This window comes from uncultured Thermomonas sp. (genome assembly GCF_937872235.1).
GTDB lineage: Bacteria > Pseudomonadota > Gammaproteobacteria > Xanthomonadales > Xanthomonadaceae > Thermomonas > Thermomonas beijingensis.
The window spans coordinates 1-57671 of sequence record NZ_CALMPC010000002.1 but is presented as its reverse complement, the minus strand read 5'-3'; the positions used below and the strand labels follow the sequence as shown (position 1 = coordinate 57671).

The following is a 57671-nucleotide window of genomic DNA, read 5'->3' as shown; positions in this document are numbered from 1 at the left end:
ACCAGCCATGCGCCCTCCAGTTGCGTGGGGGCGAAGGTGGTGGCGAGGTGAGTGATGTGCCGGTGCGATACCAGCGCCGCCAGCCCCGGTTCCAGTGCATTGGCCACCACCTGCACGGTGGCCCCCGCCTCCAGCAAGGCCGCGATTTTGCGGGCCGCAACGGCACCGCCACCGACCACCAGCACGCGGCGGCCGCGCAGGTCGAGAAATAGCGGAAACAAGGGGGGTGGGGGTGCGGTTTGCATCCCGTCACGCTAGGCCTGTTGGCGGGGACATGGAAATAGCGGGCTGGATTTTACTTATGCACTTATGGCATAAGCCTTGACTAGGAATGCTTGCAGACTCCGATATAATCCATCGCTATATTCGAATGCAGCGATATATGAGTGCCATGCCATGACCCTGACCCAGCTTCGCTACCTTGTTGCCATCGCCGATTCCAACTTCAACATCACCCAGGCGGCCGAGCGCGTGCACGCGACCCAGCCGGGGCTGTCCAAGCAGCTCAAGCAGCTGGAAGATGAGTTGGGTTTCCAATTGTTTTTGCGCAAGGGCCGCAGCTTGGAAGGGGTGGCTCCGGCGGGCGTCAAGATCATCGACAGCGCCCGCAAGATCCTCGCCGAGGCGGCCAATATCCGCAGTTATGCGTCCAACGAGCGCGGCGAATTTCGCGGCCGCCTGTTGCTGGCCACCACCCACACGCAAGCGCGCTATGTGTTGCCGAAGGTGATTGCCGACGTCACCCGCCGCTACCCGCACGTCAGCGTGGACTTGTTTGCCGCCGGTGATGCCGAGGTGTTGGAGAAATTGGACGAAGCCGATTTCGGCCTGATCAGCACCGCCGGCAGTACCCCGCAAACCAATGGCGTAGCGGTGCCGTTGTTCCGCTGGCGGCGCGTGTTGCTGGTGCAAAAAACACACCCGTTGGCGACCAGGAAGCGGGTGCCCACCTTGCTGGAATTGGCGCGCTATCCGTTGATTTCGTATGAATCTTCGACCTTGCCGGAATCCTCCTTGCAGCGTGCGTTTGCGGCGGTAGGCGTGCAGCCCCAGATTGCGATGACCGCGCGTGATGCCAACCTGATCAAGGCCTACGTACGCACCGGACTGGGTGCGGGCTTGCTGGCCGAAATGGCGGTGGGTGAGCGGGAAGACGATGACCTGCGGGTGATCGACGCGCCGCTGGAGCTCCCCGAGTGCATCACCTGGGCGGTGGTGCCGCGTGGCCGCGTACTGCGCGAATACGCACTGGAGCTGTTGCATGGCCTGGCCCCGCACATGGATCGGCATGACTTGCGCCGTATTCTGGAAGGCAACCAGCCGCCGGAGTGGCCGGAATTGCCGCGTTGGCAGGCGGAACAGTCATAGCGCCCTCACAAATCAAAATGCAGCCCGCATTCGCGGCGTAGGCCGAAGAAGCGGGTGTTGGAGGCGTCCATGCCCGGTTGCAATGGGCGAGTGGTGTGCACGTCGCCTACCGAGACGTAGCCTTGTTGCAGTAGCGGGTGTTCGGGCAAGTCGTGTTGCAGGATGTAGGCGCCGATATCGATATCCGACCAGTCTGCAATCGGGTGGAATTTGAAGCGGCCATCCTTGATTTCAAGAATGGCGATGTGTTTGCGCGATGCCGATTGCTCGCGGCGCAGCCCCGCGTGCCAGCAGCCCACGCCCAACTCGTCCAGCGCACGCTGCATCGGTTGCACTTTGCGCAGCTGGTTATAGCGGGCGATGCCATCGCTGCCGGCGTCCCACAGCTTGCCCAGGCGGGTTTCCATCCAACTGCTACTCAGCTGTGCTTGATAGACCTGCAAGTTCAGCCCGAGCAGGCCAGTGAGTTGGTCGGCGTAGCGGTAGGTTTCCGGAAACAGATAGCCGGTATCGACCATGATCACGGGGATGTTGGGCGCAGTCGTTGCAAAAAGATGCAGCGAGACCGCCGACTGCACACCAAAACTGGTCGAAAGTGCGTGCACGCCGGGCAGGTGTTGCAGTGCCCATTGGATGCGTTGTTGTGCATTCAATGGAATGAGCGTGGCATTGAGTTCGGCCAAATCGTCTGCGGTGAGCGATGCCGGGTCAAGTGCGCGTGCAGACACGGAAACGGGGGCGAGATGTGGGGCGAGTTGGGCGTTCATGGCGACACGTGGGGTACAACGCGAACATGGGTGGGATAGGGTGGCAGCGCGACGACTTCGGCGCGATGCAGGAAGTCGCCGAAGTGTTCATCGGGCTGGCGTTCTGCGGCATAACGGGCCAGCAGCGGGTCAAGGGCTTCGATGATCTGTGCTTCGGTGATGTTGTCACGGTACAAGGTGTTGAGCCGGGTGCCGCGATGATCGCCGCCCAGCATCAGGCTGTAGCGGCCAGGGGCTTTGCCGACCAGCGCAATTTCCGCCAGGTACGGGCGCGAGCAGCCATTCGGGCAGCCGGAAATGCGCAGCACGATGGGCGTATCGCGCAGGCCGTGTTTGACCAACAGCGGCTCCATCACGGCGAGCAAGGTGGGCAGGTAGCGTTCGGCTTCGGCCATCGCCAAGGCGCAAGTGGGCAGCGCCACGCAGGCCACGGCGCTGCGCGCCAGCGCGGTGACTGCGTTGTTTTCGCGATCCAATGCGTAGTGTTGAACCAAGGCGTCGATCTGTGCACGCCGGGCCTCGGGGACGCCGGCGATGATCACGTTCTGGTTGCAGGTCATGCGAAATTGCCCGGTATGTATCTTGGCGATTTCACGCAGGCCGGTGAGCAGCGGGCGACCGTCTTCAAAGTCGGCAATGCGCCCGGACGGCAGTGACAGGGTGAGGTGCCACAGCCCGTTTTCGCCTTCCACCCAACCAAAGCGGTCGCCGTTGTGGTCGAAGTGATACGGGCGTGCGGCTTGCAGGGTGAAGCCGGCGCGTGCTTGCATCATCGCCACGATCTTGTCGCTGCCGTGATCGTCGATGGTGTATTTGAAACGGGCGTGCTTGCGGTCCTCGCGGTCACCCAAATCCCGTTGCACGGTAATGGCGGCTTCGGCGATGGCGAACACTTGCTCGGGGCTGACAAAACCAATCACATTGGCCACGCGCGGGTAGTGTGCGGCGATGCCGTGGCTGGCACCCATGCTGCCGCCAATGGCGACATTGAAGCCGCTCAAGTTGCCGGTTTCATCAACGATGGCAATCAGGCCCAAGTCATTGGCGAACACGTCCACATCGTTCAGTGGGGGCACTGCCACCGCGATTTTGAATTTACGTGGCAGGTAGGCATCGCCGTAGATCGGTTCGTGCTCGACGCCGCTTTCGGCAACCTTGTCTTCGTCCAACCAGATTTCATAATACGCACGCGTGGCGGGTTTGAAATGCGCGGACAAGCGTTGTGCCCAATCGTGTACTTGCGCATGCAATGCCGATTGCTGCGGGTTGCTGGAGGCCAGTACATTGCGATTGACATCGCCGCAAGCGGAAATGGTGTCCATCGCCGCCGCATTGATCGCGGCCATGGTGGCTTTCAGATCCCGCTTGATGACGCCATGGATCTGGAAGGTCTGGCGGGTGGTGACGCGCAGCGAATGGTTGGCATACGTCGTGGCGATGGCGTCCAGCCCCAGCCATTGCTGCGGTGTGAACACGCCGCCCGGCGCGCGGATGCGGATCATGAATTGATGCGCAGGTTCCAGTTTCTGGCGGCGACGTTCGTCACGCAGGTCGCGGTCGTCTTGCTGGTAGCTGCCGTGGAACTTGATGGTGCGCTGGTCTTCAAACCCCAGCGAGCCGGTGCTGGCATCGTGCAAGCCCGCGACCATGTCGCCGCGCAGATGGCGACTTTCGAGTTTGATTTTTTCGACGGAAGGATGGCTCATGGTGTTGTTCTCGTTGCGGCTCAATACACATCGCGGGCGTAGCGCCCTTCGCGTTGCAGTTGGCTCAAATAATCGGATGCCGCACCGGCATCGCCACCGTTGTGAGTGCTTGCGATGTCAAGCAAGGCCGCATGCACATCCTTGCCCATGCCAATCGCTCCGCAAACATACAAATGCGCGCCGCGTTGCAGCCAGTCATAGACCTCGCGGCCGTGTTCGCGCAGGCGGTCTTGCACGTAGATTTTTTGCGATTGATCGCGCGAGAACGCCAGATCCAGACGATGCAGTTCGCCTTTGGCCAATGCCTCTTGCCATTCGGTTTGATACAAAAATTCGGTATTGAAATGGCGCGCACCAAACAGCAGCCAGTTGCGGCCAGTTGCGCCGGTTTCGGCGCGTTCCTGCACAAAACCACGGAACGGCGCCACGCCGGTGCCGGGGCCAATCATCAGGATGTCGCGGCTGCTGTCGGCGGGGACGCGGAAGCGTTCGTTGGGCTCGATATACACCGGCACGCTGGCATCTTCATCCAGCGCAGCGAGAAAGCTGCTGGCCGCGCCGAGGTGATCAGTACCGTGTGCCGAATAGTGCAGTACATCGAAGGTCACATGCGCTTCTTCGCCCACCCGCTTGCGGCTGGAGGCGATCGAATACAAGCGTTGCACCTGCGGGCGCAGCGCGGCCACCAAACTTGCCGCCTCCCATTGCGCGGGCCAACGTCGCAACACGTCGATCAGTTGGTGTGTACCCAGCAACGTGGCAAGTTCGGCATTGCCAGGTTGCAGCAGTTGCGCCAAGTCCTGCGCGCCGCTGCGTTCGGCCACGCTGGCAAGCAGCGGGCGTGACAGCCGGGTCAACTCACGATGACTGCTCAACCATTCCGAAAGCGGCAGGCTGTGGCCGTCGTGATCGACCAAGGCATCGCCGTGCAGGCCGGTTGCGACCAATACCGCGGCCACCAAGCACTGCGGGTTGCGATGCCGAATGCCCAGTGCGTCGCCGGGTTCATAGCTCAGGCCCGAGCCTTCCAGTGACAGTTCAAGATGACGGATATCCTTGTCTACCAATGCATACCGGCGGAACCCGGTGCCTTTGAATTCGCGTCCGGTGATGCGTTGATTGGCCAACACGCTGGCGGCAAACGGGGCGTCCTGTGTCCATGTGGGTGCTGCATGCGGACGCAGCGGTGTCACCGTTGCAAGATGCGCGGGTGCTGCGGGTTTCAGGTATTCCTTGGCGTGCGCCAGTGCGTGTTCGCGCCACGGCGTGGCGATGCTGTCGATGTCCAAATCGGCTTCGCCCAACGGCAGCACGCGGCTGGCACCGAGTTCGGCCAAACGTGCATCCAGCGTGCGGGCGATGCCGCAAAAGTCGGCATAACTGGAATCACCCAAGCCCAGCACTGCAAATTTGAGCTGCGGTAATTTTGGTGCGCGCTTGCCCAGCAGGAATTCGGTGAAGCCAATCGCGTCATCCGGCGGGTCCCCTTCACCTTGGGTGCTGATGATCAGGTACAGCAGCTTTTCATTCGCCACTTCACGGGTGGCATAGGCATCGGCACGCAGCAGCCGCGCCGGCAGGCCGGCGGCTTCCAATTGTGCATGCAGTGCTTCGGCGGCGCGCTTGGCATTGCCGGTCTGGCTGCCATACACAATGGTGGCTGGCTGCACTGCAATTGGCGTGGGCTGTGCCGCAGCGGTCGCCAGTGCCAGGCCGGTGGGTGTGAGTGCACGCGCCATCCCGGCCAAATAGCCAGAGGCCCACAGCAGGGCGCTGCGGTCGGCATCGGCGGCAAATTGCGAAAGCAATCGGGCTTGATCGCCGGTCAACGGCGCAGGTAGTGGGGCGGCAGTGGCGTGCGACATGGCGGCAGGGCGTGAAGGATGCCGATGCAGGCTAGGCGCTGGCTTGTCGCAGGGGAAAGGAGGGCTGGTTATGCCGATATGGGATATGGCATGCATTGCCGGCATAGCGTGGGTGCGTGCGGGGTTTTCTTACGTCATGGCGAGGCAAACACGGGGGGGCGATGTGCGTTATTCGCCGATCGTCTGGACATCGGCACAGCGCGATGCTGTCCCTGCCGGCCCGCACCCCGCGCCGCCGGATCACCTAAACCGCACTACAACCTGCAAGGAATCCGTCATGAAATTTCTGAACACATTGCTGTCCACCCTGGTGTTGTCGCTGGCGCTGGCCGGCGCCGCCATCGCTGGCGAAACCGTCAATATCAATAGTGCCGACGCCGCCACCCTCGATCGCGTACTGGTCAATATCGGCCCATCCAAAGCGCAGGCCATCGTGGAGTACCGCAAGGCCCACGGCGCATTCCGCAGTGCCGAGCAACTGGCCGAAGTCAAAGGCGTGGGCCTGAAGACGGTGGAAAAAAACCGCGATCGCATCAGTTTGGGGGGGGCTGCGCCGGCACGCCCGGCAGCCACCGCCAGCCGCCCGCAACAAGTCGCCAGTGCGCAGCCCAAGCCGGTGGCGCGGCGCTGAACACTGGCGTGCTCCGCTGCTGGGATCTGCGGGGAACAGCACCCGGCAAGGCAAGCCCGGACGCGCCTGACCGCAGTGGGTCAGGCGCGTTGCCGTGTCAGCGGCGCAGATTGAATTCGATCGGCACCAACCCCAGTGCTTGCACGGCCTTGCCGTTTTGGGTCGCCGGCTGGAAGCTCCAGCGCCTCAGCACTTGCAGCCGCGCCGCTTCGTCCAATTCACGGTGGCCACTGCTGCGTGAAATGCTGACCTCGATCGGCTGGCCATTGATATCCACCAGCACCTGCAATAACACCGTGCCGCTCAGCTGACGCTGCAAGGCCGCACGCGGATACACCGGTGGCGGGGCATTGCGATACGCCAGTTGCATGGGCGTGGGGGGAACGTTGGGCGGAATCAGGCTATCGCCATGCGAGTCCCCGTCATCGGCTGTTAGCGTGGTGATCTGAGTGTTGCCGGTATCACTGATTACCTGAGCCGCCGGCGTGGTGTCCGGGCTGCGCGTCACGCTGGGATGGGCCGGTGGGTTGATCGGCTGCGGCGGTTGCGGGTGCGTGATCGGGGTGATCTCCACAATCACCGGTTCCGGTGGCTTGACGATGCTGCGCACCACAGGGTTGTGACTGGGAGGATCCTGCGCCGGGGTCAGTGGAATTGACATCGGCACCATCAGCAGGCCGAACAGGATCAGATTGAACGTCAACGTTCCACTCATGGTGAAAATGCGGGACGGATCCAGCTTGGGTTTTGCAGCTGGGTTCAACAGTGCAAAACCGGTGGCGCGGGATAGGGCAAAGGCAGGTGCGCGAACCATGGTCGATCTCCTGTGCAGGTGGACGTACGCTGTACACAAACCATGCAACGGGCGAGCATGTGCAATGGGGTTAGGACGCCACCGTTTGCACGCTTTGACGCTGCGCCATTACGTGCGCCGTGCAAAGCAGTGAACGATGATCGGTCGTGTTTGTACGACGAACGGCGGTTGTCATCCGGATTTGGTGAGAACAGATCTCTGTCCGTTGGCCGGTGGGTACGCGCAGCTTTTCGTGCAAGGCATAAGCGCATGCCAATCGGGATATTGACAAGCCGAAATGATTTCCTATAAAAAATATAGGAAATGCTGACAAACAAAGCCAAATACGGACTTCGCGCAATGTGTGCGCTGGCTGCACTGCCTGCAGGCGAGCGCATGCAGGCGCATGTGCTGGCCGAGCGCGCCAACATCCCGGCCAAATTTCTGGAGGCTATCTTGTTGGATCTGCGGCGTGCCGGTTTTGTTGCCAGTCGGCGTGGCGCGCAGGGCGGGCATGCACTGGCCAAACCGGCGCAAGACATCATGGTGGGTGATCTGATTCGTGCCATCGATGGGCCACTGGCGCCGGTGCGCTGTGCCAGCATGACCGCTTATGCGCCTTGCACGGATTGTGCCGATCCGGACACCTGCGCGATTCGGGCATTGATGTGGGAAACCCGGCAAGCGTTGTGCAGTGTGCTGGATCGGCGCAGCTTGACGGTATTGAGTCGACGTGCAGGCAACGAAGCATGGATGCGTCAGTTGGGGGGCTCGCCATGACATCAATCCAGCCCGATGCTACCCGGATGCCGGTGGCTGCACTGCATTCGCCACTCGAAGCGGAGGTGCTGCGTGCGATCCGCGACACTGCTTACGGCACGATTGAGGTGGTTGTTCATCAGTCGCGTATTGTCCAGATCACCCGCAGTGAGAAACTCCGTTTCGATTCACCGCAGCACGACCCACGCTGAGCGCCGCGTCCCAACTCTGCCGACCGGACCACCGGAGGCATGTCTTCCACCTTCAATAGCAGGAATCGAAGTCATGCCGTTTCACTTCCTATCGCGGCCACCCCAATCTCCGCATCCGCGTCTGGTTGCGCTTGCCATTATCCTTGCCTTGGCCCCATCGCTGGGGCACGCAGGTGAGATCAAGTTGCGCGGATTGGTACAGGCCGATACCCGTAGCTTCATGAATGACTCCGCAAAAAACGATGGATTCTTGTGGCGACGGCTGGAGCCCAGCATTGAGGGCAATTGGGGCACATGGCTGGGGTTCCGGGTTAATCCACAGTTCGCTGGTGACAGGGTCACCCTCAATGAGGCGTATATCGATTTGAAATTTGATCCGCGTGCCACAGTGCGGATTGGCAAATCCAAACCACCCTTCGGGTTGGAGCGTTTGCAGTCGAGTACAAGTACTGCACAAGTGGAGCTGGGGCTGCCGTCGGAACTTGCACCAGGCCGTGACATCGGGGTGCAATTGCAGGGCAGCGTACTGGGTGGTGCCCTGGATTACGGGATCGGGGCATTCAATGGCACGGTTGATGGGCGCGATGCTGTTGCCGGCAATCCCGACGGCGAATTCGAATATGCAGGCCGGTTGTTCTGGCAGCCACGCAAGCACGCACGGGGTGAGTGGGGCAACCTGGGGTTGGGTGTGGCCGCTACTGTTGGTAATACCCATGGCAATGGAAGCAACGTCTTGCCGCGTTATCGCACGCCGGGGCAGGCGCAATTTTTTGGCTATGGCAGCAATGTGGCTGCCGATGGCCAACGGTTACGCAAGACCGTGCAGGGGTATTGGTATCGCGGGCCGTTGGGGTTGCTGGGTGAATGGGTCAGTAGTGCGCAGACGCTACGCGTGATCAGTGGAGCCGGTGCAGGGTCACGTGCCACGTTGGATAACCACGCTTGGCAGATCGCGGCGGGCTGGGTGTTGACTGGCGAGGACGCGGGCTATCGGGGTGTGGTGGCACCGGCGTCTCCATTTGCGATCGGACAACCCGGATGGGGGGCATTGGAGGCGACCGTGCGCTATGGCCAGCTGCAGATGGATGCTGCTGCATTTCCTTATTTCGCCAATGGCGCGACATCGGCACAGGCGGCGCATGGCTGGGGGGTGGCACTCAATTGGTACTTGACCGGCAACCTCAAACTGATGGCCAACTACACCATGACCAAATTCGATGGGGGTGCCGCCGCCGGCGGTCGCCGCCCGCAAGAGCGGGTGCTGTTCACCCGCGCACAGCTGACTTTCTGAAGCATTCGTTCGCAACCTGAGCACTGGCTATCCAGTGGCCTGATGACATCCCGGGAAATACGACGATGAACAAATTCGGATACAACGTGGCAGGTGTCCTGCTGTTTACATTGCTGGCTTTGCTGCCGGCAGCTTCCTATGCGGCAGCGAAGGACAAGGAGTTGCTGAATGTTTCTTATGACCCCACCCGTGAGCTGTATGCCGATATCAACCAGGCCTTCGCCGTGGACTGGAAGCGGCAGACAGGTGAGTCGCTGACACTGCGCGCCTCGCACGGCGGCTCTGGCAAACAGGCGCGTGCCGTGCTGGATGGCCTGGACGCCGATGTGGTGACGTTGGCGCTGGCGGCCGACATCGATGTGCTGGCCGAGCAAGGCAAGTTGTTACCCATCAACTGGCAAACCCGGTTGCCGCATAACAGTGCGCCTTACACATCGGCCATCGTGTTTTTGGTGCGCAAAGGCAACCCCAAGGGCATCAAGGACTGGGGTGATCTGGTCAAGCCGGGGATCGGGGTGATCACGCCTAATCCGAAGACTTCAGGCGGTGCGCGCTGGAATTATCTGGCGGCTTGGGTATGGGCCTCACGCCAGTATCGCAGTGGCAGCAAGGTGCTGGAGTACATGGGGAAATTGTTCCGCAACGTGCCGGTACTGGATACGGGAGCACGCGGAGCAACCACGACGTTCGTGGAACGCGGAATTGGTGATGTGTTGATCGCTTGGGAAAATGAGGCGTTGTTGACCGTCAACGACCCACAGCTGCGTGGCAAGTTTGAGCTGGTGGTGCCTTCGGTCAGCATCAAGGCCGAACCACCGGTGGCGTGGTTGGACAAAAACACCACCAAGCATGGTACCGGCAAGCAGGCAGAAGCGTATCTGCGGTTTCTGTATTCACCCACAGGGCAACAAATCGCAGCCCGCCATTACTATCGCCCAACCGAGCCTGCCAATGTGCCAGCCGCGTTATTGAAGCCGTTTGCACCAATCAAGCTGGTCACCATCAATGATGCGTTTGGTGGATGGAAGAAAGCGCAGGCCGAGCATTTCGGTGACGGCGGTTTCTTCGATCGAATCTATCGACCCTGACCGACGCAAGGTGATGATGGCATTGAACCAATCAGCGGCAGCCGCGCGTGGCCGCAATCCGTTACCGGGCTTTGGCCTGAGTCTTGGGTTGGGCATGGCTTGGCTGGGTGTGGTGGTGCTGCTGCCATTGGCTGCACTGGCGGTGCGTGCGACGGGGATGGGCGCGCACGCGTGGCTACGCGCAATCAACGATGCACGGGTGCAGGCAGCACTCAAGCTGAGCTTTTCCACTGCATTCTGTGCGGCTGTGGTGGCATCGCTGGTGGGTGTGCTGATCACCTGGGTCATCGTGCGTTATCGCTTTCCCGGGCGGCGTTTGCTGGATGCACTGGTGGACTTGCCGTTTGCATTGCCAACCGCCGTGGCGGGGATTGCGCTGACTGCGATTTATGCCCCCACCGGCTGGGTCGGCAAGCTGTTGGCGGCCTGCAACTTCAAAATTGCCTATGCCACACCCGGTATCGTGCTGGCCCTGGTGTTCATTGGTTTGCCATTTGCGGTACGTACCCTGCAGCCGGTGCTGGAAGCATTGGGGCGCGAGCCGGAGGAAGCTGCGGCGTCGCTGGGGGCCAATCGGGTCACCACGTTTCGGCGTGTCATCATCCCCGAGTTATTGCCGGCATGGTTGACAGGGTTTTCGCTGGCATTTGCGCGAGGTTTGGGCGAGTACGGTTCGGTCATCTTCATTGCCGGGAACCTGCCCTACAAGACCGAAATTGCGCCGCTGCTGATTACCATCCGCTTGGAAGAGTACGACTACAACGGCGCGGTAGCGATTGCCGCGTTGTTGCTGGTCGCTTCCTTCTTGAGCCTGCTGCTGATCAACCTGCTGCCACTGTTATTCCAGCGCGGGGGCGGACATGACTGAGGGGCCTCGATGTAACGATGACCCACTGCGCGAACCCGGATGGTTGCGCTGGTTGCTGATCCTGACTGCGGTTGCGGCGATTGGCTTGCTGGTGCTGCTGCCGTTGGTCATGGTACTGGGGGCGGCCTTTGGCAAGGGCTTTCATGCCTGGTGGCAGGCACTGGTGGCGCCTGACGCGCGCAGTGCATTGGCATTGACCCTGTTCACCGCGGCCATCGTGATACCAGTCAACGCCGTGTTTGGTGTGCTGGCGGCGTGGGCACTCACGCGGTTTTCGTTCCGCGGCAAACGCGTGTTGCTGGCGCTGATCGATTTGCCATTCGCGGTATCGCCGGTGGTGGCTGGCCTTTGCCTGGTGCTGTTATTTGGCAGTGCAGGTTGGTTTCATGCATGGTTGCAGGCGCATGACATCAAAGTGCTGTTTGCACGTCCCGGCATTGTTTTGGCGACGTTGTTTGTCACCTTTCCGTTTGTGGTGCGCGAGCTGGTGCCGTTGATGCAGCAACAAGGTGCCGATGAGGAGCTGGCTGCGCGCTCGCTTGGGGCCAGTGCATGGACGATGTTCCTCCGCGTCACCCTGCCGAAGATCAAATGGGGTTTGTTGTACGGCGTGCTGCTGTGTGCCGCCCGGGCGATGGGCGAGTTTGGTGCGGTGTCGGTGGTGTCGGGCCATATCCGTGGCATGACCAACACCTTGCCGCTGCATATCGAGATTCTCTACAACGAATTTGATGCCACGGCTGCATTTGCAGTGGCCTCCCTGCTGGCAGGGTTATCCCTGCTCACCCTGGTGTTGAAAGTCTGGCTGGAAGCGCGGCATGGCGACGCGCTTGCGCAATCTCATAGGCGGCATTGATCATGCAATTGACGATTTCATCCTTGCACAAGCGCTATCCCGGCGTGGCGGCGCTCGATGGCGTCGATTTGGATATTCGCTCGGGTGAGCTGGTCGCGTTGCTGGGGCCATCGGGGTCTGGCAAGACCACGCTGCTGCGCGTGATTGCCGGCTTGCTGCATGCCGATGCAGGACGCGTGTTGTTTGGCGAAAACGATGCCACCGGGTTAAGTCTGCGCGAGCGCAATGTGGGTTTTGTGTTCCAGCATTACGCATTATTCCGGCATATGACTGTAGCCGAAAATATTGCGTTTGGTTTGCGCAGCCGTCCGCGTGCAAAACGCCCAGACAAGGCCAGTATTGCAAGGCGCGTGCAGGAGTTGTTGCAGCTGGTACAACTCCCCGAGCATGGTGGGCGCTATCCCGATCAGCTCTCCGGGGGACAAAAGCAGCGCATTGCGCTGGCGCGGGCACTGGCCATTGATCCGGCAGTGTTGCTCCTGGACGAGCCTTTTGGCGCGCTGGATGCCAAGGTGCGCATCGAACTACGGCGTTGGCTGCGAAAACTGCATGAGCAGACCGGGCAAACCACATTGTTTGTCACCCATGATCAAGAGGAAGCGCTTGAGTTGGCGGATCGGGTAGTGGTGATGCGGGCGGGCAAGGTCGAGCAGGTGGGTACACCCGATGCCATCTATCGCTCCCCAGCTTCGCCCTATGTGTTCGAATTCATTGGGCGGGCCAATGTATTGCATGGGCAGGTGATCAACGGGCGTTTTTGCGCGGCGGGAGTGACGCTGGATGCCGGCGGGGTTGTTGATGGTCCGGCGCGATTGTATGCGCGGCCACATGATGTGCAGTTGGCTGCGCCAGGGGCAGATACGTTGTCGCTGCAGGTGCGCGGGGTGCAGCGGTTGGGTGGGCGGCTAACCGCCGAATTTGCGCTGGGTGGGCAAGCGTTGGAACTGGAGACGTTGGACACTGCGGCCGTGCCGCTGCTGCCGGGTGAGCATGTCACAGTGCGCGTGGCCCGCTACCGGGTGTTTCCAACCTAGCGGATGCGAGTGTGGGAGCATGGAGCAGCAAAAAAACGCCCCGGTAAGCGGGGCGTTTTGTGGAAATATCACGCCAGGCGTTCAACCCTTCTTGCGCAGTGCCTCGTACACGGCCAGCAAGACGATCGCAGCACCAATGGCGACCGCCCATTGCATCAGGCTGCTGGTGATGTGCAACATGCCAGAGATGTAGCCGCCGGCGACCGCACCCACGATGCCCAGTACGATGGTCATGATCCAGCCCAGGGGGTCTGCCCCCGGTTTGAGCAGCCGGGCGAGAACGCCAATGACCAGGCCGCCGAGGATGTAGCTGAAGATCCCGTTGAACATGTGTTACCTCCGCTGGGGTGTGGACGAAAATGCGACGGATCAGATGCCAACGCCGGCACTGAGATTAACCCATGGCGACCGCAGTTTCCGGTGCGCATGCTTCAGATCATGTGAACTTCGCTGTCGGGTGGGGTGACTTTCAGGGATCGATCAGCGCCCCAGCTCGAACACCATATCCACGCTCACCGAGACGCTGCTTTCGCCGGCGGCGACCGCCGTGTCCTTTGCCATTGGGGCCGGGGCTGCCATCATTCGCATCACCGGCACCGGCTGCGGTCCACTGCTGCCACCTTCATTGATGCTGACGATGCGCAGCACGCGCATGCCCAGCGTATCGGCATAGGTCTGCGCTTGCGCTTGGGCTTTTTTCACCGCGGCAATGCGCGCCTCGGTGTAGGCCGGGTCAGGTTTGTCGATGCCAAAGGTTGGTCCGTTGATCTGGTTGGCGCCCTGCGCCACTAGGGTGTCGAGCACCTTGCCGAGTTTGCCCAGCTCGCGCACCTTCACGTTGACGGTATTGCTGGCCTGATAGCCCACGATGGTGGGTGGCATGTTGTCGGCATATTTGTATTGCGGGTTCAGGTTGATGCCGCTGGTCTGGATGTCGCGCTCGGCAAGTCCGGCTGCGCGCAGGGCCGCCATCACTTTGTCCATCTGCACCGCGTTGTTGCGCATCGCCGTATTGGCTTCGGTGGATTGGGTCACTACGCCAGTGGAAAGGGTGGCGATGTCAGGGGTGCGGCTGGTCTCGGCGCTGGCGGATATCGACAGCAAGGTGGTTTGTGGCGCAGCGGCGGCGATATCGGCGGGTTTTGCGTGTGTGGTCATGGGCAGGGCCGTGGCAAGGGCGAGAGCAAGCAGCAAGGGGCGCAGAGGCATCATGGACTCCATTTGTTGGGGGAACGATTACGTGCTGGGGGTGAACGCACGGTGAGCCGAAATGGGGTTAATTGCGTGAAACGGTGCCGTGGGGCTGGGGTGCACAGTAGGCCACAGGTTAGACTGCAGGCATGTTGCATCTTGCCTCGCGATCGCCCCGCCGCGCCGAATTGTTGACCCGTCTGGGGTTGCAGTTTGGCATCCTCGACCTTGCTATTCCCGAGCAGCAGGACGCTACCGAGTCTGCTGCCGACTACGTGCGCCGGGTGGCGCGGGAAAAGGCCGGGGCTGGCTTGTTGCAGGTAGTGGCAGTGCCCGATGCGGTCGTGCTGGGGGCCGATACCGAGGTGGTTTTGGACGGCGTGGTGTTTGGCAAGCCGGCCGATGCGGTGGAGGCCGCCGCCATGCTGCGGCGTTTGTCCGGGCGCAGCCATCAGGTCATCACTGCGGTCTCGCTGCTGTCGGCGGCACGCGAAGCGCAAGCGGTGGTGGTGTCGGAGGTGACGGTGGAAGCGCTGTCCGATGTCGATATCGCCCGCTATCTGGACACGGGTGAATGGCAGGGCAAGGCTGGCGGGTATGCCATTCAGGGCTGCTTTGAAGCGCACGTCTTGCGGCTGGACGGCAGCTATTCCGGGGTGATGGGCCTGCCCTTGCAGCAGACCGCGCAGGTGTTGCGGCAGTTTGGGTTGCTGCCATGAGCGAGGATTTGCTGGTCAATGTGACACCGCGTGAAACCCGCGTGGCGGTGGTCGAAAACGGCATGTTGCAAGAGCTGCACATCGAACGCGGCAGCCAGCGCGGAGTGGTCGGCAATATCTACAAAGGCAAGGTGCAGCGGGTGATGCCGGGGATGCAGGCGGCTTTTGTGGAGATCGGGCTGGAGCGCGCCGCGTTTTTGCACGCCAACGATATTTTTCGCGCCGCACCACTGGATGCAGTGGATGGCGATGACGTGCCGGCGGCACCGCCACCGCAGGTGCAAATCCCCATTATCGACCTGCTGCGCGATGGTGCCGAGATCGTGGTGCAGGTGGTGAAAGATCCGATCGGCAGCAAAGGCGCCCGGTTGACCACCCAGATCAGTATTCCTTCGCGCTATCTGGTGTTGCTGCCGCGTTCCAAAGTGATTGGTATTTCCGCCCGGATTGAAGATGACGCCGAGCGTAGCCGACTGAAGACACTGATGGCCGAGTTGACCGCCGGCGGGCCCGGCCACGGCTTCATCGTGCGCACCAATGCCGAAGGTCAATCCGCGGAGGCATTAGCCGAAGATATTGCCTATCTGGGGCGCGTGTGGGAGCTGATCGAGCGCAATTCCGCTGCCGCAAAAGTGGGTAGTTGCATTTATGAGGATCTCAGCCTGCCACTGCGTGCCGTACGCGATTTGATTCGCCGCGACGTGGACAAGGTGAAGGTGGATTCACGCGAAACCTGCGAGCATCTGCGGGAGTTTGCGGCCAAATACATGCCGGCATTGGCCGACAAGATCGAGCATTATTCGGGCTTGCGCCCGATCTTCGATATGTACGGCGTCGAGGATGAAATCCAGCGTGCCCTGGATAAGCAAGTGCCGCTCAAATCCGGCGGCTATCTGGTGATCGATCAAACCGAGGCGATGACCACGGTGGATGTGAATACCGGCAGCTTCCTGGGACAGCGCAATCTGGAAGAAACGGTGTATCGCACCAATCTGGAAGCGGCGCAGGCGGTGGCACGGCAACTGCGGCTGCGCAATCTGGGTGGCATCATCATCATCGATTTCATCGACATGCACGATGTGGAGCATCGCCGGCAGGTGCTGCGCACGCTGGAAAAATCCCTCATCAAGGATCACGCCAAAACCACGGTGTATGACTTCTCGCCGTTGGGCTTGGTGGAAATGACCCGCAAGCGCACGGTGGAATCACTGGAGCGCCAGCTGTGTGAGCCCTGCCACGAATGCACCGGGCGCGGCATGGTCAAGACTGCCGAAACGATTACTTACGAAATCTTCCGCGAGATCGTGCGCGCGGTACGCCAGTTTGATGCCGCCCGCTTGCTGGTGATCGCCTCGCCAAAAGTGGTTGGGCGGATTACCGACGAAGAATCCAACGCGGTGGCCGAGCTGGAGGAGTTCATTGGCAAGTCGATCCGCTTTCAAGCCGATGCGCAATATCTGCAAGAGCAGTTCGATGTTGTGCTGCTGTAACTGCCGGATGAGTGCAGTAGTGCATGGTGTGCGATACGGTTTGACCGAGGTTGCGGCATGAGCCAGCCCCGTCGCTGGCGCAGTGTGTGGCGGCACACATGGCATGCGCTCGCTGTCATGCTTGCGTTGTTGGCGCTGGGCAATGGCGTGGGCAGCCTGCTGTTGCCGATGGTCGAGCGGCATCCCGAGCGCGTGGCCGCGTGGCTCAGTGAACGTGCCGGGCGCACGGTCGCGTTTGATCATCTGGATACCCAGTGGACACGGCGCGGGCCATTGTTGCGGCTATCCAATTTGCGCATTGGTGATGCGAGAAATCCGCTGCAGATTGGCAATGCCGAGATCCAGATTGCCCAATACGCGGGGCTGTTGCCGGGGCGCTCGTTCACTGAGCTGCGCTTGCGTGGTTTGGACTTGACCCTGCAGCGTGACGACAACGGGCAATGGCAGGTGCGCGGGTTACCCGGCCAGCAAGCCGGCGGTGACCCGTTGGAGGCACTGTCGCATTTGGGGGAGCTGCAGCTGGCGCAAGCCAGCTTGCGGGTGCTGGCCCCAGCACTGAAGTTGGACTTGTACCTGCCGCGCATTGATCTTCGCCTGCAAGTCAATGGCAACCAGGTACGCGCGGGTGCAAGTGCCTGGCTTGGCAATACGGCAACACCGTTCAATATCGCTGGTGTGCTGGATCGTACCAGTGGCGATGGTCGCGTCTATGTCGGTAGCCGGATGGTGGATTTGGCGGATTTTGGCGACAAGCTGCCACTTCTGGGCGTGACTGCAGTGACTGGGCGTGGCCGCTTGCAAGGCTGGGCACAGTTGCGCAGCTACCGGGTGGTCGCTGTGCGGGCCGATGCCGGATTGTTGGATGTGCGTTTGCGGGGGGCGCCGATGCCTGCGGCAATGATGACCGCAGCAACCACCACTGCAGCAACCAGCACAGGGGCGACACCTGCAGCCAGCCATGAGGTGGGGGAATTGGTATTGGCGGCCAATTGGTCCGGGCGCTTGCAGGATTGGAGGTTGCAGGTCAGTCGATTGCGGATTGGCAATGGTGCCGGGCGGCAGATCCTGGATGGTTTGTCATTGGCAGGTGGGCAACGCTATGCAATGCACGCTGCACATTTGAATGTCGCGCCACTGTTGCAGTTGGCGGCATTGAGCGATGCCTTGCCTGCGCGGCTGCGGCAATGGGTGCAGACCACGCAGCCGGTAGCTGTATTGGACGATGTGGATATCCGGGGCCATACCGGTGGCATGCTGCATGCCAGCGCCCGTATCAGTGGCTTTCGTTTCGATCCGGTCGGACATGCACCTGGAATGCGGGGCGTCGGTGGTTGGTTGCAGGCCGATCAGGATGGCTTGCGCATGCGCTTTGATCGCACTGCCACGGTTGAATTTGATTGGCCAGCCGGCTTCGGCGTGGTGCATCGCTTCAAGATGGATGGAGAAGTCGTGCTGTGGCGAGATGTGGCCGGCTGGACCATTCAGACCCCCGGTTTGGCAATTGATGGCGGGCTGCTGCAAGTACAGGCGCGTGGCGGTATTGGTTTGCAGGATGACGGTAGCCATCCGCATCTGGATATCGCCGCGGATATTGGCGATGTGCCGGTCTCTTTTGCCCGTGGATTCTGGATCCATCACCTGATGCCGAAATCCTCGGTGCAGTGGTTGGATATGGCGCTGCGTGGCGGCACTCTGCGCAATGTGCATGCGGTGGTGGCGGGCGATCTGGATGATTGGCCATTTCGCAATGCGCCTGGCATGGCCGGTGCTGGTGTGTTTCGTGCGGACGCACATATCGACGATGGCACCATCAAGTTTCAACCCGATTGGCCTGCCGCAGAGCATATGGATGCCGATGTCAGTTTCGTGGCCGACGGCTTCAGCGTGAATGGGCGCGCGCAATTGGCGCAGATCGCCGCCACCCAGCTACGTGCAGGGATTGACCGCTTTGGTCAAGCCGAGTTGTGGGTGGATGCCGACACCACTGGTGATGCCAGGCATTATCTTGACCTGCTGCGCGCCAGCCCGCTGCATAAAGACTACGGTGACACGATGGATCACCTGCAGGTGGCCGGACCTGCGCAAGCACAATTCCATATGAAGTTGCCTTTGCATCAGCAAACCCCGGCACCGCCGGTGATTACCGGCAGCGTGAATTTAGGCGGTGCCAAGTTGGCCGAAACGCGCTACCAAGTAGCTTTTGACCAAGTACGCGGACAAGCCAACTATGACCAATCCGGTTTCGATGCCCCCGCATTGCAAGTGCGCTATGACGGCGCTCCGGGAGTGTTGGCGTTACGTGCAGGGCCGCATGTGCAAGACCCAGCGCAGGCATTCGAAGCACAGTTGCAAATGCAGGCCGAGATCGACGGGCTATTGGCCAAGGCCGGCAATTTGGATTGGTTGAAGCCATATCTGCGTGGCAGTTCGCAGTGGGTGGTGAGCATGGCGGTGCCACGCCAACTGCGCGCCGGGAGTGCGTTGCCATCACTGCTGCAGTTGCGCTCCAATCTGGTGGGTACTGCGTTTGATCTGCCTGCACCCATGCACAAACGCGCGTCAGATGTGTTGCCGGCGACTATTGCAATTCGCTTGCCGCTGGACAGTGGTGACATCGAGGCCAGCTTGGGCGATGTGTTACGCCTGCGCAGCCACAGCGCGCATCGGCAAACCGGCCTGCGCATGCAATTGGGGGCGGGCGAGATGGCCGCACCACCGGCACACGGTCTGGTGATCAGCGGCCATGTGGCGCAGTTGGATGCGCTGGATTGGATCGGGTTGGCCACGGGTGCCAAGGGCCAGGCCGATTTGCCTTTGCAGCGCATCGACATTCAGGCAGCAAACATGCAGTTACTGGGCGCAGCATTTGCCGACACGCGTGTGCAAATGGTGCCAATACCGCAGGGCATCACCGTACAGATACAGGGCAGTGCAATCGCCGGTAATCTGCGTATCCCGGAGCAGGCCGGCGCCAGTGTCAGCGGCCATTTCGATCATCTGTACTTGGCATTGCCAGCGGTAGCCGCGTCGGCTGGTACCGGCCGTGTCGCCTCATCGGTATCGGCATCGCTCAGTGACAAACCGAATTCTTCAGCGCCCGCGTCCACCGCATCGATCAACAACATCAACCCCGCCGTCATCCCGCCGCTGGCGCTGGATGTGGCTGATTTTCGCTTTGCCGGGACAGCAATGGGCAGCGCACGCTTTCGAAGTTCGCCAATAACCGGCGGCATGCGAATGGACGAATTTCGTACATCGGGTGGCAAGCAGCGGTTGGCGGCAAACGGCAGCTGGATAGGTAAGGGCGGTATGGCGCGTACCCAATTCCGGCTGGATGCCGACAGCGACGATGTAGGTGCGTTGCTGACCGGGTTTGGGCTGGGCGGACAATTGGTGGGAGGCAAAGGCCGAATGACCGGTGCCGCCAGTTGGAACGGTGCGCCGGATGCGTTTGATATCACCAAGATCGATGCCAGCCTGCGTGCCGATGTGCGCAATGGCCGTTTGCCGGAAATTGAACCAGGTGCCGGCAGGATGTTGGGGTTACTCGGTGTCAGCCAATTGCGTCGACGCTTGACGCTGGATTTCAGTGATTTGTTCAGCAAAGGCTTCGCTTTCGATCATCTGCAGGGCGACATTCGGCTGAGTCAGGGCAATGCACACACCGAAAATCTGAGCATCAAAGGGCCCGCCGCCGATTTGAATCTGCACGGTGGCGTCAATTTGCGCAGCCAACAGTTCGATCAAACGGTGGAAGTGATGCCTCGTTCCGGAGGTCTGCTCACTGCCGTGGGCGCGCTGGCTGCAGGTCCCGTAGGGGCGGCAGTTGGCGCTGTGGCCAATGCCGTATTGGATAAGCCAATGTCTGGAATCGGGGCCAAAACCTATCGCATCACCGGCCCGTGGGCTGCTCCCAAGGTCGAGGTGGTGGCCAAGCACCCTGCGCCGGCGACCGTTCCTTCCGCGGAAGGTGATTGATCTTTCCCCGATCGCCGCCATTTCCTTCACTAGCAATTGAACTTGAGTACGCTCTGCATGAATGCATTGACCCTTGCCGAATCCCGCCTGTTGGCCCCCACCGGGCTGGATGCGTCCGCGTTGTCGCGCGCTTTCGATGCGCTGCTGGGGCCGGGCATTGATTTTGGCGACCTGTATTTCCAGCATGCCCGCCGCGAGGCGTGGAGCATGGAAGACGGCATCGTCAAGGACGGTTCGCACAGCATCGAACAGGGTGTGGGCGTGCGTGCAATCTCCGGCGAAAAAACCGGGTTTGCGTATTCCGACGAACTGGATGCGCCGGCACTCCTGGCCTCTGCGCAATCCGCCCGTGCGATTGCGCGGGATGGTCGCAACCACGGCGCGCATGCCTTGCAACGGACGCATGGCCATGCGCTCTACCCGGCATTGGACCCGGTGGATGCGCTCGACAACGCCGCGAAAGTGGACGCACTGCGCCGCGTGGACGGCCTGCTGCGCGCGCTGGAACCGCGCGTGCAACAAGTGATGGTGAGTGTCACCGGCGGCGTGGATACGGTGCTGGTGGCGCGCAGTGACGGCGTGCTGGCGGGCGATGTGCGGCCGCTGGTGCGAATGAATATCCAAGTGATCGTCGAGCAGAATGGCCGCCGCGAATCGGGCTTTGCCGGGTTTGGCGGGCGCTATGGTTATATCGAACTGCTGGCCGACGACAAGCCGGAAACATTCGCCCGCGAGGCGTTGCGCCAGGCCTTGGTGAATCTGCAAGCCATCGACGCGCCCGCCGGGGTGATGCCGGTGGTGTTGGGTCACGGTTGGCCAGGCGTGTTGTTGCACGAAGCGGTGGGCCACGGGCTGGAGGGCGATTTCAATCGCAAGGGCACCAGCACCTTCGCCGGCCGCATCGGCCAGCGCGTGGCCTCCAAAGGCGTCACCATCGTCGATGATGGTACCTTGGAAGGCCGCCGTGGCTCGCTCAATATCGATGATGAAGGCACGCCTACCGCCTGCACCACGTTGATCGAGGACGGTATTCTGGTCGGCTACATGCAGGACACCCACAACGCCCGCCTGATGGGCATGGCCCCCACCGGCAATGGCCGCCGTGAATCGTTCGCGCATCTGGTGATGCCGCGCATGACCAACACCTACATGCGTACCGGCACCCATGACCCCCAGGAGATGATTCGGTCGGTGAAAAAAGGCCTGTACGCGGTCAACTTCGGCGGTGGGCAGGTGGACATCACCAGTGGCAAATACGTGTTCTCGGCCACCGAGGCCTACCTGATCGAAGATGGCAAGATCACCGCGCCGGTGAAAGGTGCCACCTTGATCGGCAATGGCCCGGAAACCATGCAGAAGGTGGCGATGATTGGCCATGACCTGGCGCTGGATGACGGCGTCGGCATCTGCGGCAAGGATGGCCAAAGCGTGCCGGTGGGCGTGGGTCAGCCGTCGCTGCTGATTTCAGAGCTCACCGTGGGCGGGACGCAGGCGGGCTGATCAGTCGTGGCTGTCTTCGTCACCGTCATCCGCGTCGGCGCTGGCCTCGCCACCCGCCAACACGTCCCGCAGCTCCCGAAACAGCTCGCGGAAGGCGCGCGGCGGTTTGTTGTGTTTGCGTTCGTCAAACGTATTGCGCACCAGTTGGCGCAATTTCTGGCGGTCGGCTTGCGGGTGCTGCGCCAGCAAGTCGGTCATCGCGGCATCGCCATCGTCGCCCAGCAGCGCCTCGCGCAGCACTTCGGCGCGGTGCAGCATGGCAGTGTCGCGCCGTGCCGCCTCGCCGTCTTTGCTCATCGCATCACGGATCGCATCCAGCTGTGCATCGTCCAGCTTGCGCATCTGCTTGGCCAAAAACGCCAATTGCCGCTTGCGCGCCCCGTGCGAACTCATGCGCTGGGTGTCGCGGATATGCGGCAGCAGCTCGTCCGGAATCGGCAATTTGCCCAACTGGGTGGCGGTCAGCGCCACCAACACTTCGCCCAATTCCAGCACGTCCAGCGCCGCACGGCGTTGCGCGCTGCGGCTGGGGCTGAAAAATTCGCCGGTCTCTTCGTCATGTCCTCGCATTGCTACAGGATAAGCCATTGAACAACACACTCACACAGTCCCTGCCCACCGATGACAGCACGCAGCGTCAACAGCGGCTGGCCGGCATCGCCCAACAATTACTGGAACGCGCGCGCAGCGCCGGGGCCAGCCAGTGCGAGGTGACCTGCAACGAGGATGCCGGGCTTGCGGTCAACGTGCGCATGGGCGATGTGGAAACGGTGGAGGCCACCCGCGACCGTGGGGTGGGCATCACCGTGTACTTTGGCCAGCGCAAAGGCAGCGCCAGTAGCGCCGATCTGCGCGAAGCCAGCTTGGCAGCGACGGTGGCGCAGGCCTGTGCGATTGCCAAACATACCGAAGCAGACCCGGCATCCGGCTTGGCCGACGCTGCGCTGATGGCGCAAACCCTGCGCGAGTTCGACAGCTGGCATCCGGCCGCGTTCGATGCCGACCGTGCCATTGATTTGGCGCTGGCCTGCGAGGCCGCCGGCCGTGCGGTGGATGTGCGCATCGGCAATTCCGATGGCGCATCGGTGAATGCCAATGCCTCGATCAGCGTGTACGCCAATTCACACGGTTTTCTCGGCACGGAGCGCAGCACTTCCTACAGCGCAGGCTGCGCCTTGATCGCGGGTGAAGGTGAGGCGATGCAGCGCGACGGCTGGTTCAGCGTGGCGCTGGCGCAGGACGATCTGGAGACGCCCGAGGCCATCGGCCGCAAAGCCGCGCAGCGCACCTTGCAACGGCTCGATCCCAGGCCGTTGCCCACCGGTCAGGTGCCGGTGTTGTTTTGCGCGGAAATGGCGCGCTCGTTGATTGGCAGCTTCATTGGTGCGGTCTCTGGCGGCGCGTTGTACCGGCGCGCCAGCTTCCTGCTGGACAGCGCCGGCACGCGCGTGTTCCCGGACTGGTTTGCGATTGAAGAAGACCCCTTTGTGCTGCGCGGCTTCCGCTCCGCGTCGTTTGATGGCGAAGGCGTGGCCACCCGCAAATCGATGTTGGTGGATGCCGGCATCGTGCAGCGCTATGTGCTGGGCAGCTATTCGGCGCGCAAGCTGGGGCTTGCCACCACCGCCAATGCCGGCGGCGTGCACAATTTGCAGGTCAAGGCCAATGCCGGCGATCTGGCCGCGCAAATCCAGGCGATGGGGCGTGGCTTGCTGGTGACGGAATTGATGGGGCAGGGCGTGAATGCGATCACCGGTGATTACTCACGTGGCGCGGCCGGGTTCTGGGTGGAAAACGGGGTGCTGGCCTATCCGGTGGACGGCATCACCATTGCCGGCAACCTCAAAACCATGTTCGCGGCGATTGAAACCGTAGGCAATGATGTGGATGTGCGTTCGCATGTACGCACCGGTTCGATTTTGATCGGCCACATGACCGTGGCCGGCACCGGTTGAACATGACAAAAGCGTAACCCCGCGCGCGTCAACCTGCGCGGGGCATGCTGCGTTGGCAGTCGTGTTCCCCAAGGAGCATGGCGATGGCAACGATGCAACTGACTAACGCGACCGCAAGCGCGGTCAATCGGTTTGGGCTGGGCGCACGCCCGGAAGAGCTGCAGGCGCTCGGCGATGACCCACGTGGCTGGCTGTTGGCGCAGCTGCAAGGTGCGACACCGATTGCCGCATTCGATGGGCTGCCCGATAGCCGTGCCTATCTGGACATGTACACACGCGTGCAGCAGCAGCGCAAAGCCCTGCGTGAGCAGCGTGCGGCCGGCGCTGCCGACATGCAAAAAAAAGTGGGAGGGCGCGATGAGTTGCGCAGGGCGCTGCAACAGGACCTGGTGCTGCGCCAAGGGGTTGCGGTCAGCACGGCACAGGGATTTCGCGAGCGCTTGGTGCGGTTCTGGTCCAACCACTTCGCCATTTCGGTGGATAAACGCATCGCCTCGCTGTTTGCCGCACCGATGGAGCGCGAAGCCATCCGCCCACATGCCACTGGCAAGTTTTCCGATTTACTGCTGGCAGTGGAACGCCACCCCGGCATGTTGCTGTACTTGGATAACCAGGCCTCGATTGGCGATGATTCACGCGCTGCCATCAATGCCGCACGCCGCAGTGCGGGCACGCCGAAAGCCGGCAAGCGCGGGCTGAACGAAAACCTCGCCCGCGAAATCATGGAGCTGCACACCCTTGGCGTGAATGCTGGCTACAGCCAAGCCGATGTCACCGAATTTGCCCGCGCCATCACCGGCTGGAGCGTGGTGCGTCCCAATGATCGCGATGGTGCCGGAAGTCGCGATGGTTTCGTGTTTCGCAATGCCGCGCACGAACCCGGTGCACGTCGCGTGTTCGGCAAGACCTACCGGCAAGACGGCGAAATGCAGGGCGTGGCGGTGCTGCACGACTTGGCCGTACACCCGGCCACGGCACGGCATGTATCACAGAAATTGGCACGGCATTTCATTGCCGATGAGCCCCCGCCAGCACTGGTGGAGCGCATGGCCAGCACCTGGCTGCGCAGTGGTGGTGACATCGCCGCAGTGTGCCGCAGCATGGTGGAGTCGGATGAGGCGTGGTCAGTGCAAGCGCGCAAGTTCAAAAATCCCGATGACTATTTCATATCCGCACTACGTGCCTGCAATCTGCAAGCGCAGGACGATGTGGCGCTGGCGGTACGCTTGCAGGCGCAATTGGGGCAGCCCTTGTTCCAACCGCGCTCCCCCGCCGGGTTTGGCGATGTTGCAGCCGATTGGGGCGGGCCAGATGCCTTGTTCAAGCGTGTGCAAGCGGCGCAAGCCTTGGCCGATCGCCTGCCCGACATGCAAGGCCGTACGCCCTTGCACATGGGCGAAGCGGCGCTCGGCGCAAGCCTGGACCGGCAAACAGCGACGGCCTTGCGGCGTGCCGAATCCGTACAACAGGGCGTGGCATTGTTGCTGGCCAGCCCCGCCTTCCAATGGAGGACCTGAGATGAACTTCGATCGACGTGGTTTTTTGGGGATGAGTGCGGCCTCGTTGGCGCTGGCCGCCTTGCCCAAATTCGCACTGGCCGCCGCCGGGCGCGGCGACACTCGCTTTTTGTTGGTGCTGTTGCGCGGCGGCTTGGACGGCCTGCATGCGTTGCAAGCGCCCGGTGACCCCGGCTTTGCCGCGCTGCGTGGCGACTTTGTCAACAGCAAAGGCCAAGCCCCCAGTTTGCAATTGAATGTCGATTTTGCCCTGCACGGTGCATTGGGCTTCATGGCGGGCCTGTACGCGCAGCAGCAATTGTTGCCGATGGTGGCGGTCGCCCCGCCATACCGGCAACGCTCGCATTTTGAAGCACAAGATTGCGTGGAAAACGGCACCACTGGCACCAGCGGCACCACCGGCTGGCTCAATCGCTGCGTGGCGGCCATGCCCGGCGGCAAAGGGTTGGCGATTTCGGCGGTGATGCCGCTGGCGATGCGCGGCAAGGGCGATGTCAGCACGTGGTCGCCACCCTTGGCCAAAGGGGTGGATCCCATCCTGTGGCAGCAATTGCAAGTGCTGTACGCCGCCGACCCCAGCTTGGCCCCCACGTTTGCCGGCATCGATGCACGCATGGAAGCGATGGGTGCCGGCAAAAGCCAGAACGGCTTGAAGTTACCGCAAGCCATGGCGGCAGCGGCCAAATTCATGGCGGCCGCAAACGGGCCGCGGATAGGCTTTGTGGAAGACACCGGCTGGGACAGTCACGGTGGTGAGTTGGCCTTGCTGGATCGCAAGCTGGCCGAACTCGATGCCGGTGTCAAAGCCTTCCACGCTGGCGCAGAGTCGATCTGGAACAACACCGTGGTCGTCATCGTCACCGAATTCGGCCGTACCGCGGCCATCAATGGCACCGGCGGCACCGACCACGGCACCGGCGGGGTGGCGTTTGTCGCCGGCGGCGCGGTGAAAGGTGGACGCATTGCCGGGCAATGGCCGGGGCTGGGCAGAACCCAGCTCAATGAAGGCCGCGACCTGTTGGCGACCACCGACATGCGCGCCTTGTTCAAGGGCATCCTGCGCGAGCATCTGGAAGTGGGCAGCGACGCACTGGCGCGCAGCGTGTTCCCAGACAGTGCGGGCCTGCCATCGCTGCCGGGGTTGGTGCGCGCGGGCTGACCTGTTTTTTTCGCAAATGGCGTTATGCTTTGACGAGGGCGCACATCACGCCATAACCCGGGGATACCTAAGCATATGAATGACGTCACTGCATCTTCCGAAGACCGCAATCTTGCAATGCTCACGCACCTGTCCGGCATCCTGCTGGGCTTCATCGTGCCGCTGATCATCTGGTTGACCAATAAAGACAAAACCGACAAGGCTTGGCTGAACACACAGGCAGTGGAAGCGCTGAACTTCCAGATCACTATCGCGATTGCGTATGTGGCAGGTTCGGTATTGATGGCCGTGCTGATCGGTTTTCTGATCATCCCGGTTGTAATTTTGGTCAACCTCGTTTTTTGCATCCTCGCCGGCATGGCCTGCAATAAAGGTGAAAGCTATCGCTATCCGTTCGCACTGCGTTTGATCAAATAATTGCAGGTGATTTGACAGACAAAAGGCCGGGGTAACCCGGTCTTTTGCTTGCGGACTGGCTATAAACCAGCCCTACAACATACGCATCAATGCGCGCGCGGTGGATTCGTCGCGGCATCGCGTGCCAACGCGGCAAGACAGGTAAACTGAGCCCCCCTTTTCCGGCTGCGCGTCCATGTCCGAAATCCTGGTGCCCGTGTCGTTTGGCGAATTGCTGGACAAGATCGCCATCTTGCAGATCAAGTCCGAGCGCATGTCTGATCCCGGCAAGCTGGTCAATGTGCGCAATGAGTTGGCTGTGCTGGAAACCACGTGGGCGGCGCACCCGGCATCGGCGCAGGACATCACCACGCTGCGTGCCGAGTTGAAGGCGGTCAACGAGCGGTTGTGGGTGATCGAGGATGACATCCGCCTGCAGGAAAAGGCGCAGGCATTTGATGCCGAATTCGTGCGACTGGCGCGCAGTGTGTATTTCGAGAACGACGTGCGCGCACGGGTGAAAAAGGACATCAACCTTGCACTGGGCTCGGCCTACGTCGAGGAAAAGTCGTATCAGGATTACGGCACCGGCAGCGGCGCGTAATGGGCTTGTGTCATCAGCTGAAGTCGCTGCGGTAGCGTTCGAATGCAGCGATGGCATCGTTGGCGGTCACCAGATCCATCACGCCTTCGGCTTCGATTTTGCTGCCCCATTTGAGCGACGATGCGGGCTGTCCACGGTACTTGCGCGCGGCATCGTCATAGCGGTTCACGCAGTAGCGTCGGTCGGAATACGGGCCGCTGCGTTCCGGGTTGGTGGCGGCATGCAGGCCCAATACCTTGCTGCCCATTGCGTTGGCGATATGCATCGGGCCCGAGTCTGGCGTCACCACCAAGTCGGCACGCGCCAGCAATGCGGGCAATTGCTTGAGGGTGTCCTTGCCGATCAGATCCAGTACACGTGTGCGGTTTGGCATGGCCGCCAAGAGGGCATCGCCGGTGCTGCGCTCCAGATCGCTGCGGCCGCCACATAAAACCACGCGCCAATCTTGTGCGATGGCGTGTTCGGCCAGTGCTGCGTAGCGCTCTGCTCGCCAATTGCGCAGCGCATGGCTGGAGCAGGGCGAGATCAGCAGTGTATTGCGGCCATCTTCATCCCACTGCGCATGTGCCCAGGCATGCGCATCGGCCGGAACCGGCAATTTCCATGTTACTTGCGAGCGGGTGAGTCCCAAGGGTTCGCAGAAGCGGCCAATGGCATCCAATACATGCCCGTCGATAACTTCGGGGATGCGTTCATTGACGACCAAGCCGTGGCCTTCCTTGCTGCGACTGCGGTCATAACCAATCTTGCGTTGCGCCGGGATGAACGCCGATAGCAAATTCGCGCGGGTGGAGACCTGCAGTTGCAGCAGTGCATCGAAACGCTGGCCAAGTTCGCGGCGGAGTGCGCGCATGCCCTGCAGCCCGCTACGTTTGTCGTATTCGACAAAACGCACGCCGGGCAAGCCATCCAGCAGGCGATGTTCGGCCTTGCCAATCACCCAGTGCAGCTCGGCGTTAGGCAAGCCCGTGCGCAGTGTATGCAGCAGTGGCAGCACATGGGTGACATCGCCCAATGCCGACAAGCGCAGCAGGCAAATGGAGCGGGGGGCTTCGAAATTAGGCACGTATTGCTACACTCGTAGGAATGACTGGATTCGATGCCAATGAGCACCTGACACCATTCCGCGATGGACGCGGCTATGGTGCAATTTTGTTCGACCGCACCCAGATCAGGCAACCCGACCCGCTTTGGTTTGATCCCACGCACTGGGGTGCGGCTGCGCAGCCGGTGGCGGAAGGTGGCCGTGGCGGCGCGTGGTGGATTGATTTTGGTGAAGGTGATGCGTTTTTGCGGCATTACTTGCGCGGCGGCCTGGCGGCCAAACTCAGCCACGATGCGCATTTGTGGCGCGGTATCCAGCATGTCCGCAGCTTTGCCGAATTCCGCCTGTTACGGATATTGCGGGATAAGAAATTACCGGTGCCGCTGCCATTTGCAGCGTGGTATCGGCGCGAAGGGTTGCATTATCGAGCCGCGATCTTGATGCAGCGCTTGCAGCATGTGCATTCGCTGGCGGTGTTGGCCGCGACGGGCGATGCGCCGTGGACGGCTGCAGGTGAGCTGGTGGCGCGCTTTCATCGCGCAGGGGTGGATCATGCGGATCTCAATGCGCACAACATTTTGTTTGATGTCAGCGGTCAAGGCTGGATGATTGATTTCGATCGCTCGCATTTGCGCATTCCAGCAACTGCATGGCGGGAAGCCAATTTGCAGCGCTTGCAGCGGTCTTTACGCAAATTGGCTGGTGCTCGCAGCATGACGCTGGTGGATGCGGAGTTTGCGCAATTGCGCGCGGCCTACCAACAGGCGTGGGATCGCGGGTACTGAGCAGGGTACGGCTGAAAAGGCGGTGGCCCCGCCGGCTGACCTCGGCACCCGCATCAGTCGATACCGTTGCTGCCTTCCGGCCCTGGCGGGGTTTTCGACCTAGCGTCGCGAGGGGCCGACGGGGCCACCATGGAGACTGCCCGGGCCTGTTGTCTGCCCGAGTCGTGGATCGTGCATTGCCCGCTGCGAGGTGCATTGCACCGGATGCCGGCAGGGTGAGGCGAGGACCACGGAAAAGCGAGGCGCAAGTTTACATGCTTTGCGCGACAAAGTCGCCGCACCCGGCAACAATGAGCTGCAATCAATGTCCGCGCATGCGGCCAAACAACCCTGCGGGCTTCTGTGGGGCGGTGGAGGGCGGTGGTGCATCCCCCGCCGGTTCGGCGTAACCGGTAGCGAGGTTGGCGTTGATGAAAGCGTTGACCTCATCAACCGATACGCCACTGGCCTCGGCAATTTCAGTGACGTTGGCTGGTCCTTTCATCATCACGGTGGCAATGCGGAAGTGCTTGGGGTATTCGCGCTCGGTCTGCGGCCATTTCTTGAGCTGGTATTTGCCGGAGGTCGCCGCATCCGACAGCAGGCCGCCCAGCCATTGCAGGCGCGATAGAGGCTGCGCAGCCCCCAGCTTGGCGGCCTCGGCGGTCCATTCGGCAGTATCCAGCGGAACAAAATCAGCGGCCTGCACTTCACCTTCAAAGCAGACAGCAAGCGGTTTCAGGGTGGCCGAACCATGCCAAACACCTGCATTGGCATCGATCAGCAATGCAGGTTGCTGCTCCCGCTGCAAGCGAACCGGTTTAGACAAGCGATGTGGGGTGAGCCAGTGCTGCAGACTACGAATGACAGGCTGCTCTGGAGTGATTGGCTCCGGTTCCGGCTCTGGCTCTGGCTCTGGCTCTGGCTCCGGCATCGGTATCGACTCAGCTGCCGTCTCTGCCATGGGAGTGGTTGCAATGGCTGCTTGCGCAATCTCCGGACGGGCATCTGCGGAGGATGATGGAAGGTCAGTGGCGATTTCGCTTAACAGTACAGTCAGGTCGTTGGCACTGATCGGGTGTGGCAGGCGGTAATCGGTCTGCTGGCGATCAACCGACGAAAGTCCAATGACCTTGCGCCCCATCGAATGCAGCCGCAGCCAGCTCATCGGCCCGTACAAGCTGTCCATGTCGATCAGAACGTAGTCGGCGTTATCACCGTCGACCAAAGTCCAGTGATGGCCGGTTTCGGCATTGGCAATCTTGAAAGCCGATTGCACTTCGGCTTCCGTTTTGCGATCCATTCCGGTGGTACCCAGGGTCAGCGCCATCATCGTTTCCTGTGACTTCCGTGGGCAGTGTTGCCAAGCTGCGGCTCCACGTCAATGGCAAGAGGTCATGGAGTTGTGCTCACGACCGCTGCAATGGTGCAATCGGTGACCGCCGTGGGTGTTTGGGTAATTGCGCGCGCAAGAAAGCCATCTGGTCGGCCAAGATATTGCGATTAGACAAAATCAGGTGCTCAACCCAACTGGGGCGATAAGGAATGGCGAGCAGGGGCATCTGCGCTTGCTGCAGCGTGCGGCTGCCCTTGCGGGAATTGCAGTGCACGCAGGCAGTGACGACGTTTTCCCAGACATCGCGGCCTCCTTTTGAGGTGGGTTGCACATGGTCGCGGGTGAGCGCATGGCGTTGGAATTGACGGCCGCAATACAGGCACAGGAATTGGTCGCGGGCAAATAGCGCCAGATTGGTCAGGGTTGGCGTAGGATCCATCGCCTGTGGGCGCACATGCCCACGCGCGGCGATGATGGGGTGCAGCAGGATCTGGCTGCGCAGGCCGCTGTTGCGATTAATGCCGCCATGCACGGCAAGGCAGGGTTCGCCCAGCGTCCACGCCACGGCATTCCGGGCATACAGACAGGTCGCGTCTTGCCAGCTGAGCCAGTCCAAGGCGCGGCCATGCGCATCCAGACCAAGAAAGCGCAGAGCCGGCGCAAAGGCAAGTGCCGGGTTGCCTGCGGCAAGGGAAACAAACCCGTCCGCGCACAGGTGAGCGGAATCATCGCCGGTATGGGCCGGGCGTACGAGCGCTGTATCGGTCTCCATCGGGAAACCAGCTTATACGCTTTTGATGACGGTTTGGATATGGCGCTGGCCGTCATCCGCCCTGTGGGGCCCTTCTCCCCACACGCAACGCGGGGAGAAGGATATGCGGCGGTTACTCGGCGCCGAAGCCTGCATCCGGCAATGCCATCAGCGGGCTGGCACCGGCTTCGATGGCGGCTTTGTGGGCCAGTGTGCGCGGCAGCATGCGGGCGAAGTAGAAGCGGGCGGTATCGCGCTTGGCATCCTTGAATGCTTGCGGTTTGCTGGTGGCATTGACGGCGGCCACGCTGCGTGCCCACCAGTAGGCCAGTACCACGTAGCCGGAATAGAACAGATAGTCGGTACTGGCAGCGCCCAATTCGTCCGGGTTGCTGGCGGCGCGGGTCAGGGTGTCGATGGTGAGTTTGCCCCATTCCTGGCATTTGCTGCGCAGGGGGGCAATGAATTCGGCCAGCGCCGCATCGCCTTCATGTTGCTTGGCGAAGGCTTCCACTTCGCCGAGGAACAACTTCAGCCCCGCGCCTTGGGTGGCGGCGGTTTTGCGGCCGATCAAATCCAAGGCTTGGATGCCGGTGGTGCCTTCGTACAAGGTGGTGATGCGGGCATCGCGGGCGTATTGCTCCATGCCGTGCTCATGGATGTAGCCGTGGCCACCGAAGCACTGCAGTGCGTTGTAGGTGTTCTCAATGCTCCATTCGGTCAGGCAAGCTTTGGAGATCGGGGTGAGGAAGCTGACCAGGGTATGCGCACGTTCGCGCTCGGCCGGGTCGCTGGCGTGTTCGGCCACATCCAGCAGCGAATAGGCGTGCAGACTGAGCAAGCGGCCACCTTCCACCAGTGATTTTTGCGACAGCAGCATGCGCCGTACGTCGGGCTGCACGATGAGCGGATCGGCCGGTTTGTCGGGGCACTTCGGGCCCGTGAGTGAACGCGATTGCAGGCGTTCACGGGCATAGCGCAGCGCGTTCTGGTAGGCGCGTTCAGACAGGCCGAGGCCTTGCACGCCCACGCCGAGGCGAGCCGAGTTCATCATCACGAACATCGCCTGCAAGCCTTTGTGCGGCTCGCCCAGCAGATAGCCTTCGGCACCATCGAAATTCATCACGCAGGTGGCGGAACCATGAATGCCCATCTTGTGTTCGATCGCGCCACAGCGCACGGCATTGCGCGCGCCCACGCTGCCATCGCGGGCTACCTTGAATTTGGGCACCACAAATAGCGAAATGCCTTTCGCGCCGGCCGGTGCATCCGGTAGTTTGGCCAGCACCAGATGGATGATGTTGGGCACCAGATCATGCTCGCCGGCGGTAATGAAGATCTTGGTGCCGGTGACGGCATAGGTGCCATCGGCCTGCGGTTCGGCGCGGGTCTTGAGCAGGCCGAGGTCGGTGCCGCAATGTGGCTCGGTCAGGCACATGGTGCCGGTCCACTGGCCGGACACCAGCGGCTTCAGAAATACGTCCTGCTGCCACGCTTCGCCATAGGTTTCCAGCGCCTTCACCGCGCCATGACTGAGCATAGGGAAATTGCCCCACGCCAGATTGGCAGAATCCACCAGTTCGGTCAGCACCCCGCCCAGCAGCGCGGGCATGCCTTGGCCGCCATGTTCAGGGGCATTGGTCAGGCCGGTCCAGCCACCCTCGACAAACGTATCGAAGGCTTGCTTGAATCCGGGCGGCGGGGTGACATCGCCGGTGGCCTTGTCGAAGTTGCAACCGATCTCATCGCCAATTTTGTTGAGTGGTGCCAGCACCGTTTCGGCGAAGCGCGCCGCTTCCTCCAGCACCGCATCAGCCAGTTCACGGTTGACGTCGGCAAAGCCGAGCTTGGCGCAATGCGCCTCTGCACCGAGTACATCAAACAGGGCAAAGCGCAGATCGTCGAGGGGGGCTTTGTAAGTGCTCATGACGGGTGTCCGTGCAGATGCAGGCCGACGACCGGCCTGCAGGGATTTTCAGCATACTGCTGCGTATGTTGAGCGAATACTCTAGTTCGGGAAGTCGCCTTAGCGCAGCGCCCCGGGCAGCCCCGGCACGGGCGATAGCGCGCTTTCGCGCTTGATGTCCCACGACTTCTGTTTGCCGTCTTGCGGGGTGGCGGCCAGACTGCCGCTCAAGGTGTACGCCAGGCCGCGGCCGTCGGCCAAAGCGCTGGCGATGCGGGCGCGACCGGACGGCAGGGGGGTGAGGATGGCGTTGACCACATCGGCCGATTCCGGACCGATGTCCAGCCCCGGCTGCACCTCGAGTTTGGCGGCCGGGCCGTTGTCAAAGCGGATGTCCAGCGAGGCTTTGTCAAAGCGCATCGCAATGCTGCTGTAGTTCTGCAAGCGCAGCTGTACATCCCATTGGCCATCGCTGCGCACGGTGAGCTGTTGCAGGCTGGCGGTGGGTTCGGAAACGCGCCGCACCGGGCCGCTGCTGCATGCCGCCAGCAGGAAAGAGAGTGCTGTGATGCTGGCAAACCGACGGATCATGTGTACGCTCCGGGGGGAATCCGGCAAGCATACCCGCCGATCAGTACATCCATCAGAAGCCTTGGTCATTAGCAACCGGCAATTCGCGGATATACAAATCCTTGGCCGCGATATAGGCCTCGGCGAAGCGATACGCTTCGCGACCCATATCGATACGCGCCTCCTGACTCAGCGGCTGGCTGCCATTGGCGTGCACCAATTGCGCGTACAGGGTCAGGGCGATGTCGTGGATGTCCATGTTCAAGTGCGTTGTGTTGGGTGATGCGAGCGAACATACACCCCCACGCCGGTACAGGCGAGGGGGGGCTGCAGTCATGCCGCCGCAGCGGCCTGTCCCGCGTGTCGCCAATCGCGCCAGCCTTTCAATGCCAGCACCACAAATCCGGTGTACAGCATGGCAGTGACATGCAAATCCTTATGCAGGTACATGCCGATATAGACCACATCCACCGCGATCCACATCCACCACGCGGCGATGTGACGACGGTTTTGCCACCATTGCCCGACCAGACTGAACGCCGTCAGGAAAGCATCCAGCCACGGCAGCGATGCGTGGGTGAAGGTGTGCATGATGTAGCCCAGTGCAAAACCACCGAGCAGACCAATCATCAGGTGCAGGCCGGCCAGGCGTGGAGCCAGGCCGGCCACCTGCACATGGCCAGTACTGTCCAGATGGCGCAGCCAGCGTAGCCAGCCAGAAATCAGCATCGCCACGTAAGCACATTGCAGCAGCACGTCCGAATACAACCGGGCGTCGATGAACACCCAGATGTACACCGAGATCGACGCCAGCCCCACCGGATAGCACCATGGGCTGCGCCGCGTGGTCAGCCAGACCGCACCGGCGCTGAGGCACGCAGCGAAGATCTCGTGCAGTGGCATTACATCGCCACCTGCACTGTCAGCCACACCGTGCGTGGTGCGCCGGGGAACAAGTAACTGTCACCGTCGGAGCTGCCAGTGTCGCGCCAGTAGTATTTGTTGAAAAGGTTGTCCACGCCTAATTGTGTGTTCAGCGTTGATTCGCGCCACTGCCTACGCCAGCGCAGGCCGGCGTTGAACACGTCATAGGCGGGTGCGCGTACTTGCCCGGTGGCTGTGGCCGGGTTGGAGGAGACATGCCGCCAACCGCCTTGCACGTCCAGTTGCGGCAGCAGGCGGTAGTCCAACTGCATGCTGCTGCGCAGGCTGGGCACATTGGCGACTTGATGACCCTCGAATGCGGGTGTGCCAGTGCCTTGTGCGCGTGCGCGGATCAGCGCCACGCTGGCGTTGACGTTCAAGCGTGTGGTGATGCGTCCGTTGGCGGAGAATTCCACCCCGCTGTGCACTTCATCACCCTGCTGGACGAAGGTGTAACCGGCGCTGCTGGTATCCGGCTGCGCGTATTGATACGGCTGGCGAATGCGGAATACCGATGCGCCAAGATCCAGCGCATCCTGCCAACGATATTTCACGCCCGCTTCCAGTTGGCGTGACAGGCGCGGCGCGAGCAGTTCACCGTCGTTGCTGGTCCAGAAGGGGGCCTCCTTGCCCAATGCAATGCCGTCGCTGGCACTGGCATACGCGGTGAACATGGCACTGGGCTGCCACAGCAGTGCCAGTTGCGGCAGCGTTTTGTTGATGCGCGTGGTGCGTATCAATTTGCCGGAGCTTTTCCATGCGCGCTCATCCAGATGGACAACACTGGCGCCGGCGATCAATTGCCACTGCGCGCTCAGTTGCATGCGATCGAGTGCAAACAACGAGTGTTGCCAGCCATCGAAGCGGCGTACCGGGTTGCCGGGTTGATTGGGTGAAGGCGCGTACACCGGTGGTTGCACGTCATTGATATTGGCGGTACCCACGTAGTCGTACACGTACGGACGCCGAGTAATGGTGCGATGGAAACTGCTGACACCCATGCTCACGTCGTGCTGGACTGTTTCGCCAAATTGGCCTTCCAGCACCGCGCGCGCTTGGTCGGAAACGCGGGTGTCGTCGGGACTGCGATAGTCGTAGATGTCGTAATCGCCATTGGGTGCGAAGAAGTTGCCTGGCACGGTTCCGCTGGCGCACGCCACTGCGTAGTAGCAGCCGTAAGCGAAGGCGACGTTGTCATCGATCACGCTGCGACTGCGGCCGGCGCTGACGCGCAGTTGCCAATCCTGATTGAAGTTGTGGCGCAAGCGCGCACTGAGATTGTGCGAATGGATGCGCACCGGTTGCTGCCACGGCTGGTACCCCAGCAGCTTTTTCGGATCAGGATTGCCGGGCAGCTGGCTGCCACCCAGCAGCATGTAACCCGAGGCGGAACGCTGGGCGCTGGCTTGGGTGTTGGCATCCAGCTCCAATGTCGTGGTATCCGAGAATTTCCAGTCGGCGGCCAACGCAACCAAGCCACGCCGACCATCGGCATGTTCCACATGCGCATGCGCGGCATCCCACACCACATTGGCCCGCAGGCCAAACGTGGGGCTCAACCAACCGCCTGCATCCAGCGCGGCATAGCGTGAGCCACGCGCATCGGTGCCCAGCGTCAACGTGCGCACCGCTTCCGGGCGCTTGCTGATGAAGTTCACCACGCCGCCGGGTTCCACCACGCCAGCACTGATCCCCGCCAGGCCCTTGAGAATTTCGACTTGTTGCTTGTCTTCCAGTGCGATGATTTGTTCGCCAGTGGCGGCCAAGCCGTTGATGCGGTAGCTACTGCCAAGATCCAGCGGATAGCCACGAATCGCGATGTTCTGGTAATAGCCCAGCGGTGCATAGTTATCCCCCAGGGCCGCGTCTTCACGCGCCAATTCGGACAAGGTGCGGATATGGCGGTCGTCCAGTCGACTGCGATCGATCACATGCAGCGTGGCCGGCGTGTCTTGTGCGCTCGATTTCCCCCAAGTATTGCTGCCGGTGTCGCGCGCAGCATCCTTGGCATCGCCAACCACTTGCACGGCGGCCAATTTGGTGATCTTGCGATCAGTGGCGTCGTGCTCGTCAGCTGGCGCAGCCGTGGCCAACAGCGGCAACAGGGCAAGCAACAGGGGGGTGGGGGAAAGTTTCATGGTTGGTCGTCGGCAATCGTCTGATGGAGGGACGAAGCGACGACGAACACATCATGCTGGAAGCATCCACATGCCGGTGGCATGTGCGTGGCCCTGCACAAGGCATGGCCAGACTGTTCGAATCAAGCTCCCTACGCCGGTGCAAACCGGATCAGGTTCCAAGGGACTCTCTCAGCCCGGCAACGCCGGGCACCCCCGCTTCATGGCGCGCATTGAACCACAGTGCAGCGCTTCAGGCCAGTGCGGGTGCAAGAGCCGGTGCACGAATGACATCCAGCAACTGCAGCCCCGGTGCGCTGTCAAACCAGGCAGCGTGGCCCAGGAAAAACGCTGACCATGCCAATTCAACATCAGCGGATTTACGTGTGATGGCGTGGAAGTACTCCACTTCGGAGAGGGCAAAATCCAGATGTACCAACGGCAGCAACTCGGCCAGCAAGCTGCGTTGTCGTGGCGAGAGCGGCAATACCTTCACGTAGCCTGCAATCAATTGCAGTGCAATGTCCGGATAGATCGCATGCATGCCCTGCTCCAGTTGCAACCATGCAATCGCATTGCGTTCGATCGCGGTGGCAAGATCGAACAGGGCAAAGGTTGGGGCACACAGCCCGAAGTCGAGAATGCTGCTGACCTGGGCAGGCTTGCGCACTGGTTGCCAGAATAAATTGGAGACATGCCAATCACCGTGCGTCCACAAGCGCGATTGGTGGAGCAGTTGTGGCTGTAACCTGGCGTGGCGCGGCAGTAGCGCACTGATTTGCCTGCGCCAATCGCGCATGTGCAGTGCCTCGGCCAGTGCCGGGCGTGCTGCGCAGCGGGCTTCGATGGCGGCGATCAAATCCGGTGCGCGCAGGAGCGTGTCCTGGGCAACGAGCAAAGTGGTGCTGCGCATGGGGGCATCGAAATCTGCCGCGGCGACATGCAGCTGCGCCAGCATTTGCCCTGCGCTGTGCGCATGCTCGAGGGAAAATGGGGGTGTCCACGATGCGGTATTCCGATAGACATCCAGACCCGTGGCCAGCGTGTGCACTTCATATGTCCACTCGCCGCTTGCAATCGCGGTGTGGCCGTCGGCATCGGCAAGTACGGTCGGGACCGGCAGCCCGTGGCTGTTCAGATGGGTGATGAAGGCGTGTTCTTCGCGCAAGGCTTGTGGCGTGCGCACGCGACCATGGTGCCGCTTCACGAACACATCACTTCCGTTGGTGTGCACACGTGCGGCGGCGGAAAACGGACGTGGGCTGTGCCAGTCGATGCGCACCCCGCCGCGTAACGCCGGAAAACGATCCAGCAGCGCATGTACTTCCGTGACATGCAGTGCCGGCCAATCGGGGGTCACCACATCGTGGTTCCAGCCGTGGCTGCGGTGGGGTGGGGTGTGCATGAAGGTGCGCGCGATGAGTGATTCGTGATGCGGCAAGGATACGCCCACAACAAGCAAGGCCCGGACATGCCGGGCCTTGTGTGGCTTCATGCAGCAAAGCAGTCGCGCGTTACCAAATCACCACTTGCTGATCACCACTGCGCATCATCGGGTCACCGGCTTTGCAACCGAAAGCCTGGGCGAATGCGGGCATGTTGCTGGGCGCGCCAATGGCACGGAAGTTGGCTGGTGCGTGCGGATCGGTGGTCAGGCGCACATTGAGTTCTTGCGGAGTGAAGTTGCGACGCCACACGGTGCCCCAGTTGAGGAAGAAGCGTTGGTCGCGGGTCAGGCCATCGGTCTTGGGATCGGGCTTGCCCTCGGTGGCTTTCAGCATCGCGTCATAGGCGGTATTGATGCCGCCCAAGTCGGCAATGTTTTCACCCAAGGTGAGTTTGCCATTGACGTGTTGGCCGGGGCCGGCCAGATAGCCGGAGAACTGAGCGATGAGTTTGTCGGTACGCCCACCAAACCCTTTGGCGTCTTCCGATGTCCACCAGTTTTCGAAATTTCCGGTGGGCCCGAAGCGGCTGCCTTGGTCGTCGTAGCCGTGGGTCATTTCGTGGCCGATGACCGCACCGATGCCGCCGAAATTGGTGGCATCATCCGCCTTGGGATCGAAGAATGGCGGCTGCAGAATGGCCGCCGGGAACACGATTTCGTTCTGTGACGGGTTGTAGTAGGCGTTGACGGTTTGCGGGCTCATGCCCCATTCGGTCTTGTCCACCGGTTTGCCGATCTTGCCCATGGCCCATTGGTAATTGAATGCATTGGCGGCCAGCACATTACCGATATAGCTGTCACGCTGGGTAGCCAAGCCTTCCCAGCTGCGCCATTTATCCGGGTAACCAATCTTGGGGGTAAAGCTGGCCCACTTGTCCAATGCCTTTTTCTTGGTGGCATCGCTCATCCACGTCAGGTGTTCGATGCGTACCTTCAGGGCGTCACTCAAATGTTTGACCAGTTGCTCCATGCGCGCCTTGGATTCGGCGGGGAAGGCGACTTTGACGTAAAGCTGGCCCATCGCTTCGCCGGCTTCTTCTTCAATCGTGCCCAGCACGCGCTTGCCGCGTTCCTTCATTTCCTTTTGGCCACGCAGCGTCTTGCCATAGAAATCAAACCGCTCATTGGCAAAATCGTCCGACAGATACGGCGCAGCACTGTCGATGGTGTGGAAGCGCAGATAGCTTTGCCATTGGGCTGCGGGCACATCGGCCAGCATCTTGCTGACTTCCTGGTGGAAGGCGGGAATGGCCAGCGAGAACATCTTCGGCACGGCCACGCCCTGTGATTCGAAGAACTTCGTCCACGGGAAGTTCGGGGTCAGCTTGTCGGCATCAGCCGGGCTGATCGGGTTGTAGAACAACGACACATCACGCGACATTTCTTCGCTGGATTTGGACACCTTGGCCAAGCGAGTTTCAAATGCCACGACATCCTTGGCCTGGGTAGCAGCATCGGCTGCGGGCACGCCGGAGAGCGCCAGCACCTTGGCCACATGCGCTTGATAGGCGGCCAGTTTGTCGGCTTTGTCCTTGTCGAAGTAATAGCCGCGATCGGGCAAGCCCAAGCCACCTTGCGCGGCGTAGGCAATGTTCATGGTGGAGTCCTTGAAATCGGCTTCCGGGCCAAACCCGAACAGGATGTTTTCACCCTTGGCTGCACTAGCGCGCAGGTAGTCGGCGATCTTGGCCTGACTATCCAACCCGGCAATGGCATCCAGTTGCGGTTTCAGTGGGGTCAAACCCTGTGCATTGATCTTGGCCGCATCCATGCCGCTGGCCCAGAAATCACCAATCAATTTGTCTACACCGCTGGTATTGGTTTTGGCTGCAGCTTGTTCGGCCAGTTGCCGTTGCACACCTTGCGAGCGCTCATCCAGCATTTCGAATGCGCCCCAGCTGCTGCGATCGCCGGGAATGGTATTGGCCGCTAGCCACTTGCCGTTGACGTAACCGGAAAAATCCGTGCATGCGCTCTTGCTGGTATCCAAATCAGCGGGCAAGAAGCGATTGACCGGCGGCAGCTTGGCTTCATCCAAGGTGTAAGGAACTGCCTCCGGTTTGACCGGGACGTTTGCGCTGGCGGGCTTGTCGGCAGGCTTCTGGCAGGCCGACAAGGCGGCTGCAATCGACAGCGACAGCAGCAGGGTTTTGGGGGCGTTCACGGCGATGGCTCCGGTGAGGATGGAAACAAGGGACGCGGCACTGGGCACGCGTTGCGTGCACTGTAAACATTGCGGTTGGGCGCGGCGGGTGCCGGAGGTCATGCGCCGGCACCCGCATCTGGTGGGTGCCGGCTCAGGGCAAATAGCGCGGGTCGGTCAGCTTCATCTCGGTCAGCGGGCCGTATGCCTGCATTACGCTGCGGATTTTGGCCGCGTCGCCGATGGCAACGATGACCACATCCGCAGAGTCGGGAAACACCTTCCGCGCGGCGTTGATCTGCTCCGGGCTGGCAGCAGCAATGCGGCCGAGGTAGCCGTCGACTTTATCGCGGTTATCCCCGTAAATCGCCATATTGGCCAATTCAGCGGCCAGTTGTGACGAGGTTTCCAGCCCCGGTGCAAATTGCCCGGCGATGTAGTGCTTGGCCGAGTCGATGGCCTGCGTATCCAGAGGCTGTTGGTGCAGCAAATCCAAGGTGCTGAGGGCCAGATCAATCGCGGCCTTGGTGGAATCGGTTTTGGTGTAGCTGGTGATGGCAACCGTACCCGGCAACCGGGGACGCTCCAGTTGCGAGGCTGCGCCATAACTCAGCCCTGATTTGATGCGCAGTGCGGTATTGATCATCGAGGTAAAACGCCCGCCAAACACGGTTTGCACCACATTTTGTGCGGCTTCGTCGGGGTCGCCGTGGCGAGTGCCGAGATTGGCCAATGTGAAATAAGTTTGGGTGGCGCCAGGCTTGTCGACCAGCAGCACGCGGCGACCGTTGCGCGGTTGCGCGGTAGTCACCAATGGCAATGTTGCATTGGCCTTGGCCCAGTTGCCGAAGGTGGCCTGAACTTGCTTGCCGATCACCACGGGGTCGAAGTCACCGGCGATGGCAATGATCAGGCGATCGCCGCCCATTTGCTGATTGCGAAAGGCTTTCAGGTCATCCAGGCTGATCTGCGCCAGGCTGGTTTGGTCGCCATCGGCCGGACGCGCATACGGATGCTGCTGGAACAGCCAGGCATTGGTGTAATTGCGAATCAGGCCGCGCGGATCCCCGTCCTTGGCACTGGCGATGGCATCGATGGCGCGCTTTTTCAATTTGTCGAATTCGGCCGCATCCAGGCGTGGCCGTAGCAAGGCATCGCCCAGCAGCGACAGCATCAAGCCCGAATCCTTCGACAGAAATTGCGCATTGGCCACGATCGCCTCGCGCGAGCTGCCAAAACTAAGACTGCCGCCGGCACCATCCACGGTTTGTGCAAATGCCAGCGCATCGCGTTCGCCCGCGCCTTTCTCCATGAGGTCGGCCAGTAGCGAGGCGGTGCCTTCCTTGCCCGCGGTATCGGCCAGTGATCCGCCGCGCACCAATACCGAGGCTGCAATCATCGGTACGTCGTGGCGCGGCATCAGCAAGACGGTGGCGCCATTGGGCAAGATGGTCGTGGTGTATTCAGGCAGATGCACACCAGTGCCGGTGGTGCCAGCCTGTGTGCTCAAGCTGATGCAAGTGGCTACAAGCAAGGTGAACAATCGAGGCAGGCGGCTCATGGGTTGGCCTCCTTGCGGGCCGTGGCTTGTGGGGTAGGTACCACCCAGCCGACGGTGCGGTTGGATTTTCGCAGAATTTTTTGTGCCACCGCCTGCACATCCGCAGCGGTCACTGCGGCATAGGCAGCGGGAGCATCAAACAGCTTTTTATAGTCGCCGTAAAACGTCTGATAGTCGCCGAGTGCCTGTGCCTTGCCATTGATCGTAGCCATGCCGCGCCAGAACGCAGACAGCTTGAGGTTGCGGGCTTTTTCCATTTCCGCGTTGCTTACACCATCGCGGACCAGCTTGGCCAGTTCGTCATCCAGCATCGCCTCGGCCTTGGCTGAATCCCCACCGGGCGGCAAGGCCGCATACACCCACAGCAGGCCGGGGTTGTAGCCATTCTCGACAAATGCACCGGCATCCACCGCAGCCTGTTCTTTTTCCACCAGTCGTTGGTGCAGACGGGAAGACACGCCTTGCGCAAGGATGGTATTCAGCAGCGCCAGTGCCGGGGTGTCCTTGCCGCCTTCGTTGGTGCCGCTGTGATAGGCAAAGGCGACAATCGGGGTTTGCGCATCGGGGCGTTCCAGCAGCAAGCGACGTTCGCCGTGTTGCTCCGGCTCAATGGTCGTGATCTCGCGCGGAGCCGGTTGGCGTGCAATCGGTGCGAGATATTTGTCAGCCATCGCAAACACCTGCGCAGGCTGCACATCACCGGCAATCACCAGCACGGCGTTGTTGGGCGCGTAATACGTCTTGAAAAACTGCTGCAAATCCGCCTTCGTCCAGCGTTCGATGTCGGACGGATAGCCGATGGTCGGGAACTGGTAGGGATGTGCGGTAAACGCGGTGGCCTGCATCTGTTCGATCAACGAGCCGAAGGGCTGATTGTCAACGCTGGAACGACGTTCGCTATACACCACGCCGCGTTCGCTTTCGATCACCTTGTCGTCAAATGCAAGATGCGCAATGCGGTCGGCTTCCAAATCGAAAATGGTTTCCAGCGCGCTGCTGGGGAACCAGTCGGTGTACACCGTGCGGTCGTTGCTGGTACTGGCGTTGTTGCTGCCACCGGACGCTTCCATGATGCGATCGAATTCGCCGGGCGCGCGACGGCTGGTGCCGTTGAACATCATGTGTTCGAAAAAATGCGCCAGCCCGGTGATGCCGGGGTATTCGTTGCGGCTGCCGACTTTGTAGAAGGTGTAGAAATTGGCATTGGGGATGTCGTGGTCAGGCCAGACGATGATTTGCAGCCCATTGGGCAGCGTTTTGCTGACGATCGCTTCGCTGCCCGGCACTTTGGCCGCAGTGGGCGCAGTGGCAGCGGAGCTTGTGAAACTTGTGATGCCAAGCGCAAGCGCGCAGGCAAGGGAAAGAATGCGCATGAAAATATCCGGTGATCGAACCCGTACAGCATGCCGGATTGTGATGGCGGCCGGTACCTGCCGGAAGTCGGGGTCTGCGCTACTCTGCACCGGTCATCCTCCAGGAGCAGTTGCATGGAAGTTCATTTTCACGGTGCGGCGGGTGATGTCACCGGCTCGATGCACCTGATCGAAGCGGCAGGCAAGCGCATCTTGTTGGACTGCGGCATGGTGCAGGGCAGTCCGGAGGCGGATGCGCGTAATTTTGCGCCATTTCCATTTGACGCTAGCCAGATCGACGCGCTGATCCTCAGCCACGCCCACATCGACCATGTGGGGCGCGTGCCGCGGCTGACCTTGGCGGGCTTTGATGGCCCCATTTTCACCCAACGTGCGACCGCGGATTTGTTGCCGATCATGCTGCTTGATTCGGCGTCATTGCAGGAAAACGAAGCCGAGCGCAGCAACCGCAAGCGCAAACCGGGGCAGCCCAAAGCGGTGCCGCTGTACACCCGTGACGATGTGCGCGATGCGCTGTCGCAGTTGCATCCGTTGGACTATGCCACGCGCACGCAGATTCTGGAGGGCGTTGAAATTGCCTTCCGCGATGCCGGCCATATTCTCGGCTCGGCCATCGTGGAGCTGTGGGCCGATGGCAGGAAACTGGTGTTCTCCGGCGACTTGGGGATGCCGAATGCGCCGATTTTGCGCGATCCCACACCGGTGGCCGATGCCGACCTGCTGTTGATGGAGTCCACCTACGGCAATCGCAACCACAAGCAGCGCAGCGAAACCGTCCTTGAGTTGAGTGAAATCCTGGAGGCCGCCTGGCGCGACCACGGCAATGTGCTGATTCCCGCGTTTGCGGTGGGCCGCACGCAGGAGTTGCTGTACTGGTTTGCGCGGCACTGGAATGATTGGGATATGTCGCGCTGGAAGATTTTCCTGGATAGTCCGATGGCTTCCAAAGTGGTGCAGGTGTACGACCATCACCATGAATTATTTGATGCCGAAGCGCGTGAAATCTGGCGCGGGACGCCCAACCCATTCCGCTTGCCCAATTTGCGCGTCACCCAAACCGCCGAAGAGTCGATGTCGATCAACCGCATCCACGGCGGGGCCATCATCATTGCGGGCAATGGCATGGCCAGTGGTGGCCGCATCCTGCATCACATGCGGCAATGCTTGCCCAAGCGGCAGACGCGCATGGTGTTTGTCGGCTATCAAGCCGAAGGCACGCTGGGGCGCAGATTGGTGGATGGCGCGCAGTGGGTACGTATCCACGGCCACGACGTGCGCGTCAATGCACATCGGCATACCGTGGGCGGGCTGTCTGCACACGCCGACCAGCAGGGCTTGCTGGACTGGTATGCCGGATTCCGGCCTTCGCCACCGTTGGCACTGGTGCATGGCGAAGATCTGGCCCGTGAGGCGCTGGCCGGCGAGATTCACGAACGCTTTGGGGTGCAGGCTACGCTGGCGCGACCGGGGATGACGCTGGAGGTGTAGGCGCGTCAGCGCCGCTTCGCGCCACCGGCGGTGGACAGCAGTACCAGCCCGCCTACCAGTCCCATGTTCTTCATGAATTGCAGTAATTGCGGGCCCATTGCCGCGCCCGAAAAATGCCAAAACGGGTGCGATAGCGCGGCATCCACCAATAGCAAGATCGCCGCGATCAAGGTCATCACCCGCAACTGCCAACCGGCTGCAATCAACACCCCCAGCAGCACTTCGCCGGCACTCATCAGCAAGGTCATATTGCTCATCTGCACGCCGTGCAGCGCCTGCCACAGGCGAAAGCCGCCCATCACGATAAACACGCTGGCCAGCAGCCATTGGGCGATTCGAACTTCAAGTTTCATGTGGGTGTCAGAGAGTCAGGGCGAGGGAAGGGGGCAATCGCCGCAGAGTGCCATGCTTGGCGGGACTTGAAAACCACGGCGCATGCAGCCATCGCGGCAGAGCATCGTGAACGGAAAATTCATCTGCGCCGGCAGGCGCGGCGGGTTTGGCGTAAACTCCGCCACATTCTGCGCACGCCTGATCGTTATTCCCGGTCACGCCCGCCGCCTTTGCGGCTCGTTTTCCCCACACGCCTTTCGTCGCGCAGACACGGCCCGGAGTTCCGGCGTCGTGCCATCTGCAGGCTCGTGCGTGGTTTCTTGGGAATCGCACGGGTTCGCCCACGCCTTGCGCGTGGCTTTGACACCCCGGAGTTCCCGATGTCGTTTGAAACCCTTGGCCTTGCGCCTGGCTTGCTGCGCGCGCTTGCCGATAATCACTACACCACCCCCACCCCCATCCAGGCACAAGCGATCCCGCTGGTGCTGGCCGGCCACGACGTGCTGGGCGGGGCGCAAACCGGCACCGGCAAGACCGCCGCGTTTGGCTTGCCCTTATTGCAAAAATTGGCCGAATTGCCCAAGCCGCAAGGCGTGCATCGTCCGCGCGCGCTGATTCTGACGCCTACCCGCGAACTGGCGGTGCAGGTCAGCGACAACCTGCGCAGCTATGCCAAATATCTGCGTTTGAACGTCACCGCGTTGTTCGGCGGAGTAGGCATGCAGCCGCAGATCGATGCGTTCCGCCGTGGCGTGGATGTGCTGGTGGCCTGCCCGGGCCGCTTGATCGACCATCTGGAGCGCGGCACCTGCAAGCTGGGTGACGTGCAGATGCTGGTGCTGGATGAAGCCGATCGCATGCTCGACATGGGCTTTTTGCCGTCGATCCAACGGGTGATGAAGCACGTGCCGCACCAGCGCCAGACCTTGCTGTTTTCGGCCACGTTCGAGCCGCGCATCAAGGCGCTGGCACTGGACTTTCTGAAGGACCCGCAGCAGGTGCAGGTGGCGGCGCAGAACACCGTGATCGAAACCATCAGCCACCGTGCGCACCCGGTGGATGGCAACAGGAAGCGTGACCTGCTGGTGCAGATTCTGGCGCAGCGCCACACCGAACAGGTGCTGGTGTTCGGCAAGACCAAGCACGGCTGCAACCGTTTGGCCGAACAACTCTGCGATGCCGGTTTGCCGGCACTGGCGATTCATGGCAACAAGAGCCAAGCCGCACGCCAGAAAGCGCTCAACGAATTCAAATCCGGCAAGACCCGTATCCTGGTGGCCACCGACGTGGCCGCACGCGGGTTGGATATTCCGCAACTGCCGCTGGTGATCAACCACGACTTGCCGATGGTGGCAGAAGACTACGTGCATCGCATTGGCCGCACCGGCCGCAACGGTGCTACCGGCGAAGCAATTTCGCTGGTATCGCCAGACGAAGCGCATTTGCTGCGCCAGATCCAGAAGTTGCTTGGCCGCGACATCGTGATGGACACTGTGTCCGGGTTTGTGCCTTCACGCGCAATCCGCAGCGATGCCAAGCCGTTCGACAATGCCCCGCGTGGCCCGCGCCCGGCTGCGCGCAATCGTCGTCCGCACGGCAAGCCGCGCACGCTCGAAGCGCATGCCCATGCCCACACTGGGCCAAAGCCGGCGCAGCGCGACAGTCAACGCGATAGCCAGCGCGGCCCGCGCCAAGGTGATCGCCGCAGCGCGCGCTAACACCAGGCACGGATGGCAGTTGGGCGGCTTTGGCATTGGTGCTACTGTCGCCCGCCATGATCGGCAACCATCGAGGGTAGGTAAGACGTGACAGCGAACCAACGTGGCGATAACCGCTGGTGGCGGCCGCAAGTTTCGGTAGAGGTGCTGATTGCGCTGGTCAGCGCCTATTTTCTGTTGGTGACCAATGGCCCCTTGTGGGCGGCGGTGCGTGCCGGTACCAGTTCGACTTCCGTGATGTTGTCGCTGGGTGTGGCGGTATTCGCCCTGCATGCGTTGATCTTTGGCTTGCTGTGCTGGGGCCGCTTGGCGCGGCCACTGTTGGCGCTGTTGCTGGTCGTCACCGCGCTGGCACATTGGTACATGACCCGCTTTGCCGTGGTGTTTGATGCGGAGATGATCCGCAACGTGCTGCATACCGATGTGGCCGAAAGCCGCGAGCTGATGACGGTTGGCATGCTGTTGCATGTGGTGTTGTTGGGCATGGCGCCAGCCGTATTGGTGCTGCTGACCCGCAGCAAGCCGCGTAGCTGGAGGCGCGGTTTGCTGGTGCGTGGCGGGTTTCTGCTGGCGATGCTGCTGCTGGCCGGTGCGGCGGTGGGGATGTCTTCGCAGGGCGTGTTTGCGCTGATGCGTACCGACAAAGTGTTGCGCTACAAAATCACCCCGGGCAACTACATCGTGTCACTGATCAATGTGATCAAGCCTTCGAAGAAAGCCAGCAGCGGCCCACGCCAAGTGGTGGGTGCCGATGCCAAGCGGCCTGCCGCGGCGGCGACGCGCAAGCCACGCTTGCTGGTGTTGGCAGTGGGTGAAACCGTGCGCGGCGATCATTGGGGGCTGAATGGTTATGCACGCCAGACGACCCCGGAGCTTGCCAAGCGCAATGTACTGAATTTCCCCGACGTCACCGCCTGCGGCACCAGCACCGAAGTCTCGTTGCCGTGCATGTTCTCACCGCAAGGCCGCGAGCATTACGACCGCGATGCCATTCGCGGGCATGAATCGGTATTGGACGTGGCTGCACGCGCCGGCGTGCAAGTGCTCTGGCGCGATAATCAATCCGGCTGCAAGGGCATTTGCATCGGCGTGCAATCGCACACCATGGGCCCGGACGATGCCGCCAATTTGTGCGCGGCCGGGCGTTGCTTCGATGAAATCCTGTTGTCGGGTTTGCAAGCCAAACTGGATGCCATGCCGGGCGATGTGATCATCGTGTTACATATGCTGGGCAACCATGGGCCGAATTATTTCGAGCGCTACCCGCCCGCATTCGAGCGCTGGACACCCGTCTGCAAAACCCCTGAGCTGAGCCGCTGCACGCAGGCTCAAATCGCGAATGCCTACGACAATGCGATCCTGTATTCCGATAGCGTGCTGGCGCATTTGATCGACCTGCTGCAAGCGCAAACCCAGCGCGATGCGGCAATGTTGTATGTATCTGACCATGGCGAATCGTTGGGCGAATATGGACTGTATCTGCATGGTGCGCCGTATGCCATCGCGCCCCGGCAACAACTGCATGTGCCGCTGACGCTGTGGCTATCGCCCGGGTTTGCCACCGATACTGGCCTCGATATGGCGTGCTTGCAGAAGGTGGCGCAGCAGCCAGCCAGCCACGACAATCTGTTCTCCACCGTGCTGGGCGCGTTTGACGTGCAAACAGCGGTGTACCGCAAGGACAAGGATTTGCTGGCGAGCTGCCGGCAACCTTGATGCATGGCATATCTGCTGCGTGGCTTGCGCAGCAGATCAATGGCTGCGATGGATGGCCTTGTGCGCCAGTGCTGCCAAAGCGTGTGTATCGGCATCCACGCTGTCCAGCGCGGCCTGCATGCTGGCCGCAAGTTCTTGCAGGCGCGCCCGGCTGGCCGGCACTCCCAGCAACGCCGGGAAGGTAGCTTTGTCTTGCGCCTGATCCTTGCCGGTGGTCTTGCCCAAGGTCGCAGCATCACCTTCGATATCCAGCAGATCATCGCGAATCTGAAACGCCAACCCCAAGGCGTCGGCATAGCGATCTAGCGCCGCACAGCACGATGCGTCGGCATTGGCCGCCAATGCGCCCAGCCGCACCGCGCAGCGCAGCAGTGCGCCAGTTTTGAGTGCGTGCAGACGTTCGAGTTCAGCGAGTGAGAAGGGAAGCGGAACGAAGCCATAGTCATTTTTCGGACGAACAACACCAGCGGTAGAATCATCCCGGTCGGATACATGACGCTGATCTCCTTTTGTTCTTCCTCCAGTTGCGTCGATATCCAGCGCCTGCCCACCGCACATGCCAGCAACACCACTGGCGCGGGCCAATTCGGCAAGCATTGCCACGCGCTGGGGTGCATCCTGTGGCGCGTTGGCCAACACGTCGAAGGCCAGCGTTTGCAGTGCGTCACCGGCCAGTATCGCAGTGGCCTCATCGAACGCCACATGCACGGTGGGCTGGCCACGCCGCAGGGCATCATCATCCATCGCCGGTAAATCGTCGTGCACCAGTGAATAGCAGTGGATCAACTCCACTGCGGCCGCAGCGGCATCCAGTGACGCGTCTGCGGCACCCAATGCGGTGCCGGTGGCGTACACCAGTAAGGGGCGCATCCGTTTGCCGCCGTTGAGTACGGCATGACGCATCGCAGCGTGTAGCCGTTGCGGCGCCACGGCGGGGTCTGGTAGGGCGTTGCTCAGGGTCGCATCAGTGCGCCGGATCCACTCTGGGAATGCGGACTCAGGCATGGTCGCCGGCTTCAAAATCGGTGGCAGCCTCGGGCTTGGCGGGATCGCTGAGTTGACGCACGCGCAACTCCGCCTGTTCCAGCGCCAGTTGGCAATGCCGATACAAGCCGACTCCGCGCTCGTAGGCGGCCAGCGATTCCTCCAAGTTCATGTCGCCGGCTTCCATCGTGCCAACCAGTGCTTCCAATGCGTGCAGCGACTGTTCAAAGTCGGCCACGGGGGAGGGTTCGGATGCAGGTTTCTTCGCCATGGGGGAAGTTTACGCCAGCTGCGTCCATTGCAGCTGCGCGCCGTATAGGCGCAGCCAAGCGTGTAATTGTGCGGACACCACGCTATCGCCGGCGGCCAGCAGGGTGCTGCCTGCCGATAACAGCGGCAGTCGTTGCCGCTGCCATGATGGCATGCCAGCCGCTTGCAGCACATGCTTGAGTGCGTGCGAATGAATGCGCTTTGGCAACACGATGCGCTCCCCGCCTTGGCGGGCATGAACGCGCACCGGCGTGTCAAACCCATCAACGCCAATCAACCGCAGGCTGTCACCATTCGGCAACTCCAGCGCTTGCCTGCCATCCCAGGCTTGCGAAAAATCCAGTGCAAGCGATGGCTGAATGTGGTCGGCATGCAGCAGGTCACGCCAGCGTTGCACACAGGCATCGTTCCATTCGAAACGTGGATTGGCATCCCTGCGCGCCGACAGTAAATCGGATTCGATCCTCGCGACCCCGTTGCCGGGCAGCGGCGGCAGCTGCAATGTGGCGATCCAGTGCCGCAACACGCGGGCGCGGCGCGACGGGGTCAGTTGCAGCAAGCCCGCCACACGCAGGGTGCGGGTATCCACCGCAACCTCGGTCAGTGCCTTGCTATCCTCGGCGTGCAACAACTGCGCGGCGTCGGTACAAAGTGCGGCGCTGCGGGCGAAGGCCGCCGTCGCGTGCGGCCAGCGCTCGTGCAGCATCGGCAATACCTGATTGCGCAGGAAGTTGCGAGCAAACCCGCTGTTGGCGTTGCTGGGGTCGTCGATCCAGTGCAGGCCTTCGCGCTGTGCAAGTGCCTGCAACTGCCGGCGCGGGAAATCCAGTAACGGTCGCCATAACCAGCCGTGTGCGAATGCGCGCCAATCGCGCATCGCCGCCAGCCCCTCCGCCCCGGATCCACGTAGCGCGCGCAACAGGAAGGTTTCGGCTTGGTCGTCTTGATGATGGGCCAACACCAGAATGTCATCAGTCGTCATTGCCGCGGCAAATGCCGCATGTCGCGCTGCTCTCGCTGCTGCCTCCAATCCCAGTCCACTACGGCAATCCACCTGCACCCGTGTCAACGTCAATGGCACCGACAAGGCATCACACATGCGTTGGCAATGTGCGGCCCACTGGTCGGCTTCTGGGTGCAAGCCATGATGCACGTGGATCGCACGCAAGCCCTGCCTTCTCGCGGTGGCATCACTTGCAAGCAGATGCAGTAACACCGTCGAATCCAGGCCGCCGCTGAAGCCGACAAGAAGCGAATGCGGAGCGGGCAAGGTGAATTTCAACGGGGCCAAGTCTTGGGTGCGAGCAGGCAACAATCGGATTGTGTGCCGAGGAATACTCAGCGCTCGTTCCAGCGTATCAAATGCTTATCTGAAGACATCAATTCGCGAAGCGGGTGCCATTGGCGTGCCGGTCTTGCAGGCATAGGCCGTGCCGAACGCGGGTTGCTGCATCAGCGGCACATTGGCGCGCCATTGGCCGGGTGCGCGCACGTCCTGCTGCGCGCGTATCTGCGCTTCATCACTGGCCACTTGCTGTGCCCACAGTTGCGCCCAGCCGTTGAAGAACTGGCGCTCTTGTGCGGTGCTGGGCTTGGGTTGCGCGGTTAGCAAGGCAGCATGCGCCAGTTCGACGCCTGCAAGGTCGGCCAGATTTTCATCGCTGGTCAAGCTGGCGGAGACTTTGACCCCATTGGTGCCCGGATAGGGCAGACTGGCATACAGGGCAGCGACTTTGTTGGTGAGCGCAGTCCAGTGATTGGCCACATCATTGCTCCACCAGTCACGCACATTGCCGTCGGAATCCACATGGCGGCCGCGCGCATCCATGGCATGGCTGAGTTCATGGCCAACCAGCGCACCAAACGCGCCATATTGCTGCGCCGGTACTTGGCTGGGATCCAGCACCGGTGCCTGCAGCATGGCCGCAGTCACGATCAAGCGGTTGTGTGCCAAGTCATAGGCCAGTGCCGGCTGTTGCGGCAGTACATCCCAGCGCCGGTCGGCATTGCCCTTGCCAATGCGCTTCATCTCTTGTGCATGCCGCCACGTGGATGCAATCAGCATGTTGCCGCCAAAACTGCCACGCCCCATCGGTTGCACGGTGAAGTCCAAATCACGGTGTGGGGTACCAATTTCGATACGCAGATGTTCCAGCTTTTTGCGCGCTTCGGCCTTGCCGGCGGCATCCAGCAACGTGCCATCGTCAATCGCGTGAATCAATGCGTCGCGTACGTGCCCGGCGATCAACTCAGCCTGTTTGCGGCTGGCATCGGGCAAATAGGTTGCAGCGTATTCCTTGCCCAGCATCGGGCCCGCGGCCAGATTGATGGCATCCAATACCTGCTGCCAGCGCGGCGCTGGTTCGGTCTGGCCGAGCAACACTTTGCCACGAAAATCGAACGCGGCATCGCGCCACGGTCTGGACAAATACGGTGCCATTGCATCGCCCACGCGCCAGCGCAAATAGGCTTGCCATTGTGCGGGCTTGAGTTTGCCAACCAAGCTGTCAAGTTGCTCGAACAGGGCCGGGTTGGCCAGTGACACGCTGTCGTCGCTGACACCTTGCGCCTTGAGGAAGGCATCCAATTGCAAATTCTTGTATTGCTTGCCAAGGCCGGCAGTAGCGACCGGCGCAAAATTGTTGCGTGGATCGCGTAATTCAGCCAACGGTCGTGTTGCACGTGCGATGCGGGTTTCCAGATCCAGTGCCAACGCGGTCTGGGTCTCGATGTCTTTCTTGGCCACGCCGGTCAATGCAAGGATCTTGCGCATGTAATCGGCATAACGCGAGACCAGTGCTTTGGTATCGGCATCGCTGCGGGTGTAGTAGGCGGGGTCGGGCAGGCCAAGGCCGCCTTGGCTGAAATAGCCAAGATGGCGATCCAAATCGCGCAAATCGATGTCGGCATTGAAGCCAAACGCCACCGGAATGCCCACTTGATGGAGGGCGGCTAGGGCGGGAGCAATATCACCCGTCTTGCGAATGGCATCAATGCGTTGCAGCAGCGGTGCAACCGGTGCTGCACCATCTTTCTCTACGGCAGCCTCGTCCAAGCCACTGGCCCAGAAATCCCCAAGCAATTGTTGCACTTTGCCTTGTGGCGCACGCATGGCGGCATCAAGCAAATCACGTTGTTGCTGTTGCGCGCGTGCGGTCAATTGTCCCAGTGCGGATACTGCACCGGATTTTGGCATCGGGTTGGCACCAAGCCAGCTCCTGTTGGCTTCGGCATAGAAATCCGTACAGGCCAGTGACGCCACCGGGGTCTTTGATTTACCGGTAGCAGGCTTCTTGGCAGCATGACTTTGCGGGGAGATGACTCCGGCTGCTAGGGCGACGGCAAGGGCGAAGACCAACGGACGGTGCTGCAGCATGCGGAAGTACTCGTTGTGAAGACGATGCCGGAGTTTAGCAGCGCCCTGCCACTCTGTTGGTTGGCAGGTTCAGGCTTACTTCACCCCATGCATCATCCGCCGCAACAGTGGTGCGGCGAGGAAGGCCAATGCCGCGCAGCCCAGCCCGATCCACATCATCAGCCAGAACAGATGCTCGTATTTGGCAGCGGCGGTCACCATGTTCAGTGTTTCGCCTTCCGCCACATCAATCGCCGCCAGTTTGCCGAACAACGCTGCCAGCGTTTCCGAAAACGCGGTGGCAAGAAACCAAGTGCCCATCATCAGGCTGACCACGCGCGGCATGGCCAGCTGGGTGACGGCCGACAGGCCCACCGGCGACAGGCACATTTCACCGATTTCAAGCACCAGATACGCCAGCACCAGCCACCACACGCTGGCCATCGCGCCGGTCGCGCCCACCTGTTGCGCGGCCAGTGCCATCGGGACAAATGACAGCCCGCCGAACAGCAAACCAAATGCGGATTTGGTGGGCTTCGATGGATCCAGCCCACGCTTGTCCAGCCAGCCCCACAGCCCTGCAAACAAGGGGGCCAGGGCCACCAGGAAGAACGCGCCAAGATAGGTCAGCGAGCCGGCAGTTTGCGGCAGCGCCACGCAGTCGCGCACCAGCAGCACGATGATCAGTGCGCTCACTGCAAGGAACAGTGCACGCGGCGCAGCGGAGTCGGGGTTGCGGTCCGACATGCGCGCCGCCACGAAAAATGCCAGCGGTGCCAGCAGCAATGACAGCGTGGACCACGGCCACGGCATGCCATCACGCACCACCATCGCCGGCACGATGTCTTTGCTCAACAGGCGGTCAGTGAAGGTCACCCACGAGCCGTAGGTTTGCTCGTACAGGGTGAAGAACACCAGCGCCATGAAGATCAGCACCATCATCGCGATCATTTGTTGCCGTTGCACCGGCGTGCACTGCGTGCCGGTGAACCATGCAAACCACAGCAGCACCGCGCCCAGCACCACAATCATCAATAGCAGTGCCAGCGAAACCTCACCGCCCAGCGCAAACGCACCATTGGCTGCCGCCCACATCAACCACGCCACCGGTACCACGCCCAGCACCGCCAGGGCATAGATCAACCCTTCACGCGGCAGCCCGGCCACACGCTCACGCAGCAAGGCCGGGTTGACAGGCTCGGCGTGCCCGTGCAGATAGCGCTGGCCCCACACGAACATCGCAAGCCCGGCCAACATGCCGATGCCTGCGGCGCCAAAGCCATACTTCCAGCCCCAGGTTTCGCCCACATAACCGCACACCAGCGAGGCGAACAATGCGCCCAGATTGATCCCGGCATAGAACAGCGAGAACCCGGAATCGCGGCGCGGGTCGTTGTCGGCGTAGAGCTTGCCGACGATGGTGGAAATATTCGGCTTCAAAAAGCCCACACCCATGATGATCAGCGCGAGTGAGGCATACATGATGCGCAGTGATGCCTCATCACGTACCGGTGCACCCTGTTGCAAGGTGGCCGCGTGGCCCTCGAAGGCCATCCCGGCATGCCCTGCCACCAGCAGGATGCCGCCAAAGATCACGGCCTTGCGCATTCCCAACCAACGGTCGGCCAGCAAGCCGCCAAACACCGGAATGCAATACACCAGCCCGCCATACGCGCCGAGCAAATCCAGCCCGGCCTTGTCACCAAACAAGTGATATTTGGTGAGATAGAGCAGCAGCAGCGCTTTCATTCCATAGAACGAAAACCGCTCCCACATCTCGGTGAAAAAGCAGACATACACGCCCTTGGGATGGCCCAGGAAGTCGTTGTGACTGGGCTGCGCGGCAAGGTTGGCTGAGGACATGATTCGGGTTCGCGTGAGGTTGGCGGAGTATAGCGATGTGGTCGGGCAGGCTTGCGGGTGCCCCGCCCAACACCCTTCCCACACGGCGGCGGTCTGCGATACTTGGCCGTTCCCATCGCCGGAAGACCCTGCATGTCCAAGCCAGTACCTGTGGCCAGCGAGCCGCGCACCGAGTTCACCTTGCGCGGCATCGTGCTGGGGATTGTCATCACGCTGGCGTTCACCGCCGCCAATGTGTTCTTTGGCTTGAAGGCGGGGCTGACCTTTGCGACGTCAATTCCGGCAGCGGTGATTTCGATGGCCCTGTTGCGCGGCTTCAAAAACTCCACCATTCAAGAAAACAACATCGTGCAGACGGTGGCATCGGCGGCGGGCACGTTGTCGTCCATCATTTTTGTGCTGCCGGGGCTGGTCATCATCGGCTGGTGGACAGGCTTCCCCTATTGGGCCTCGTTTGCGATCTGCGCACTGGGCGGCATTCTCGGCGTGATGTATTCGATCCCGCTGCGGCGCGCGCTGGTCACCAATTCCGATTTGCCGTACCCGGAAGGCGTGGCCTGCGCCGAGGTGCTGAAAGTGGGCAGCCCTGGCGAAGCAGGTACGGCGCAAGGTGCCGAGGAAAGCCGTGCGGGCCTGATGGCGGTCACCTGGGGCGCATTGGTGGCGGCAGGTTTTGCTTTGGTGGTGGCCACCAAGACCTTTGCCAGCGATGTGAAGAGCTATTTCAGAGTGGGCGATGGGGTTAGCGGGTTTGATTTCGGCTTGTCGATGGCGCTGTTCGCGGTGGGTCATCTGGTGGGGTTGTGGGTGGGCCTTGCGATGCTGTTGGGCGCGCTGATCGGTTGGGTGTGGGGGGTGCCGCATTTCTCCGCACTGGCGCACGGCCTGACCGGCAGTTTTGAAGACATGGCCGGGGCGACATGGAGCACGAATGTGCGCTTTGTTGGTGCCGGCACGATTGGCGTGGCGGCGATCTGGACCTTGGGCAAACTGGTCAAGCCGGTGGTGTCGGGGTTGGCGTCGGCAATGGCGGCCAACCGCGCTCGCCAAGGGGGCACCTTGCATTTGTTGCCGCGCACCGAGCACGACATTCCGATCGGGGTGGTCGGCGCGATGATGCTGGCGTGCTTCGTGCCGCTGGCGTTTTTGCTGGTGCATTTTTCCAACCAGACCGGCTTGGGCGCGCACGCGTTGCCGCTGATGCTGGGCAGCCTGCTGTACATCGTGGTGATGGGCTTTCTGGTGTCTACCGTGTGCGGCTATATGGCCGGTTTGATTGGTTCGTCCAATAGCCCGCTGTCGGGGATCGGGATTTTGGTGGTGATCGGCGCGGCGCTGCTGCTGGTGTTCGGGCTGAAGTCGCAAATCGATGCCGGCCAAGAAAAAGGGCTGGTGGCATTCGCCCTGCTGGTGACGGCGGTGGTGTTCACAGTGGCGGCGATTGCCAACAACAATCTGCAAGACCTCAAGACCGGGCAGTTGGTGGATGCCACGCCGTCCAAGCAGCAGTGGGCGTTGGTGGTGGGCGTGATTGCTGGCTCGGCGATCATTCCGCCGATCCTCGATATCGTCAATCAGGCCTATGGCTTCGTGGGCGCGCCGGGTGCGGGCAAGGACGCACTGGCTGCACCGCAAGCGGGCCTGATTTCAGCGTTGGCGCAGGGCGTGATTCAGAACAATATCGACTGGAACTTGATCCTGATCGGTGCCGGAATTGGCGTGGTGTTGATTGCAATCGACGAAGTGCTGCGCCGCTCCACCAAGGGCGCGCATCTGTCGCCGCTGGCCGTGGGATTGGGTATCTACCTGCCCACATCGTCCACCTTGATGGTGGTGGTGGGTGCCATCGTGGGTTGGTATTTCGATCAGCGCGCCGGGCGCCACAGCAAGCCGGAGGCAGTCAAGCAGCTGGGCGTATTGTTGGCCTCGGGCATGATTGTGGGCGAAGGCTTGATCGGCGTGTTGATCGCCGGCATCGTCGCGTTCAAGCTGTTGCCGCTGCAAATGGTGAGCGATGCCTTTGCCGAAGGCCCGGCCGCATGGCTGGGCGGCATTGCTTTCGTCGCGGCCATCTTCCTGCTGTATCGCTGGGTGGAACGCTTGGCGCGCAAAGCCATTGTTTGATGGTGTCAACGTCCAGATTCAAACCTTTTATCAAGTACTTCTAAGCATTTCCAAGGACATTCCCATGAAGCTTCGCTACGTCATTCTTCCGCTTGCGCTTGCGCTGTCATTACCGGCGATGGCCGCCAACACGGCC

The 57671-nt window shown here is 61.3% G+C and carries 49 protein-coding genes, 1 other RNA gene and 1 riboswitch (1 of these 51 running past the window's edge); of the genes, 23 read left to right on the top strand and 27 right to left on the bottom strand.

Annotated elements, in window-relative coordinates; translation table 11 throughout:
* Nucleotides 1-245, bottom strand: the 5' end (the start) of a protein-coding gene (gene cysG, locus QWB57_RS00405; protein WP_288967835.1) for a siroheme synthase CysG. Its footprint begins 1213 nt before the window's first position; the window shows 245 of its 1458 coding nt (coding positions 1-245); its start codon is at nt 243-245; its stop codon lies off the left edge, out of view.
* 151 nt (nt 246-396) lie between these two features.
* Between cysG and QWB57_RS00400 the strand changes: the two genes are divergently transcribed.
* Entirely contained in the window at nt 397-1368 is a 972-nt protein-coding gene (locus tag QWB57_RS00400; RefSeq protein WP_223626979.1) for a LysR substrate-binding domain-containing protein, read from the top strand.
* Nucleotides 1369-1373: 5 nt separating this feature from the next.
* Here the strand turns inward: QWB57_RS00400 and QWB57_RS00395 are convergent, their stop codons facing one another.
* The 3 genes from QWB57_RS00395 to QWB57_RS00385 are packed head-to-tail and all read right to left on the bottom strand — an operon-like array spanning nt 1374 to nt 5706.
* Entirely contained in the window at nt 1374-2135 is a 762-nt protein-coding gene (locus tag QWB57_RS00395; RefSeq protein WP_288967834.1) for a phosphoadenylyl-sulfate reductase, read from the bottom strand.
* Entirely contained in the window at nt 2132-3841 is a 1710-nt protein-coding gene (gene cysI / locus QWB57_RS00390) for an assimilatory sulfite reductase (NADPH) hemoprotein subunit (RefSeq protein ID WP_288967833.1), read from the bottom strand. Before cysI ends, QWB57_RS00395 begins: the two co-directional genes overlap by 4 nt.
* A gap of 20 nt (nt 3842-3861) precedes the next feature.
* Complete coding sequence (locus QWB57_RS00385) at nt 3862-5706, bottom strand: assimilatory sulfite reductase (NADPH) flavoprotein subunit (protein WP_288967832.1); 1845 nt, start codon at nt 5704-5706, stop codon at nt 3862-3864.
* 277 nt (nt 5707-5983) lie between these two features.
* On the opposite strand from QWB57_RS00385, the gene QWB57_RS00380 reads away from it, so the two are divergent.
* Nucleotides 5984-6337, top strand: coding sequence for a ComEA family DNA-binding protein (locus QWB57_RS00380; protein ID WP_223626987.1), 354 nt, complete (start codon nt 5984-5986; stop codon nt 6335-6337).
* Between the two features lie 97 nt (nt 6338-6434).
* Here the strand turns inward: QWB57_RS00380 and QWB57_RS00375 are convergent, their stop codons facing one another.
* On the bottom strand, nt 6435-7151 hold the full coding sequence (locus QWB57_RS00375) for an energy transducer TonB (RefSeq protein ID WP_223626990.1): 717 nt from the start codon (nt 7149-7151) through the stop codon (nt 6435-6437).
* A gap of 303 nt (nt 7152-7454) precedes the next feature.
* On the opposite strand from QWB57_RS00375, the gene QWB57_RS00370 reads away from it, so the two are divergent.
* The 7 genes from QWB57_RS00370 (at nt 7455) to QWB57_RS00340 (ending at nt 13238) form a co-directional block, all read left to right on the top strand.
* Complete coding sequence (locus QWB57_RS00370; protein WP_223626993.1) at nt 7455-7910, top strand: Rrf2 family transcriptional regulator; 456 nt, start codon at nt 7455-7457, stop codon at nt 7908-7910.
* Nucleotides 7907-8101: a YezD family protein gene (locus QWB57_RS00365; protein WP_223626995.1), complete on the top strand. Its 195-nt coding sequence runs from the start codon at nt 7907-7909 to the stop codon at nt 8099-8101. Before QWB57_RS00370 ends, QWB57_RS00365 begins: the two co-directional genes overlap by 4 nt.
* 73 nt (nt 8102-8174) lie before the next feature.
* The gene (locus QWB57_RS00360; RefSeq protein WP_288967829.1) at nt 8175-9392 is read left to right on the top strand and encodes a porin; all 1218 of its coding nucleotides are present in this window, start codon (nt 8175-8177) and stop codon (nt 9390-9392) included.
* Between the two features lie 65 nt (nt 9393-9457).
* Entirely contained in the window at nt 9458-10480 is a 1023-nt protein-coding gene (locus tag QWB57_RS00355; RefSeq protein WP_288967828.1) for a sulfate ABC transporter substrate-binding protein, read from the top strand.
* Between the two features lie 16 nt (nt 10481-10496).
* Entirely contained in the window at nt 10497-11348 is an 852-nt protein-coding gene (gene cysT / locus QWB57_RS00350) for a sulfate ABC transporter permease subunit CysT (protein WP_288967827.1), read from the top strand.
* Nucleotides 11341-12204 (top strand): sulfate ABC transporter permease subunit CysW, encoded by an 864-nt coding sequence (gene cysW / locus QWB57_RS00345; protein ID WP_223627005.1) that lies wholly within the window; start codon nt 11341-11343, stop codon nt 12202-12204. Before cysT ends, cysW begins: the two co-directional genes overlap by 8 nt.
* 2 nt (nt 12205-12206) lie before the next feature.
* Nucleotides 12207-13238, top strand: coding sequence for a sulfate/molybdate ABC transporter ATP-binding protein (locus QWB57_RS00340; protein WP_288967825.1), 1032 nt, complete (start codon nt 12207-12209; stop codon nt 13236-13238).
* 81 nt (nt 13239-13319) lie between these two features.
* On the opposite strand, the gene QWB57_RS00335 is transcribed toward QWB57_RS00340, so the two are convergent.
* Entirely contained in the window at nt 13320-13568 is a 249-nt protein-coding gene (locus tag QWB57_RS00335) for a GlsB/YeaQ/YmgE family stress response membrane protein (protein ID WP_223627010.1), read from the bottom strand.
* A gap of 150 nt (nt 13569-13718) precedes the next feature.
* Nucleotides 13719-14450: an SIMPL domain-containing protein gene (locus QWB57_RS00330; protein WP_223627013.1), complete on the bottom strand. Its 732-nt coding sequence runs from the start codon at nt 14448-14450 to the stop codon at nt 13719-13721.
* Nucleotides 14451-14578: 128 nt separating this feature from the next.
* On the opposite strand from QWB57_RS00330, the gene QWB57_RS00325 reads away from it, so the two are divergent.
* From QWB57_RS00325 to tldD, 4 genes are read left to right on the top strand one after another with little or no spacing between them, the layout of a single operon-like run.
* A complete protein-coding gene (locus QWB57_RS00325; protein WP_223627015.1) occupies nt 14579-15148 on the top strand; it encodes a Maf family nucleotide pyrophosphatase in 570 nt (189 codons plus the stop codon).
* Nucleotides 15145-16638, top strand: coding sequence for a ribonuclease G (gene rng, locus QWB57_RS00320; RefSeq protein ID WP_223627017.1), 1494 nt, complete (start codon nt 15145-15147; stop codon nt 16636-16638). Before QWB57_RS00325 ends, rng begins: the two co-directional genes overlap by 4 nt.
* A 57-nt stretch (nt 16639-16695) precedes the next feature.
* A complete protein-coding gene (locus tag QWB57_RS00315; RefSeq protein ID WP_288967821.1) occupies nt 16696-20616 on the top strand; it encodes a YhdP family protein in 3921 nt (1306 codons plus the stop codon).
* Between the two features lie 57 nt (nt 20617-20673).
* A complete protein-coding gene (gene tldD / locus QWB57_RS00310; RefSeq protein WP_288967819.1) occupies nt 20674-22116 on the top strand; it encodes a metalloprotease TldD in 1443 nt (480 codons plus the stop codon).
* Here tldD and yjgA read toward each other — a convergent pair whose 3' ends face one another.
* On the bottom strand, nt 22117-22686 hold the full coding sequence (gene yjgA, locus QWB57_RS00305) for a ribosome biogenesis factor YjgA (RefSeq protein ID WP_223627023.1): 570 nt from the start codon (nt 22684-22686) through the stop codon (nt 22117-22119). It abuts the gene before it with no gap.
* Between the two features lie 17 nt (nt 22687-22703).
* Here yjgA and pmbA point away from each other — a divergent pair, with 17 nt between their 5' ends.
* From pmbA to QWB57_RS00280, 5 genes are all read left to right on the top strand, one after another.
* Nucleotides 22704-24071 (top strand): metalloprotease PmbA, encoded by a 1368-nt coding sequence (gene pmbA / locus QWB57_RS00300; RefSeq protein ID WP_223627025.1) that lies wholly within the window; start codon nt 22704-22706, stop codon nt 24069-24071.
* 83 nt (nt 24072-24154) lie between these two features.
* On the top strand, nt 24155-25588 hold the full coding sequence (locus QWB57_RS00295; protein ID WP_223627027.1) for a DUF1800 domain-containing protein: 1434 nt from the start codon (nt 24155-24157) through the stop codon (nt 25586-25588).
* Nucleotide 25589: 1 nt separating this feature from the next.
* Nucleotides 25590-26747: a DUF1501 domain-containing protein gene (locus QWB57_RS00290; RefSeq protein WP_288967816.1), complete on the top strand. Its 1158-nt coding sequence runs from the start codon at nt 25590-25592 to the stop codon at nt 26745-26747.
* 75 nt (nt 26748-26822) lie between these two features.
* On the top strand, nt 26823-27164 hold the full coding sequence (locus tag QWB57_RS00285) for a DUF4870 domain-containing protein (RefSeq protein WP_223627031.1): 342 nt from the start codon (nt 26823-26825) through the stop codon (nt 27162-27164).
* A gap of 175 nt (nt 27165-27339) precedes the next feature.
* Entirely contained in the window at nt 27340-27747 is a 408-nt protein-coding gene (locus QWB57_RS00280; protein ID WP_223627033.1) for a DUF6165 family protein, read from the top strand.
* Nucleotides 27748-27760: 13 nt separating this feature from the next.
* On the opposite strand, the gene QWB57_RS00275 is transcribed toward QWB57_RS00280, so the two are convergent.
* The gene (locus tag QWB57_RS00275; RefSeq protein WP_223627036.1) at nt 27761-28813 is read right to left on the bottom strand and encodes a glycosyltransferase family 9 protein; all 1053 of its coding nucleotides are present in this window, start codon (nt 28811-28813) and stop codon (nt 27761-27763) included.
* A gap of 20 nt (nt 28814-28833) precedes the next feature.
* Between QWB57_RS00275 and QWB57_RS00270 the strand changes: the two genes are divergently transcribed.
* The gene (locus QWB57_RS00270; protein ID WP_288967815.1) at nt 28834-29577 is read left to right on the top strand and encodes a 3-deoxy-D-manno-octulosonic acid kinase; all 744 of its coding nucleotides are present in this window, start codon (nt 28834-28836) and stop codon (nt 29575-29577) included.
* Nucleotides 29578-29602: 25 nt separating this feature from the next.
* Here QWB57_RS00270 and ffs read toward each other — a convergent pair.
* The 12 genes from ffs to QWB57_RS00210 form a co-directional block, all read right to left on the bottom strand.
* Nucleotides 29603-29699, bottom strand: an RNA gene (gene ffs / locus QWB57_RS00265) — signal recognition particle sRNA small type.
* 179 nt (nt 29700-29878) lie between these two features.
* Nucleotides 29879-30886 carry a hypothetical protein gene (locus tag QWB57_RS00260; protein ID WP_223627040.1) on the bottom strand — a complete coding sequence of 336 codons (1008 nt, stop codon included), beginning with the start codon at nt 30884-30886 and terminating at the stop codon, nt 29879-29881.
* Between the two features lie 79 nt (nt 30887-30965).
* On the bottom strand, nt 30966-31607 hold the full coding sequence (locus QWB57_RS00255; protein WP_223627735.1) for an HNH endonuclease: 642 nt from the start codon (nt 31605-31607) through the stop codon (nt 30966-30968).
* Between the two features lie 169 nt (nt 31608-31776).
* Nucleotides 31777-33570 carry an acyl-CoA dehydrogenase C-terminal domain-containing protein gene (locus tag QWB57_RS00250; RefSeq protein ID WP_223627042.1) on the bottom strand — a complete coding sequence of 598 codons (1794 nt, stop codon included), beginning with the start codon at nt 33568-33570 and terminating at the stop codon, nt 31777-31779.
* A gap of 99 nt (nt 33571-33669) precedes the next feature.
* Nucleotides 33670-34140 carry a hypothetical protein gene (locus tag QWB57_RS00245; RefSeq protein WP_223627045.1) on the bottom strand — a complete coding sequence of 157 codons (471 nt, stop codon included), beginning with the start codon at nt 34138-34140 and terminating at the stop codon, nt 33670-33672.
* 52 nt (nt 34141-34192) lie between these two features.
* Entirely contained in the window at nt 34193-34378 is a 186-nt protein-coding gene (locus QWB57_RS00240; RefSeq protein ID WP_223627047.1) for a hypothetical protein, read from the bottom strand.
* Between the two features lie 74 nt (nt 34379-34452).
* Nucleotides 34453-35022 carry a nicotinamide riboside transporter PnuC gene (pnuC, locus tag QWB57_RS00235; protein ID WP_223627049.1) on the bottom strand — a complete coding sequence of 190 codons (570 nt, stop codon included), beginning with the start codon at nt 35020-35022 and terminating at the stop codon, nt 34453-34455.
* Nucleotides 35022-37181 carry a TonB-dependent siderophore receptor gene (locus QWB57_RS00230; protein ID WP_288967812.1) on the bottom strand — a complete coding sequence of 720 codons (2160 nt, stop codon included), beginning with the start codon at nt 37179-37181 and terminating at the stop codon, nt 35022-35024. The genes pnuC and QWB57_RS00230 overlap by 1 nt, the downstream gene beginning before the upstream one ends.
* Nucleotides 37182-37292: 111 nt before the next feature.
* A riboswitch (TPP riboswitch) is annotated at nt 37293-37388 on the bottom strand.
* 25 nt (nt 37389-37413) lie between these two features.
* Nucleotides 37414-38565, bottom strand: a complete 1152-nt coding sequence (locus tag QWB57_RS00225; protein ID WP_223627055.1) for a phosphotransferase — start codon at nt 38563-38565, stop codon at nt 37414-37416.
* Between the two features lie 109 nt (nt 38566-38674).
* Nucleotides 38675-40771, bottom strand: coding sequence for a M13-type metalloendopeptidase (locus QWB57_RS00220; RefSeq protein WP_223627057.1), 2097 nt, complete (start codon nt 40769-40771; stop codon nt 38675-38677).
* A 133-nt stretch (nt 40772-40904) separates the two neighbouring features.
* Nucleotides 40905-42311, bottom strand: coding sequence for a pitrilysin family protein (locus QWB57_RS00215; RefSeq protein WP_223627060.1), 1407 nt, complete (start codon nt 42309-42311; stop codon nt 40905-40907).
* Nucleotides 42308-43684: a pitrilysin family protein gene (locus QWB57_RS00210; RefSeq protein WP_223627062.1), complete on the bottom strand. Its 1377-nt coding sequence runs from the start codon at nt 43682-43684 to the stop codon at nt 42308-42310. Before QWB57_RS00210 ends, QWB57_RS00215 begins: the two co-directional genes overlap by 4 nt.
* Before the next feature lie 114 nt (nt 43685-43798).
* Between QWB57_RS00210 and QWB57_RS00205 the strand changes: the two genes are divergently transcribed.
* The gene (locus tag QWB57_RS00205) at nt 43799-45172 is read left to right on the top strand and encodes an MBL fold metallo-hydrolase (protein WP_223627064.1); all 1374 of its coding nucleotides are present in this window, start codon (nt 43799-43801) and stop codon (nt 45170-45172) included.
* A 5-nt stretch (nt 45173-45177) separates the two neighbouring features.
* Here QWB57_RS00205 and QWB57_RS00200 read toward each other — a convergent pair whose 3' ends face one another.
* Entirely contained in the window at nt 45178-45525 is a 348-nt protein-coding gene (locus QWB57_RS00200) for a hypothetical protein (RefSeq protein ID WP_223627066.1), read from the bottom strand.
* Nucleotides 45526-45885: 360 nt separating this feature from the next.
* Between QWB57_RS00200 and QWB57_RS00195 the strand changes: the two genes are divergently transcribed.
* Nucleotides 45886-47223 carry a DEAD/DEAH box helicase gene (locus tag QWB57_RS00195; RefSeq protein ID WP_288967810.1) on the top strand — a complete coding sequence of 446 codons (1338 nt, stop codon included), beginning with the start codon at nt 45886-45888 and terminating at the stop codon, nt 47221-47223.
* Between the two features lie 87 nt (nt 47224-47310).
* Nucleotides 47311-48939: a phosphoethanolamine--lipid A transferase gene (locus QWB57_RS00190; RefSeq protein WP_288967808.1), complete on the top strand. Its 1629-nt coding sequence runs from the start codon at nt 47311-47313 to the stop codon at nt 48937-48939.
* Nucleotides 48940-48975: 36 nt separating this feature from the next.
* On the opposite strand, the gene QWB57_RS00185 is transcribed toward QWB57_RS00190, so the two are convergent.
* The 5 genes from QWB57_RS00185 to QWB57_RS00165 form a co-directional block, all read right to left on the bottom strand.
* Nucleotides 48976-49944 carry a polyprenyl synthetase family protein gene (locus QWB57_RS00185; RefSeq protein WP_288967807.1) on the bottom strand — a complete coding sequence of 323 codons (969 nt, stop codon included), beginning with the start codon at nt 49942-49944 and terminating at the stop codon, nt 48976-48978.
* The gene (locus QWB57_RS00180; protein ID WP_288967806.1) at nt 49937-50194 is read right to left on the bottom strand and encodes an exodeoxyribonuclease VII small subunit; all 258 of its coding nucleotides are present in this window, start codon (nt 50192-50194) and stop codon (nt 49937-49939) included. Before QWB57_RS00180 ends, QWB57_RS00185 begins: the two co-directional genes overlap by 8 nt.
* 9 nt (nt 50195-50203) lie before the next feature.
* A complete protein-coding gene (gene tilS / locus QWB57_RS00175; RefSeq protein WP_288967805.1) occupies nt 50204-51505 on the bottom strand; it encodes a tRNA lysidine(34) synthetase TilS in 1302 nt (433 codons plus the stop codon).
* A gap of 54 nt (nt 51506-51559) precedes the next feature.
* Complete coding sequence (locus QWB57_RS00170; RefSeq protein ID WP_288967804.1) at nt 51560-53569, bottom strand: M13 family metallopeptidase; 2010 nt, start codon at nt 53567-53569, stop codon at nt 51560-51562.
* Nucleotides 53570-53644: 75 nt separating this feature from the next.
* Nucleotides 53645-55411, bottom strand: a complete 1767-nt coding sequence (locus QWB57_RS00165; RefSeq protein WP_288967803.1) for an oligopeptide:H+ symporter — start codon at nt 55409-55411, stop codon at nt 53645-53647.
* A gap of 132 nt (nt 55412-55543) precedes the next feature.
* On the opposite strand from QWB57_RS00165, the gene QWB57_RS00160 reads away from it, so the two are divergent.
* Nucleotides 55544-57535, top strand: a complete 1992-nt coding sequence (locus QWB57_RS00160) for an oligopeptide transporter, OPT family (RefSeq protein WP_288967802.1) — start codon at nt 55544-55546, stop codon at nt 57533-57535.
* The last annotated feature ends 136 nt before the right edge of the window (nt 57536-57671 follow it).

Bases quoted from the DNA above. Each gene is read 5' to 3' on its own strand.
- QWB57_RS00400 (WP_223626979.1), top strand. From the start codon at position 397: ATGACCCTGACCCAGCTTCGCTACCTTGTTGCCATCGCCGATTCCAAC.
- QWB57_RS00395 (WP_288967834.1), bottom strand. From the start codon at position 2,135: ATGAACGCCCAACTCGCCCCACATCTCGCCCCCGTTTCCGTGTCTGCA.
- cysI (WP_288967833.1), bottom strand. From the start codon at position 3,841: ATGAGCCATCCTTCCGTCGAAAAAATCAAACTCGAAAGTCGCCATCTG.
- QWB57_RS00385 (WP_288967832.1), bottom strand. From the start codon at position 5,706: ATGTCGCACGCCACTGCCGCCCCACTACCTGCGCCGTTGACCGGCGAT.
- QWB57_RS00380 (WP_223626987.1), top strand. From the start codon at position 5,984: ATGAAATTTCTGAACACATTGCTGTCCACCCTGGTGTTGTCGCTGGCG.
- QWB57_RS00375 (WP_223626990.1), bottom strand. From the start codon at position 7,151: ATGGTTCGCGCACCTGCCTTTGCCCTATCCCGCGCCACCGGTTTTGCA.
- QWB57_RS00370 (WP_223626993.1), top strand. From the start codon at position 7,455: ATGCTGACAAACAAAGCCAAATACGGACTTCGCGCAATGTGTGCGCTG.
- QWB57_RS00365 (WP_223626995.1), top strand. From the start codon at position 7,907: ATGACATCAATCCAGCCCGATGCTACCCGGATGCCGGTGGCTGCACTG.
- QWB57_RS00360 (WP_288967829.1), top strand. From the start codon at position 8,175: ATGCCGTTTCACTTCCTATCGCGGCCACCCCAATCTCCGCATCCGCGT.
- QWB57_RS00355 (WP_288967828.1), top strand. From the start codon at position 9,458: ATGAACAAATTCGGATACAACGTGGCAGGTGTCCTGCTGTTTACATTG.
- cysT (WP_288967827.1), top strand. From the start codon at position 10,497: ATGGCATTGAACCAATCAGCGGCAGCCGCGCGTGGCCGCAATCCGTTA.
- cysW (WP_223627005.1), top strand. From the start codon at position 11,341: ATGACTGAGGGGCCTCGATGTAACGATGACCCACTGCGCGAACCCGGA.
- QWB57_RS00340 (WP_288967825.1), top strand. From the start codon at position 12,207: ATGCAATTGACGATTTCATCCTTGCACAAGCGCTATCCCGGCGTGGCG.
- QWB57_RS00335 (WP_223627010.1), bottom strand. From the start codon at position 13,568: ATGTTCAACGGGATCTTCAGCTACATCCTCGGCGGCCTGGTCATTGGC.
- QWB57_RS00330 (WP_223627013.1), bottom strand. From the start codon at position 14,450: ATGATGCCTCTGCGCCCCTTGCTGCTTGCTCTCGCCCTTGCCACGGCC.
- QWB57_RS00325 (WP_223627015.1), top strand. From the start codon at position 14,579: ATGTTGCATCTTGCCTCGCGATCGCCCCGCCGCGCCGAATTGTTGACC.
- rng (WP_223627017.1), top strand. From the start codon at position 15,145: ATGAGCGAGGATTTGCTGGTCAATGTGACACCGCGTGAAACCCGCGTG.
- QWB57_RS00315 (WP_288967821.1), top strand. From the start codon at position 16,696: ATGAGCCAGCCCCGTCGCTGGCGCAGTGTGTGGCGGCACACATGGCAT.
- tldD (WP_288967819.1), top strand. From the start codon at position 20,674: ATGAATGCATTGACCCTTGCCGAATCCCGCCTGTTGGCCCCCACCGGG.
- yjgA (WP_223627023.1), bottom strand. From the start codon at position 22,686: ATGCGAGGACATGACGAAGAGACCGGCGAATTTTTCAGCCCCAGCCGC.
- QWB57_RS00295 (WP_223627027.1), top strand. From the start codon at position 24,155: ATGGCAACGATGCAACTGACTAACGCGACCGCAAGCGCGGTCAATCGG.
- QWB57_RS00290 (WP_288967816.1), top strand. From the start codon at position 25,590: ATGAACTTCGATCGACGTGGTTTTTTGGGGATGAGTGCGGCCTCGTTG.
- QWB57_RS00285 (WP_223627031.1), top strand. From the start codon at position 26,823: ATGAATGACGTCACTGCATCTTCCGAAGACCGCAATCTTGCAATGCTC.
- QWB57_RS00280 (WP_223627033.1), top strand. From the start codon at position 27,340: ATGTCCGAAATCCTGGTGCCCGTGTCGTTTGGCGAATTGCTGGACAAG.
- QWB57_RS00270 (WP_288967815.1), top strand. From the start codon at position 28,834: ATGACTGGATTCGATGCCAATGAGCACCTGACACCATTCCGCGATGGA.
- QWB57_RS00260 (WP_223627040.1), bottom strand. From the start codon at position 30,886: ATGGCGCTGACCCTGGGTACCACCGGAATGGATCGCAAAACGGAAGCC.
- QWB57_RS00250 (WP_223627042.1), bottom strand. From the start codon at position 33,570: ATGAGCACTTACAAAGCCCCCCTCGACGATCTGCGCTTTGCCCTGTTT.
- QWB57_RS00245 (WP_223627045.1), bottom strand. From the start codon at position 34,140: ATGATCCGTCGGTTTGCCAGCATCACAGCACTCTCTTTCCTGCTGGCG.
- QWB57_RS00240 (WP_223627047.1), bottom strand. From the start codon at position 34,378: ATGGACATCCACGACATCGCCCTGACCCTGTACGCGCAATTGGTGCAC.
- pnuC (WP_223627049.1), bottom strand. From the start codon at position 35,022: ATGCCACTGCACGAGATCTTCGCTGCGTGCCTCAGCGCCGGTGCGGTC.
- QWB57_RS00230 (WP_288967812.1), bottom strand. From the start codon at position 37,181: ATGAAACTTTCCCCCACCCCCCTGTTGCTTGCCCTGTTGCCGCTGTTG.
- QWB57_RS00225 (WP_223627055.1), bottom strand. From the start codon at position 38,565: ATGCACACCCCACCCCACCGCAGCCACGGCTGGAACCACGATGTGGTG.
- QWB57_RS00215 (WP_223627060.1), bottom strand. From the start codon at position 42,311: ATGAGCCGCCTGCCTCGATTGTTCACCTTGCTTGTAGCCACTTGCATC.
- QWB57_RS00210 (WP_223627062.1), bottom strand. From the start codon at position 43,684: ATGCGCATTCTTTCCCTTGCCTGCGCGCTTGCGCTTGGCATCACAAGT.
- QWB57_RS00205 (WP_223627064.1), top strand. From the start codon at position 43,799: ATGGAAGTTCATTTTCACGGTGCGGCGGGTGATGTCACCGGCTCGATG.
- QWB57_RS00200 (WP_223627066.1), bottom strand. From the start codon at position 45,525: ATGAAACTTGAAGTTCGAATCGCCCAATGGCTGCTGGCCAGCGTGTTT.
- QWB57_RS00195 (WP_288967810.1), top strand. From the start codon at position 45,886: ATGTCGTTTGAAACCCTTGGCCTTGCGCCTGGCTTGCTGCGCGCGCTT.
- QWB57_RS00185 (WP_288967807.1), bottom strand. From the start codon at position 49,944: ATGCCTGAGTCCGCATTCCCAGAGTGGATCCGGCGCACTGATGCGACC.
- QWB57_RS00180 (WP_288967806.1), bottom strand. From the start codon at position 50,194: ATGGCGAAGAAACCTGCATCCGAACCCTCCCCCGTGGCCGACTTTGAA.
- QWB57_RS00170 (WP_288967804.1), bottom strand. From the start codon at position 53,569: ATGCTGCAGCACCGTCCGTTGGTCTTCGCCCTTGCCGTCGCCCTAGCA.
- QWB57_RS00165 (WP_288967803.1), bottom strand. From the start codon at position 55,411: ATGTCCTCAGCCAACCTTGCCGCGCAGCCCAGTCACAACGACTTCCTG.
- QWB57_RS00160 (WP_288967802.1), top strand. From the start codon at position 55,544: ATGTCCAAGCCAGTACCTGTGGCCAGCGAGCCGCGCACCGAGTTCACC.